Annotated in this window: 44 protein-coding genes and 2 pseudogenes (1 of these 46 running past the window's edge); 16 read left to right on the top strand and 30 right to left on the bottom strand. The window is 65.7% G+C overall.

Annotated features, from left to right (window positions below; translation table 11 throughout):
* Positions 1-180 precede the first annotated feature (180 nt).
* The 6 genes from A5766_RS10660 to glf form a co-directional block, all read right to left on the bottom strand.
* A complete protein-coding gene (locus tag A5766_RS10660; RefSeq protein ID WP_005206261.1) occupies positions 181-1,197 on the bottom strand; it encodes an alpha/beta hydrolase in 1,017 nt (338 codons plus the stop codon).
* A 472-nt stretch (positions 1,198-1,669) separates the two neighbouring features.
* Entirely contained in the window at positions 1,670-4,027 is a 2,358-nt protein-coding gene (zomB, locus tag A5766_RS10665) for a flagellar motor control protein ZomB (protein WP_005206259.1), read from the bottom strand.
* Entirely contained in the window at positions 4,017-4,934 is a 918-nt protein-coding gene (locus tag A5766_RS10670) for a decaprenyl-phosphate phosphoribosyltransferase (protein WP_005206257.1), read from the bottom strand. The genes zomB and A5766_RS10670 overlap by 11 nt, the downstream gene beginning before the upstream one ends.
* Positions 4,931-5,671 (bottom strand): phosphatase PAP2 family protein, encoded by a 741-nt coding sequence (locus A5766_RS10675; RefSeq protein WP_064862158.1) that lies wholly within the window; start codon positions 5,669-5,671, stop codon positions 4,931-4,933. Before A5766_RS10675 ends, A5766_RS10670 begins: the two co-directional genes overlap by 4 nt.
* A complete protein-coding gene (locus A5766_RS10680; protein ID WP_231894614.1) occupies positions 5,652-7,628 on the bottom strand; it encodes a glycosyltransferase in 1,977 nt (658 codons plus the stop codon). The genes A5766_RS10675 and A5766_RS10680 overlap by 20 nt, the downstream gene beginning before the upstream one ends.
* On the bottom strand, positions 7,629-8,843 hold the full coding sequence (gene glf, locus A5766_RS10685; protein ID WP_064904697.1) for a UDP-galactopyranose mutase: 1,215 nt from the start codon (positions 8,841-8,843) through the stop codon (positions 7,629-7,631). It lies immediately after the preceding gene.
* Between the two features lie 299 nt (positions 8,844-9,142).
* On the opposite strand from glf, the gene A5766_RS10690 reads away from it, so the two are divergent.
* The gene (locus tag A5766_RS10690) at positions 9,143-9,991 is read left to right on the top strand and encodes a PIG-L deacetylase family protein (RefSeq protein WP_064904699.1); all 849 of its coding nucleotides are present in this window, start codon (positions 9,143-9,145) and stop codon (positions 9,989-9,991) included.
* 86 nt (positions 9,992-10,077) lie between these two features.
* Complete coding sequence (locus A5766_RS10695) at positions 10,078-10,800, top strand: GAF and ANTAR domain-containing protein (RefSeq protein ID WP_064904701.1); 723 nt, start codon at positions 10,078-10,080, stop codon at positions 10,798-10,800.
* 106 nt (positions 10,801-10,906) lie between these two features.
* Here the strand turns inward: A5766_RS10695 and A5766_RS10700 are convergent, their stop codons facing one another.
* Entirely contained in the window at positions 10,907-12,481 is a 1,575-nt protein-coding gene (locus A5766_RS10700) for a SpoIID/LytB domain-containing protein (protein WP_156527441.1), read from the bottom strand.
* Between the two features lie 434 nt (positions 12,482-12,915).
* On the opposite strand from A5766_RS10700, the gene A5766_RS10705 reads away from it, so the two are divergent.
* Positions 12,916-13,503 carry a peroxidase-related enzyme gene (locus A5766_RS10705; RefSeq protein ID WP_005206242.1) on the top strand — a complete coding sequence of 196 codons (588 nt, stop codon included), beginning with the start codon at positions 12,916-12,918 and terminating at the stop codon, positions 13,501-13,503.
* Between the two features lie 75 nt (positions 13,504-13,578).
* A complete protein-coding gene (locus tag A5766_RS10710) occupies positions 13,579-14,751 on the top strand; it encodes an acyl-CoA dehydrogenase family protein (protein WP_005206239.1) in 1,173 nt (390 codons plus the stop codon).
* Between the two features lie 24 nt (positions 14,752-14,775).
* On the opposite strand, the gene A5766_RS10715 is transcribed toward A5766_RS10710, so the two are convergent.
* From A5766_RS10715 to A5766_RS10725, 3 genes are read right to left on the bottom strand one after another with little or no spacing between them, the layout of a single operon-like run.
* Positions 14,776-15,651 (bottom strand): HAD family hydrolase, encoded by an 876-nt coding sequence (locus tag A5766_RS10715; RefSeq protein ID WP_005206237.1) that lies wholly within the window; start codon positions 15,649-15,651, stop codon positions 14,776-14,778.
* Positions 15,644-16,450 carry a lysophospholipid acyltransferase family protein gene (locus A5766_RS10720; protein ID WP_005206235.1) on the bottom strand — a complete coding sequence of 269 codons (807 nt, stop codon included), beginning with the start codon at positions 16,448-16,450 and terminating at the stop codon, positions 15,644-15,646. The genes A5766_RS10715 and A5766_RS10720 overlap by 8 nt, the downstream gene beginning before the upstream one ends.
* 56 nt (positions 16,451-16,506) lie before the next feature.
* The gene (locus A5766_RS10725) at positions 16,507-17,274 is read right to left on the bottom strand and encodes a lysophospholipid acyltransferase family protein (protein ID WP_005206233.1); all 768 of its coding nucleotides are present in this window, start codon (positions 17,272-17,274) and stop codon (positions 16,507-16,509) included.
* 208 nt (positions 17,275-17,482) lie between these two features.
* On the opposite strand from A5766_RS10725, the gene A5766_RS10730 reads away from it, so the two are divergent.
* The 3 genes from A5766_RS10730 (at position 17,483) to A5766_RS10740 (ending at position 21,373) form a co-directional block, all read left to right on the top strand.
* Entirely contained in the window at positions 17,483-19,126 is a 1,644-nt protein-coding gene (locus tag A5766_RS10730) for a Rieske 2Fe-2S domain-containing protein (RefSeq protein WP_005206231.1), read from the top strand.
* A gap of 53 nt (positions 19,127-19,179) precedes the next feature.
* Positions 19,180-19,803: a TetR/AcrR family transcriptional regulator gene (locus A5766_RS10735; RefSeq protein ID WP_005206229.1), complete on the top strand. Its 624-nt coding sequence runs from the start codon at positions 19,180-19,182 to the stop codon at positions 19,801-19,803.
* A gap of 196 nt (positions 19,804-19,999) precedes the next feature.
* Positions 20,000-21,373, top strand: coding sequence for a lipase family protein (locus tag A5766_RS10740; RefSeq protein WP_085941938.1), 1,374 nt, complete (start codon positions 20,000-20,002; stop codon positions 21,371-21,373).
* 3 nt (positions 21,374-21,376) lie between these two features.
* On the opposite strand, the pseudogene A5766_RS10745 reads toward A5766_RS10740, so the two are convergent.
* The 5 genes and pseudogenes from A5766_RS10745 to A5766_RS10765 all read right to left on the bottom strand — a co-directional run bounded on the left by A5766_RS10745 (position 21,377) and on the right by A5766_RS10765 (position 28,529).
* Positions 21,377-22,620: pseudogene (locus A5766_RS10745) on the bottom strand (lipase family protein).
* Between the two features lie 116 nt (positions 22,621-22,736).
* Entirely contained in the window at positions 22,737-23,405 is a 669-nt protein-coding gene (locus A5766_RS10750) for a hypothetical protein (RefSeq protein ID WP_064904703.1), read from the bottom strand.
* 5 nt (positions 23,406-23,410) lie between these two features.
* Positions 23,411-25,995: pseudogene (locus A5766_RS10755) on the bottom strand (AAA family ATPase).
* A 273-nt stretch (positions 25,996-26,268) separates the two neighbouring features.
* Positions 26,269-27,774 carry a glycerol kinase GlpK gene (gene glpK, locus A5766_RS10760; protein ID WP_005206219.1) on the bottom strand — a complete coding sequence of 502 codons (1,506 nt, stop codon included), beginning with the start codon at positions 27,772-27,774 and terminating at the stop codon, positions 26,269-26,271.
* Positions 27,771-28,529, bottom strand: coding sequence for an IclR family transcriptional regulator (locus A5766_RS10765; RefSeq protein ID WP_005206218.1), 759 nt, complete (start codon positions 28,527-28,529; stop codon positions 27,771-27,773). Before A5766_RS10765 ends, glpK (A5766_RS10760) begins: the two co-directional genes overlap by 4 nt.
* 229 nt (positions 28,530-28,758) lie before the next feature.
* On the opposite strand from A5766_RS10765, the gene A5766_RS10770 reads away from it, so the two are divergent.
* Together A5766_RS10770 and glpK (A5766_RS10775) are read left to right on the top strand one after the other, a co-directional pair.
* Positions 28,759-29,604 (top strand): MIP/aquaporin family protein, encoded by an 846-nt coding sequence (locus tag A5766_RS10770; RefSeq protein ID WP_064904706.1) that lies wholly within the window; start codon positions 28,759-28,761, stop codon positions 29,602-29,604.
* Between the two features lie 51 nt (positions 29,605-29,655).
* The gene (gene glpK, locus A5766_RS10775; RefSeq protein WP_064904708.1) at positions 29,656-31,173 is read left to right on the top strand and encodes a glycerol kinase GlpK; all 1,518 of its coding nucleotides are present in this window, start codon (positions 29,656-29,658) and stop codon (positions 31,171-31,173) included.
* 26 nt (positions 31,174-31,199) lie between these two features.
* Here glpK (A5766_RS10775) and A5766_RS10780 read toward each other — a convergent pair whose 3' ends face one another.
* Entirely contained in the window at positions 31,200-32,198 is a 999-nt protein-coding gene (locus A5766_RS10780; RefSeq protein WP_064861558.1) for a sugar-binding transcriptional regulator, read from the bottom strand.
* An 85-nt stretch (positions 32,199-32,283) separates the two neighbouring features.
* On the opposite strand from A5766_RS10780, the gene A5766_RS10785 reads away from it, so the two are divergent.
* The gene (locus tag A5766_RS10785) at positions 32,284-34,011 is read left to right on the top strand and encodes a glycerol-3-phosphate dehydrogenase/oxidase (RefSeq protein ID WP_005206210.1); all 1,728 of its coding nucleotides are present in this window, start codon (positions 32,284-32,286) and stop codon (positions 34,009-34,011) included.
* A gap of 394 nt (positions 34,012-34,405) precedes the next feature.
* On the opposite strand, the gene A5766_RS10795 is transcribed toward A5766_RS10785, so the two are convergent.
* The 4 genes from A5766_RS10795 to A5766_RS10810 form a co-directional block, all read right to left on the bottom strand.
* Entirely contained in the window at positions 34,406-35,260 is an 855-nt protein-coding gene (locus A5766_RS10795) for a DMT family transporter (protein WP_064861559.1), read from the bottom strand.
* A gap of 66 nt (positions 35,261-35,326) precedes the next feature.
* Positions 35,327-36,241 (bottom strand): hypothetical protein, encoded by a 915-nt coding sequence (locus tag A5766_RS10800; protein ID WP_005206206.1) that lies wholly within the window; start codon positions 36,239-36,241, stop codon positions 35,327-35,329.
* Between the two features lie 56 nt (positions 36,242-36,297).
* Complete coding sequence (gene serS, locus A5766_RS10805) at positions 36,298-37,566, bottom strand: serine--tRNA ligase (RefSeq protein ID WP_064904710.1); 1,269 nt, start codon at positions 37,564-37,566, stop codon at positions 36,298-36,300.
* 54 nt (positions 37,567-37,620) lie between these two features.
* A complete protein-coding gene (locus A5766_RS10810; RefSeq protein ID WP_039855714.1) occupies positions 37,621-38,016 on the bottom strand; it encodes an ankyrin repeat domain-containing protein in 396 nt (131 codons plus the stop codon).
* 64 nt (positions 38,017-38,080) lie between these two features.
* Here A5766_RS10810 and A5766_RS10815 point away from each other — a divergent pair, with 64 nt between their 5' ends.
* Both A5766_RS10815 and A5766_RS10820 read left to right on the top strand, forming a co-directional pair.
* Positions 38,081-39,373, top strand: coding sequence for a septum formation family protein (locus A5766_RS10815; protein WP_039855690.1), 1,293 nt, complete (start codon positions 38,081-38,083; stop codon positions 39,371-39,373).
* A 14-nt stretch (positions 39,374-39,387) separates the two neighbouring features.
* A complete protein-coding gene (locus tag A5766_RS10820) occupies positions 39,388-39,738 on the top strand; it encodes a metallopeptidase family protein (protein ID WP_005206192.1) in 351 nt (116 codons plus the stop codon).
* A 549-nt stretch (positions 39,739-40,287) separates the two neighbouring features.
* Here the strand turns inward: A5766_RS10820 and A5766_RS10825 are convergent.
* Both A5766_RS10825 and pheA read right to left on the bottom strand, forming a co-directional pair.
* On the bottom strand, positions 40,288-40,959 hold the full coding sequence (locus A5766_RS10825; RefSeq protein ID WP_005206191.1) for a histidine phosphatase family protein: 672 nt from the start codon (positions 40,957-40,959) through the stop codon (positions 40,288-40,290).
* Complete coding sequence (pheA, locus tag A5766_RS10830) at positions 40,959-41,942, bottom strand: prephenate dehydratase (RefSeq protein ID WP_039855688.1); 984 nt, start codon at positions 41,940-41,942, stop codon at positions 40,959-40,961. The genes A5766_RS10825 and pheA overlap by 1 nt, the downstream gene beginning before the upstream one ends.
* A gap of 238 nt (positions 41,943-42,180) precedes the next feature.
* Here pheA and A5766_RS10835 point away from each other — a divergent pair, with 238 nt between their 5' ends.
* From A5766_RS10835 to A5766_RS24680, 4 genes are all read left to right on the top strand, one after another.
* Positions 42,181-42,984: a DUF2470 domain-containing protein gene (locus A5766_RS10835; RefSeq protein ID WP_039855686.1), complete on the top strand. Its 804-nt coding sequence runs from the start codon at positions 42,181-42,183 to the stop codon at positions 42,982-42,984.
* A 762-nt stretch (positions 42,985-43,746) separates the two neighbouring features.
* Positions 43,747-44,562: a CPBP family intramembrane glutamic endopeptidase gene (locus tag A5766_RS10840; RefSeq protein WP_039855685.1), complete on the top strand. Its 816-nt coding sequence runs from the start codon at positions 43,747-43,749 to the stop codon at positions 44,560-44,562.
* A gap of 547 nt (positions 44,563-45,109) precedes the next feature.
* Positions 45,110-46,297, top strand: a complete 1,188-nt coding sequence (locus A5766_RS10845) for an LCP family protein (RefSeq protein WP_231894617.1) — start codon at positions 45,110-45,112, stop codon at positions 46,295-46,297.
* A 485-nt stretch (positions 46,298-46,782) separates the two neighbouring features.
* Positions 46,783-48,276, top strand: coding sequence for a MinD/ParA family ATP-binding protein (locus A5766_RS24680; protein ID WP_414652006.1), 1,494 nt, complete (start codon positions 46,783-46,785; stop codon positions 48,274-48,276).
* 17 nt (positions 48,277-48,293) lie between these two features.
* On the opposite strand, the gene A5766_RS10855 is transcribed toward A5766_RS24680, so the two are convergent.
* The 8 genes from A5766_RS10855 to A5766_RS10890 all read right to left on the bottom strand — a co-directional run.
* Entirely contained in the window at positions 48,294-48,851 is a 558-nt protein-coding gene (locus A5766_RS10855) for an RNA polymerase sigma factor (protein ID WP_005206179.1), read from the bottom strand.
* A 125-nt stretch (positions 48,852-48,976) separates the two neighbouring features.
* Complete coding sequence (locus A5766_RS10860) at positions 48,977-49,408, bottom strand: hypothetical protein (protein WP_005206178.1); 432 nt, start codon at positions 49,406-49,408, stop codon at positions 48,977-48,979.
* Between the two features lie 81 nt (positions 49,409-49,489).
* Positions 49,490-49,906 (bottom strand): CD225/dispanin family protein, encoded by a 417-nt coding sequence (locus tag A5766_RS10865; protein WP_005206176.1) that lies wholly within the window; start codon positions 49,904-49,906, stop codon positions 49,490-49,492.
* Between the two features lie 118 nt (positions 49,907-50,024).
* Positions 50,025-52,331 (bottom strand): ATP-binding cassette domain-containing protein, encoded by a 2,307-nt coding sequence (locus A5766_RS10870; protein WP_005206174.1) that lies wholly within the window; start codon positions 52,329-52,331, stop codon positions 50,025-50,027.
* 167 nt (positions 52,332-52,498) lie between these two features.
* Entirely contained in the window at positions 52,499-53,773 is a 1,275-nt protein-coding gene (locus tag A5766_RS10875) for a hypothetical protein (RefSeq protein ID WP_064861900.1), read from the bottom strand.
* Positions 53,774-53,866: 93 nt separating this feature from the next.
* A complete protein-coding gene (locus A5766_RS10880; RefSeq protein ID WP_005206171.1) occupies positions 53,867-55,774 on the bottom strand; it encodes an Hsp70 family protein in 1,908 nt (635 codons plus the stop codon).
* Positions 55,771-57,201: a GTPase gene (locus tag A5766_RS10885; protein WP_064904712.1), complete on the bottom strand. Its 1,431-nt coding sequence runs from the start codon at positions 57,199-57,201 to the stop codon at positions 55,771-55,773. Before A5766_RS10885 ends, A5766_RS10880 begins: the two co-directional genes overlap by 4 nt.
* On the bottom strand, positions 57,198-57,671 hold the final stretch of the coding sequence (locus tag A5766_RS10890; RefSeq protein WP_231894618.1) for a hypothetical protein. The gene runs 849 nt beyond the window's last position; 474 of the gene's 1,323 nt are visible here — the last part of the coding sequence; the start codon falls outside the window, past its right edge; it ends in the stop codon at positions 57,198-57,200. The genes A5766_RS10885 and A5766_RS10890 overlap by 4 nt, the downstream gene beginning before the upstream one ends.

Raw genomic sequence — 57,671 nt, forward strand, 5'->3', positions numbered from 1 at the left:
CCGATCTCGAACACGTCGCGCAGGAACTCAACGGCCGTCCACGCAAAACGCTCGGCTGGGATACCCCAGCCGAGCGTCTGCGTGATCTAATCACCACCAACTAACAGCAGTGTTGCGCCGACCCCTTGAAACCGCCAAGTCCCGGTCGGGGTCGCTTGTGAGTAAACGCTACTGCTCAGATCAGCGGAAGAAGCCTCGCTGGTAGGCGTTCCACACCATGTCCTGCCAGTAGCCCCACGCGTGGGTGCCGTTGGCGTCGTAGGTCATGAGGTTGATGCCCTGCGTGAACGCGGCGACCTCGAATGCCTTGCGCTGTGCGAGTGCCAGCAGCTCGAGCGTCGAACCCTTGAACAGGTCGTCGAAGACGTTCGGCAGCGCGTTGTAGCGGCCGAAGAGTCCGTTGCCCGATCCGGTGAACACCTTGAGGTGGTGCATCCGGTTGATCAGCATGAACGGGTCGTTGTCGTACCAACGCTGATCCCACGGCGCGCCCCACATGGCGTCGACGTTCCACGGCTTGGGGTCGACGTCGAGCATGGCCAGTCGAAGCATGGTGTGCATGCCCGGAGCGCTCAGGAAGTCGTAGCCCGAGAGCGAGCCTGCCGCGTAGTAGAGATCGGGACGCTTGGCCGCGAGGACGAGCGCCGCGTTACCACCGGACGAGATGCCCATGATGGCGTACTTGCCGCCCTTACCCTTGAAGCCCTTCTGACGCAGAGCCGGCGCGAGGCGGTTCTGGATCACGCACTCCCACATGTAACGACGCTGCTGGCCGTTGAAGTTACTGGGTGCGTTCCAGTTGGTGTAGAAGCTGGCAGGCCCGCCGATCGGCTCGACGACGTTGACGCCGCGGTTGACCAGTTCCTGGACGTTGGTGTTGATCTCCCAGCCCGAGAAGTCGTACTGGGCGCGCATGCCGTCGAGAAGGATCACGGTGCGGGTATTGCCCGGCTTGAACCAGGAGCGCACCTTGACCTTGCCGGGATTCATCGACTTGTTGCCGAACGCCCCGTTGGTCGGCATGCCGCAGGCGTCGATCCACCACTCGCTCTTGCCCGCGGGGGTCCCGTTGATACGTGCATCTGCGGTACCTGCGCCCGTGATGACCGACGCGAGACCCGCGATCGTCATCAGCGCGACCGTCACCGCAACCAATCGGCTGCGCAACCGGAACCCACCGCGCTTACCGGGTGTCATCGCTCCCGACCTCACCGCTACTCCCATCGACCAAACTCTCCTCTGTTACCAGTCCCCATGCGCCCCACAGGACACACCAGGCACCAGATCGTTACGTGCGCGATATCAACCCGACCGGCTTGGCCACCCCTGGACGACGCTCTTGCTCGTCGCTTGCGGCCTCCACACGAACTGTGCGAGACACACCCCCGAGTGCGATGCACCACAGCTTCACGTGCAATGCACAACGATTCGGGAGCCTATTGCATCGTCCAACACACTGACAATCAGTGTGACCGTCGCCACACCCGCCGCCTTACGGCGTCGGCGTGGTGCCGATCGACCAATACCGCTCGGTCTTATCTCTCATCGCTTTATCAGGCTTCGACGTTACCTATCCGATACATAACAGGACAAATCTCTCGCGGCCTCAGACATCCCCATAGCGTTTGACCTGCATAGTTCATCGGTCGGACCGTCGAAAATGTGACGCTCATCTCGGGTGCAGTCGGGGCGGCACCGGCAGTCCGCAGCGCTGGAGTTCGTACTCCGGATTGCGCTGGATGCGGTAGTCGGAGAAGCCGAACGAGGCAGACAGATTCTTCTTGAATCGCGCGTAGGACCAGGTGTCCTTGTACGACTCGATCCGGTCGACGGTCTGCGAGCACGTCAGCGCTTCCTTCGCCTGCGCGACCATGTCCTCGTCGAGGAAGCCCGGCAGCACCGGCCACTTGGGATAGGCGCCCGACTCCGCGATGACCCACTCGGCAGGCAGGTTCTTGTCGTGCCCGATGCGGCCGTCCTCGAGGCGTTCTGTGTGCGCGGCGATCGGGTAGGCGAGTCCCATCTGATCGATCACGCGGACGTCGAGTGGCGCGTTCATACTCGTCATTCCGAGATTGAGGAAGTAGACGGTCGCCTTGCGTTTGTCCTGCGGGGTGTTATCCGGCAGCTTGGCCACGTACCACTCGTCGTAGTTGTTCGACGGCAGGATCACTCCGCCCTGCGTGCGGTACTCGTCGATCCGCTCGACCATGGCGCGCATGCGCGGGTAGTCGAGGTAGTCGGCAGCGGTGACCGGGTTCTCGTTACCCATGTTGGTGACGTAGAACCGACGTTCGTCGACGATGCCGCTGCGTCCGATGTCGATGCCCGCGTTGGGCAGCACCTTCTCGTGGCAGACGATCGCCCACACGAGCGTCGTGATCCACAGTGCCGCCATCACGGTCGCGCCGCCGAGCTGCACCAGCACGCGACGACGTCGATTCCGGTCCTTCGCAGCGTCGACGCCGCGTCCGAATGCCGCGCGGACATCGGCGAGGGCGGGCAGCGAGAGCGGTACGACCATGACCGGGAGCAGGATCGTGAACATCGATGTCAGCAGCACACGGCCGTGCATGAAGTCGCCGCCCTGGCGCAGCCAGTAGACGCCGTCGATCAGTCCCGCGACCACGATGGCAACGGTGACGGTCGTCGGCGTCTGGAGGTTGCGCGACCAGCGCGACAGCCGCTCGCGCACCGTCGGGCGTTCTTTCTCCTTCGACGACGCCTCGACGCCCGAGTCGTCGCGTGTGCGCGCGCTGTTCATCCGGGTGCCGATGACGATCAAGACCCCTGCGACGACAGCCAGGATGACGGGAAGGACAAGCGTGTAGGGGCCGAAGAGGTTGCCGAGGTAGATGAAGCCCTGATGCCACTTGGAGCCGCTCGCGTCCTTCGCGACAGCAGGGTTGGGCACGAGCAGTGCGTAGTAGCCCATCCGGAAGATCTGGTAGCCCACCGGCAGCACCGCAGCGCACACCACCACACCGACGCGCATCTTCCATGTCAGCGGCGCCAGGAAGACCAACACCAATGCGATCCCGCCGACCACGGTGAGTTCCGGTCGGATCAACGGCGCGAGCCCCGCCCAGAACGCGAGGAACAGCGTCGCCGCGGCTCCTCGGTAACCCGCGGTTCGTCGCGCACCCGCGTTCTGTGGGGCGTCGCCCTCGGCCCGTCTCCGGGACCACGCGATCAGCAGACACCAGAGCACCGCGACCCAGAAGATGCACAGGCCGTTTTCCAGACCACTCGTGGCGAAGTCACGCGCGGGCGGGATCGCGACGTAGACGATCGCACCCAGTGGCAACAGCAACGTGATCCCGGTTGCAGCGGGACCGCTGATGCGCGGTCCGAGCAGTCGTGCCGTGCCGTACATCGCGATCGGGATCGCCGACACCGAGAGCACCAACGCGACCCAGAGCGCGACGTACTCGAGCTGGCCGTCGGTGACCCAGGCCCAGAACCACAGCAGGTAGGTCCACGCCGTCGAGGTGTTTGCCTCGACACGCTCGCCGGCATTGAACACCGGGCCGTTGCCCGCGAAGAGGTTTCGCAGGGTGCGCAGCACGATCAGACCGTCGTCGGCGATCCACCGACGCTGCCATGCTCCGATCGCGAAGAATGTTGTGACCCCGATCGCCCCGATCAGGAAACTGACCGTCGCCGTCCACTCACGTGGTCCCCACGACGACAGAAATCTCCGACGCCCCGCTCCCGGCGGATGGCCCGCGGCCGCATCCTCGTCGTCTGCGTCAGCCGTGTCGTCCTCGTCGGCCGCGTCAGCTGTGTCGTCGTCAACCCGGTTATCAGAGCCGACGGCAACGTCGTCGTCAACATCGCCGGGTTCCCCGCCGACTGGACCGGGTTCCTGCTCTGCGGCGCCGGACCCCTTGCCGACGACGGGGATCACCATCGTGACGTCGGTGTCGAAATCGCGGTCATCTGCGGCAGTAGCGTCGGTGCCGGCAGTCTCTCGAAGTCTGTGCCGCCCCGCGCGAGCGGGCTCGTCACGAACGTCAGACGGCATAGACCGCGACACCAACACAGACGATCCATGCCAGCGCCAGGATCTGCAGAATGCGGTCGCCGAAGGCGATCTCTTCGGGTTCGCCCGCGGTACCGCCGTCGACGACGACGGCGTAGCGCAGAATCGCGATGGTGAACGGCACCATCGAGATGGCGTACCACACGTTGGTGTCGTGGCCGGAGTTCTTGTCGAACGCCCACAGGCCGTAGAACGCGACGACGAGCGTGGCCGAGAGCGTCCAGACGAAGCGCAGGTAGCTCGTGGTGTAGTACTGCAACGACTTACGGATCTTGGCGCCGGTGTGCTCGGCGAGCACCAGCTCGGCGTAGCGCTTGCCCGCCGCCATGAACAGCGATCCGAAGGCCATGACCAGCAGGAACCACTGCGACAGTTTGATGTCGGTCGCGGTACCACCGGCGATCGCTCGCAGCAGGAATCCGGACGAGACGATGCAGATGTCGATGACCGGCTGGTTCTTGAGCCCGAAACAGTAGCCGAGCTGGATCACCAGGTACACCGCGATGACCACCGCGGTCTGCCAGTTCGCCGAGTAGGCGATCAGCAGCGATGCAACGCCGAGCACCACTGCCAGCACATACGCGAGCTTGACGGGCACGACGCCCGCGGCGATCGGCCGATACCGCTTGGTCGGGTGGTTGCGATCGGATTCGACGTCGATCGCGTCGTTGATCAGGTAGATGCACGACGACGCGAGACAGAATGCCACGAAGGCGATCCCGGCGCGGCCGAGCACATGTGCGTCGGTGATGCTGCCCGCGGCCAGCGGAGCTGCCAGCACCAGGACGTTCTTCACCCACTGCCGTGGGCGGAGCGCCTTGATCAGGCCGTCGACCCGGTTCTTCGGCGGCCCGACCTTCTTGCCGCTCTCGATGGGCTCCTCGCTCATGCCTCTCCTCGGTTCCTGATCGCCCACGCGGCCGCTGTCCGTGCGGTCTGCCCGGGCACCAGCGCAAGCGCACCGGCTCGGGCCGCCACACGCGCGGTGCGCGTGGCGTGCGGATGCCCTGCAGCCGTCCGTGATGCCTGCTCGAACAGCGTGTCAGCACCGATGACGGCTCCAGCACCCAGCGCGCCGAGTGCGGCTCCCGCGGCGACGTCGCTCGGATAGTGAACCCCGAGCACAAGCCGCGACGTGAGCATAGGTGGCACCAGAAGTGCCGGTAGCAGGTAGGGCGGCAAACCGGCGGCCCGACCGATCAGAATCGACGCCGCGGTGGTCGACGTCGCGTGCGACGACGGAAAGCTCAGCTTGCTCGGCGTCGACACCCCGATACGGATTCTGGGGTCGTGCGGGCGGGGGCGTCGGACGATGCGTTTGATGATCACCGACGCCGCGTGCGTACCGAATGCACCGACTCCGGCCTCGACCCATCGCCGCTGCGCCGTGGCGTCGCCTCGACGACGAGCGGCGGCGTACCCGAGTCCCGAGATGGCCAGCCAACCGAGCGAATGCTCGCCGAAATGCGAGAGGGCCCGCGCTGTCGGGAGCACACCGGGACGGTCGTAGAGCGCATCCTGAATGGCGATCAGCGCGTCGACCTCGCGGCTCTCACCGCGACTGACCGCATCGTTCGACGATTCGTCGCGTTCCGCGACATCCCGATCATTCGATTCCGAAGACACCCGCCCAGCTCTCCTTACTGGTCAAGTCCTGATGGGCGGCGCGGTAGCGCTGCGCCATCTCAGGAAACCTCTCGTTGAGTTCACGCACCAGGGCAGCGGATTCGCGTGCGAGCGCGATCATCTTGTCGCGGTCTCGCTGGCGATACACCACTCCCCGACCGTCGGCCGTGGTGACAGTGACGCCGTCGACCCGTCCGAGCGAGAACCACCGGGCCTCGATCGGCGGGTAGTTGGCTTGCGGCACCTCGTGATGACGAGGGTCTGCGGGGCGCAGGTTGTTGACCACCGACGCCGCGAGCGCCTTGAGCTTGCTCACCGGGTTGGTCGGCACGTTGACACCGAGATGCGTTGCCTCCCCGCTGGTTCGGGGCAGTTCGGTTGCCGAGGGCAACACGACCGCGTCTGGGTACTGCTTGCGCATCTCTGCGATCTTGGGAAGCGCGGTCGGCAACAGGTCGCGGATGTGATCGGGCCCCGCGAGGAAGTCGCGGATCGCTTCGTTCTGAATCGCGACCGTCGAATATTCAAGACTCAGAAGATGTTTGGCCGTCGCCTTGACCATCGACTGGAGAATTCCCTTGATCGGACCGTCGTGGTGGATCGAGGCGACGACGAGCCTGTTGCGCAGGTGGAAGTACGCCTGCCAGTCGATGGCGTCGTCCTTGTCACTCCAGGCCATGTGCCAGATGGCGATTCCCGGGATCGTCGCCGTCGGGTAGCCCGCTTTCGCGGCGCGGAGGGCGTACTCCCAGTCGTCCCACTTGATGAACAACGGCATGGGTAGGCCGATCTGCTCCGCGCACTCGCGCGGGATCATGCACATCCACCAGCCGTTGCCCTCGACGTCGATCCGACGGTGCAGGTTCTTGGAATTCTCCCTGTCGCGCAACGGGTACTGAGCGAAGTCGTGGTCGTACTCGACGAAGGGCGCGGCCGTCCACATGAAGTTGTGGTGATTGATCACCTCACCCATCGAATGCAGGTGACTGCGGTCCTGCAGGTTGAGCATCTGACCGCCAACGAGCATGGGCGACTTGGCAAATCGCGACATCGCGAGCGCGCGCAGGATGGAATCCGGCTCGATTGCGATGTCGTCGTCCATGTAGAGGATGTACGGGCTGTCGGTGAGCCGCAGCGCCTCGTACATGATGCGCGCATAGCCGCCCGAGCCACCGAGGTTGCCCTGGTCGAAGATGTGCAACCGGTCGCCAAGCGCTGCGGAGGCTTCCTCGTAGCCCGGCTCGTCGACCACATTGCGGGTGCCCTGGTCGGGCATCAGCACGGCGTCGATCACCGCGTCCACCAACGGATCCGACGTGAGCGCCGCCAGCGCGTTGACAGCGTCCGTCGGCCGGTTGAACGTCGGGATGCCGACGGTGACGCGCTTGGTGTCCGGACCTGTCGACGCTGCAACCGCCGAATACCAACCCGCCGAGACGATTTCGGTGTCGGTGTCGGTGGTGACGTCGAACCAGATCCATCCGCCGTCTTCGAACGGACCTAGGTCGAGCTCGAATTCGATGACGCCGTAACCGTGTTCGTCGGTGGGCACCAGGTCGCCGCCGATACCGATACGCGAGCCGTCGACCTTGGAGCGGTACAGGTCCACGCGGCACGTGCCGCGGACCTCCACGCGCAGTACGACCGACTTCAGAACCGACCAGCGTCGCCAATACGACGCCGCGAACGCGTTGAAGTACGTCTCGAAGCTGACCTCCGACTCGCCCGCGAGCAACACCGACGTCCGGGTCGGCGCGTGGGCACGACGAGTGTTGTTGTCGGACTCCACCTGATAGAGCGAGCGCACATCGATGGGCTCACCCGGCCGCGGGAAAATGACCCGCTGCAGTAGTTCGACGGCCTTCGACTCGGGAACGCTCGGCGCCGTCGCCGGCTGCGCCCCGGTGGTCTCGATCGTCTCGACAGACGTCGTTTCGTTGGAAACAGTCACACTCATCTACTCCGCCTCCGCCAGCGGCGCACCGTCACTCAGGTGCGGCGCCAGCGTGTTCTCGAACATGGTGAGCGCACTCGCGATCGCCATGTGCATGTCCAGGTATTGGTAGGTGCCCAACCGGCCGCCGAACAACACCTTGGCGTCTGCGGTCTCGGTCTTGGCGAGCTCCCGGTAGGCGGCGAGCTTGTCGCGGTCCTCCGGGGTGTTGATGGGGTAGTACGGCTCGTCGTCGTCGTTGGCGAATCGGCTGAACTCGCGCATGATGACGGTCTTGTCCGTCGGATAGTTCTTGCGCTCGGGGTGGAAGTGGCGGAACTCGTGGATGCGCGTGAACGGAACGTCGGCGTCGTTGTAGTTCATCACCGGGGTGCCCTGGAAGTCGCCGGTTGCCAGCACCTCGGTCTCGAAGTCGAGGGTGCGCCATCCCAGGCGTCCCGCCGAGTAGTCGAAGTACCGGTCGAGCGGGCCGGTGTAGACGACCGGCGCGTCGGGGTTGGCGGCCCGGATCTCGTCGCGGATGGCGAACCAGTCGGTGTCGGTGCGCACCTCGATGCGCTCGTCGGCCGCCATGTTCTCCAGCCACGCGGTGTAGCCGTCGACCGGCAGCCCTTCGTAGGTGTCGTTGAAGTAGCGGTTGTCGAAGGTGTAGCGCACCGGCAGTCGCGTGATGTTCGAAGCGGGCAGATTCTTGGGGTCGGTCTGCCACTGCTTGGCCGTGTAGGCCTTGATGAACGCCTCGTACAGCGGGCGCCCGATCAGGCTGATCGCCTTCTCCTCGAGGTTCTTGGCGTCCTTGGTGTCGATCTCGCTGGACTGCTCGGCGATCAGTTCCCGCGCCTCATCGGGGCTGTAGTACCGGCCGAAGAACTGCGACACCAGCCCCAGTCCCATCGGGAACTGGTACGCCTGGCCGTCGTGCATCGCGAACACCCGGTGCTGATAGCCGGTGAAGTCGGTGAACTGGTTGACGTAGTCCCACACCTTCTTGTTCGACGTGTGGAACAGATGAGCGCCGTATTTGTGCACCTCGATGCCGGTTTCGGGCTCTGCCTCCGAATACGCGTTGCCACCGATGTGCGACCTGCGCTCGACCACCAGGACCCGCTTGTCGAGTTGGGTCGCCGCGCGCTCGGCGATGGTGAGACCGAAGAACCCGGATCCGACGATGATCAGATCAAAGGATGAGTTCGACGCGACGGTGCTATTGGTGGCCACGGGTGTTCAGGGTAACGGACCCGACAAAGTAGTCGTCCACACACGCAGGGGTCGGGGCCGGCCAGGCGCGCGGCGACGACAGACGCGCGAGGTGATCGACACGCGCGAACACGCCGCGACGACGTCGAGAGCGCCGCGTCGAGCTGTGATGTGCGCCGACCACGCAATCGGGGCTGGCCAGGACTCGTATACTCGGTTCATTGGGCTGTAGAGATCGGCTCACCGAAGACTGTGCATCGCAGCTCGTGTTCCGCTGTTTGTGTACTGCGGATTGCGCAACTCCCCGTAGGAGTCCGCCAATGACCTCCCAGCACGTCACTCCACCAATACTGACGCCCACACACGCACACGATTCGTCGCCTGACGTCCCGATTCCGCCTCGCACGCCGATGACCCGCTTCTTTCCCGCGCCGACGCTGAATCAGTCGCCGAAGTCGTTCGGTACCCCCGAACCGGAGTGGCTCACCTGGCTGGCCTCGCAGACCTGGCCACAGGTTGTGTTCGACATCGATCGCCTCGTCGTCGTCGCAGCTCATCCCGACGACGAGATCCTGGGAGCCGGCGGCCTCGTGCACACCGCGGCGTCGCAGGGCATCGAGGTGGTCACGATCTGCGCGTCCGACGGCCACGCGACGCACCCCGGATCGCCCGAGCAATTGGCAAACCGTCGGCATCTCGAACTCGACACCGCGTCGATGCTGCTCGGCCTCGACCTCCCACGATGGGGTGGCCTCCATTCGGGGACGCTCCAGCAGTACCCCGACCGCCTCGACGCGATGATCAGAGACATCCTCGACGCCCGGCCGGGCGCCCGCAACGGCCTGTTGGCCGTGTGGGATCACGACGGCGAGTCCGACCACGAAGCCGTCGGCCAGGCTGCCATGCGTATCGCCAAACCACTTGGTATCCAACTGTGGATGTACCCGATCTGGCTGTGGTACTGGGCACGGCCAGGTGACCTGAACGTGCCGTGGCATCGAGTGCAGACCGTCGGCGTCTCGCCGACCGTGATGGCCGTGAAGAACGCCGCCGCACGCTCCTTCGCGGAGCAGAAGCGCCCGCGCACCCCGGACGACAACCCCCAGCCCGTGCTCGGTAGTTCGATCACATCGCATCTCCTGCGAGGTACGGAGTATGTTTTCGGCTGATAGGTCCAGGCAGTACGTCTGTGCGCAACACCAAATGCGCGCCTGCGACGAAGTGCTGTGTGGATGCTGTGCGGAAGGAGTAACCATTGACTGACCTCACCTCGCGGACAACCGCGCCGACCACATGGACGGGCACCGAGATCGCTGAGAAGAGTTCGGAGATCGCTCGCATTGTCGCGCAACTGCAGTCGAAGAGCACCGACAGCGACATGCTGCTGCGCCTGTTCACCAAGGCCGCCGCCGAGGCGATCGGCTCGGACTACGCCAGCATCACCATCGTCACCGAAGGCCGGATCGAGACGCCGGTGATGATCGGCGAGATCGCGGCACAATCGGACGCGCTTCAACAGGAACTCGGCGAGGGACCGTGCATCCGCTCGGCCACCGACGACACCACGATCTGGATCGACGACATGCGTCGAGAAACGCGTTGGCCGACGTTCTGCGCGGCGGCCGCCGACCTCGGCATCGGGTCGATGGCGTGCTTCTGCCTCTACATCGCGGGCGAAGAACGCGGCGCACTCAACCTGCACAGCACTGTTCCGAACGCCTTCGACGACGAGGCGCGGGCCCTCGGCCAGTTGTTCGCCGCCCACACCGCGACTGCGTTCTCGGCGGTGCGCGAGAAGGAGCAGCTCCGCACGGCGCTCAGTTCACGCGACCTGATCGGCCAGGCCAAGGGCATGCTGATGGAACGGTACCGACTCAGCCCCGACCAGGCGTTCAGCCTCCTCGCGCGGCTCTCCCAGGACTCGAACACCAAACTCGTCGACATCGCCGCCCAGGTCGTCGACGCCGGCCCGGAGTAGTCGGGCCGGGTCGTCGGCTCGGGGGTCGTCGGCTCGGGCGGTTGGCTCGACGCCACAGCGATCGGGCCGCCGCACTGATTGACCGCGGCCGGCCCGACCCGACCGCTCAGCGCAGCCGGTCGGCGCGCGGGAAGCCGAGCACCGGGACGCCGCCGCGCTGCTGGAAGTCGGCCAGGCCCTTGCCCGCGAGCGCGTGGGCGCCGGTCGGCTGGCTGAAGAACATCATGCCCTTCTGGAAGAGCTGCGTGACCCCGGCGCCGTCGGGCGTCAGCGTCGGGACGCCGACCGCCTGGCCGAGCGGCCCGGTGACGCCACCGAGATCGCCGAGCTTGCCGTTGAGCGCGTCGGTCGCGATGCCCAGGAGCTTCGACGACCCGGGCACGAGGTTGTCGGCCAGTCCGGTCAGCGAGTCGGGGATCAGCGAGCCGAGATCAGCAGAACCCAACCCGGCGCCAGCACCCGGCCCCGTCGGCGGGGTCACGATCTTCGGCTTACTCGTCTGGCCCTTCACCGAGAACCACGACGACTTGAGCTGAAGCTTGGTCCGAACGTCCTCGCCGGTCGCCTCGACGGTGCCGCCCGAGCCGGAGACGCGGACCCGCAAGGCGCGACCGTTCTCCGGCCCGAGCCCGTTGGCCTCGATCACCTCGAAACTACGCAGCGCACCGACCCCGAAAGCGGACGCGATGCTCGACCCACTCACGTTGGCAGTCCAATTGTGTTCCGGCGCAATCGAATCGCCCTCGTCGACGACGGCCGGGAAACGTCCACCCGCGGTGTAACCACCGGTCGACGCGGAGAATTCGGTGAACGCGGGCTGGCCGTTCTGCCGCAGGATCTGTCCCGACGTCGCGTCGGCCGCACGGTTGGTGCGCGGGTCCTCACCCGCCACGCCGCCGTACATCTGGGAGTTCTGGGTGTCGTCGATCTTCTTACCGCCCGCGATGGCCGAGAGCGCATAGCTCCGCGCGACGACGGCCTGCGCCTTGAGCGCTTCCATGCCGCCCGAATCGCCCCAGCCGGGAATGCTCTCCTTGGCGATCACACCCTTGACGTAGTCGTCGAGGTTCAGTTTGTTGACCACGCGTCCGCCGTCGAGCCCGAGCGAACCGCGATACGCCGCGTTCGATCCGCAGAACTTCAGCAACTCGTTTCCGGGACGATTGGTGGCCGGGTTGATCGGATCGACGAAGGTCGCGGGCACCGATTGCAGTGCGCCACCGCCGCAGCCGCTGGTGATGGTCGCGGTTCCGCCCGAGATGCTGACCGCCTGCCCCGGCTGCACCTGCACGCGCCCGACGCGTGCACCAGCATCCGCCCGCACGTTGACCGCGGATTGCTTACTGAGTCCGACGGTGATGTCGGGCCGGTCGGCCTTGCTCAGCGTCGTACCGCCGTAGAAGTGCTGGAGGATTTTCGACGACGACCAGCCCTTCTTGGCGTATCCATACGCACCCCACTGGCCCATGCCGCGGCCGTGACCGTGTCCGTGTCCGATGAGAACCACGCCGGCGTCGGCCGCGAGACCGATGTCGGAGCGCGACGAGTAGCCGTCGCCCGCGATGACCCCTCCGACCAGCAGCGCAGGGGCAACGGCGCAGATGACCGCTGATGATGTTCGACGACGTCGACTCCCCGGACGTGCCCGGGAGACGAACGGATTCGACAGTCGGAGTTTCACGGCTGTCCGCACCTCCAGCACGCAGTTGGTCAGGCAATCCCCATCGAGGCCTGTTACAGATGTGACTAATGGGACTAATGTGACCATAGTGATTCTTCTTCCAAATACCAACCTCAGGGCATAACAACCGCGTCACGAGTTGAACAGCCCCCAACGCACCGACCGCCGCGCATCCACCCCGACTGGGCGCTGCATCGTGCCGACTGGGCGTTCCGTACGGCCGACTGGGCGCCTCCTCGCGGCGACTGGGCGCTTCATAAAGCCGACTGGGCATGCCCACATTTCGGATCGTCGCAGTTCTTAACCTGTCGGTCGCTCACGACGCTTCCTATCGTTCGACGCACCACCGCGGCCCGTCCGCCGCACGGCATCACGCAGATCGACGACTCACCGACATCAGAACTGCACCGACTTCCACCTTCAGGGGACACCTCATGACAAACACGCTCGACGCCGCTCCGGAGACCCAGATCTCGCGCCTCACGGTGCCCGAGATCGACGACTTGCCCGACGATCTTCAACGCCAGATCCGTTCCATCGAACGTCAATTGGGCTACATCCCCAACTGGGTGCGCGCTTTCGCGCTCGGTGGCGCACATGCCGCGCGGTTCAACGAGTACATCCTCGGGCTGCTCGACCCCAACGCCGGCCTGCTCCCCTACGCCGATCGTGAACTGATCGCGACCGTCAGTTCCGCCGAAAACGGTTGCTCCTATTGCCGTCTCAACCACGCCGTCAGCCTCGGCGACGCACTCGGCGACAAGAAGCTCGGAACCCGAATCGCCGTCGACTACCGCGAGGTCCGTGAACTCACCGCGCGTCAGCGCACGCTCGCCGACTTCGCGGCCACACTCTCGGTCCGCCCCGGCGAGGTCTCCGACGACGACCTCGACGCCCTGCGCGACCTCGGACTCGACGACGCTGCAATCTACGAGGCGATCCAGGTCGTCGCAGCTTTTGCCGCAGCGAACCGGTTCAGCATCGCGCTGCAGGTACGCCCCGACGACCAGTTCTTCGACTGACACCTCCCCCCAGCACCCCGACAACAAAACCCCACAGCCGAAACTCCACCGCCACAACTCCACAGGGGAAACGCCATGACAGAGACAATAATTCAACCCACCACCACCGAATGGGTGATCCCGGAGGACACCCTCGAACGCTTCCGCGAGCGCGCCGTCACCCACGATCGCGACAACACCTTCTTCGCCGACGACCTCGCCGACCTCTCCGAACTCGGCTACCTGCGCGCCACGCTGCCCGTCGAACGCGGCGGCCTCGGCCTGACGCTGCACCAGCTCAACGCCGAGCAGCGTCGCCTTGCCACGTTCGCGCCGGCCACCGCGCTCGGGATCAACATGCACCTGTACTGGGTCGGTCCGATCACCGATCAACTCGCACAGGGTAATTCGGATGTCTCATGGCTCGCCGACGAAGTCGCCACGGGCAAGGTGATCGCCGCCGGGCACGGCGAACCAGGCAACGACCTCGTCATCGACGATTCGACGACCATCGCGACGCCGGTCGAGGGTGGCTACCGCATCACCGGTCGAAAGATCTTCACCTCGCTGTCACCGGCATGGGATTGGCTCGGCGTGCACGCCCGCGACAACTCCGACCCCGAACACCCAAAGATCGTGCACACCTTCAGTCCTCGCGGAGAAGAAGGCGTCACCACCGTCGAGACCTGGGACACCCTGAGCGTGCGGGCAACAGCAAGCCACGACACGCTGCTCGACAACGTCTTCGTTCCACACGAACGCACCGTCGGCGTCGTCGAACTCGGCGAGCAACCCACCGGATACGTCGCGGGCATCTTCCCGTGGGTGCTTCCAGCGCTCGGCAACATCTACGTCGGAATCGCCCGCCGCGCACTCGATCTCGCCATCGCCTCGGCGACGTCGCGCAGCGCGCTCAGCCTCGACGGGGAGACCGTCGCACACAAGCCGTTCACGCAGTATCACGTCGCGGAGGCCGAGCTGGCACTCGAAGCCGTGACCGGCGCCTTGGACGATCTCACCAAGTCGCTCACCGCCGGTGAAGATCTCGGCGACCGCGCCCTTCTGCGCCTGTTCGCCGCGAAGGAGAACAGCACCCGGGTCGCCCGGCAGGTCACCGATCTTGCACTCGAGATCGCGGGAGCCGGTGCGCTGCATCGTCGTAACGAGTTGGAGCGGCTCTACCGCGACGTACGCGCGGGCAGCTTCCACCCACCGAACTCCGACGCGGTGCGCGCCTTCGTCGGGGCGTTCGCGCTCGGGCTTGCCTGAAACCTCTTGGCTTGCGCGGTGGTTCTAGCCGAACCACCGCGCGAGCACCCGCGCGACGCCGTCCTCGTTGTTGCCGACCGTCACTTCGTCGGCGGCGGCGATCGCAGCCGGATGCGCGTGTCCCATCGCAACTCCGTGCCCGGCCCAGGTGAGCATCTCGACGTCGTTCGGCATGTCACCGAACGCGACGGTGCGCTCGCCGGAAAGTCCTGCAAGATCGATGAGTTTGTCCAGACCCGACGCCTTGTGCGTGTCGGGCACCGAGAGCTCGATCAATCCGTTGTCGGTGGAGAAGGTGACCTGCGCAATGCCGTCGACCTCCGGCAGAAGCCGCCGAGCCATCTCACCGCTGGCCAGATCAGGCTGTCGCACAAGAAGTTTCACCACCGGCTCCGCGTAGACCTCGTCATCGCCGACCTCGATGTGATCGGGGTTCAGCCAGGCGTGCCGGTAGCCGGCCGTCGCCACGAACGGCGGTGTGGCAGCGTCGAATTCCGACGAGCCGACTCGCTCTCCGGCAACCCCGGCGTCGGGTAGACACCGCGCGATCACCTCGCGGAGCACCGCGAGCCGATCCGTCTGCAGCAGCGACGAGTACACGATCTTGTCGTTCGCGACGTCGTAGATGATCGCGCCGTTGGCGCACACCGCATATCGCACGTTGACCGCGGAACCCGGGAATTGGTCGGTGATCTCGGCGATCCAGCGCGGTGGCCTGCCCGTCGCCAGGACGAACTCGGTGCCGGCATCACACGCTGCCCCGAGTACGCCGATCGTGAAGGGCGACACGGTGTTCTGGTCGTCGATCAGAGTTCCGTCGACGTCGCTGGCGATCAGTGTCGGCGGGCCGTCGAATCCGACGGTGCTCTCGCCGGTCGACGCCGCGGATGCGTCACTCACCATTGGCCTTTCGCTCGCGGGCTGCGGCCTTGCGCTCGGCCTCGTCTTTCTCGATGACAGCAGCCTCCTCGGGCGTGGGCGCCGAACCCCCGAGTCGGTGGGGCACCCAGAACTCGCCCTCCGGATGCGACCCGTAGTCATCCTGAACACGCAGGAGCTGCTCGTGCATCACATCTCGTAACCGCGATGTCTCCTGCTCCGAATTGCTCTCGGGCGCAACCGTTATCGGACTGCCGTAGCGCACGCGGACCGGAATCCGACTGCGCCCCATGTCACGTGTGCCGCCCTTGGTCCACTGTCGCTGCGCACCCCAGACAATCGTCGGGATCAACGGCACCCCAGCCTCAGCGGCCATGCGCACCGCACCGGTCTTGAAGTCCTTGAGCTCAAAGCTGCGACTGATCGTCGCCTCCGGATACACCGCGACGATCCGACCCTCTCGCAGCGCCGAGACCGCGCCACGATAAGCCTCAACGCCCTGCGATCGATCAACCGGCACAGAGCGCGTGCGGGTGATCAAGAACCGCATGATGGCGATATCCATCATCTCGGACTTGATCATGAACCGCGTTCGACGCCCCGCCTGATACACGCCGTACGCCGCGGGCAGAAAGTCGACGTAGCTCGTGTGGTTGATCACCAGGACAGCACCACCGTCGGCGGGGATGTTGTCGAGACCGTCGAATCGCAGATCCATCTTCTGCCCGCGGACGATCCCGGTGGCAATCAGTTCGAGAGCACGGAACACCGGCTCCCGACGCGACGAGTCGCCGAACTCACCTCTCGACTCAGAACTCACCTGACCAGCCTATCGGGCAGCCTGCCGACCACCCGAAAGCAACCACCCGGGGGCACCTACTCGGGCGACGACTCGTCACGCGCCGCCCTGCGCGCCTCCCTGGCCGCTTGTTCCTCGGCGTCCAGGCGGTTGGCTTCCTCCAACGTCGGCGCCGACCCTCCCAGTCGTGCGGGCACCCAGAACTCGCCCTTGGGGTGCTCACCGTAGGCGTCCTGTAGTTCGAGCAGTTTCTCGCTCATCGACTTGTGCAGCTGCGCGGTCAAGGTCTCGGGATCGCCGACGGGCTCGATCGGCTCGGCCACGCCGACCATGATCTTGTAGCCGGTGCGGCCGAGTTGCTTGAGGAACCCCTTGGTCCAGACGCGCTGCGCTCCCCAGATCACGGTCGGGAGCAGCGGCGCCCCGGCCTCGAGTGCCATCCGTGCGGCACCGTTCTTGAAGTCCTTGAGCTCGAAGCTCCGGCTGATCGTCGCCTCCGGGTACACCCCGACCAGCTCGCCCTGCTTGAGGTACTCGACCGCCTGGTGATAGCTGTCGGCGCCGTTGGCCCGGTCGACCGGGATGTGCTTGAGCGCTCGCATGATCGGCCCCGAGACCTTGTTGTCGAAGACCTCTTTCTTCGCCATGAACCGCACGTATCGCTTGCCCTGGAGATACGCGGGGATGCCCGCGTAGGTGAAGTCCATGTAGCCCGTGTGATTGAGCGCAACCACGCCCGGCCCGGTCTTGGGGACGTTCTCGACGCCGGAGATCTCGAACTTCAAGCCTTCGGCCAGCCACAACAGTCGCGCGGTTGTGATCACAGAGGCGTACACGGGTTCCATGTGTCGAGCTTAGCCAGTGCCGCAACACCCCACAGCGACTCATCTCCACCCGTGCGCACACGCGAGGGAGTGCGCCCCATCACAGCGATCGAGAACGGTACCGAAGCCCCATGACGCGAGTTGCACGCAGTCGATAGATTGGATGGTCGAGAGCTCCACCGCGCGACCCGTAGAACCTCAGCCCCCGCGCGAACACGAAAGGCCCCACGTGCAGATCACCAGCATCGGACACGCCGGTTTCCACCTCCAGACCAACGCAGGCTCGATCCTCTGCGATCCCTGGACCAATCCGACGTACTTCGCGTCGTGGGTGCCCTTCCCCGACAACTCCGAGCTGGACTGGAAAGCGCTCGGCCAGTGCGACTACCTCTACGTCTCACACCTGCACCTCGACCACTTCGACGAGCGCAACCTGCGCGAGAACATCAGCAAGGACGCGACGGTCCTGCTCCCCGACTACCCGGTCCCCGACCTCAAGCGCGAGCTCGAGAAGCTCGGGTTCACCAAGTTCGTCGAGACAACCGACTCGGTCAAGACCACGGTCAGCGGCCCCAAGGGCGACCTCGACATCATGATCGTCGCGTTGCGCGCGCCCGCCGACGGTCCGATCGGCGACTCCGGCCTCGTCGTCTCCGACGGCGAGACAACAGTGTTCAACATGAACGACTCCCGGCCGATCGACCTCGACGTCATCTTCGAGCAGTTCGGCCACATCGACGTCCACATGCTGCAGTACTCGGGCGCCATCTGGTACCCGATGGTCTACGACATCCCGAAGCGCTCCAAGGCCAACTTCGCCGCGCAGAAGCGTCAGCGCGGCATGGACCGCGCCCGCTCGTACATCGAACAGGTCGGGGCTACGTGGGTCATCCCGTCGGCAGGCCCGCCGATGTTCCTCGACGACGACCTGTTCGAACTGAACGACTTCGGGTCCGGGATCGACGACCCATCACAGAACGCACGCCCGGGCGACGTGACGTCGATCTTCCCCGACCAGGAGACCTTCCTCGAGCAGATGGTCATCCACGGCACCGACGACGGCGAGCATCACCGCGGCCTGATGATGGTGTCGGGTTCGACGGCCCGCTTCACCGGTTCGACGCTCGACGAGGTCAGCCACCCGTACGCCCCGCACGACGTGTTCGGCGAGAACAAGCAGGCGTACCTCGAGCGGATGAAGGAGAAGTTCGCACCGGTCATCGCCGCACAGAAGGAAACGTGGGCGGTCGACGACGGTGAATCGCTCCTCGAGCCTCTCCGCGAATTGTTCGAGCCGATCATGGTGCAGTCGGACCTGATCTGCGACGGCATCGGCTACCCGGTCGGCCTGGTCATCACCCCGGACTTCCACAGCAAAGACGGCGCCGACCACCCGCAGGCACAGACCGTCGTCCTCGACTTCCCCAACCGCATCGTGCGCGAGCCGAAAGACGGAGAAGGCAAGTACCGCTACGGTTTTCGCATCGCACCCGAACTGGTGCGCACGGTGCTGCGCGATCAAGAACCCGACTGGGTCAATACCATCTTCTTGTCGACGCGGTTCACCACGTGGCGCATCGGCGGCTACAACGAGTACCTCTACACCTTCTTCAAATGCCTCACCGACGAGCGGATCGCCTACGCCGACGGCTGGTTCTCCGAAGCGCACGACGACTCGGCGTCGATCGTCAAGGACGGCTGGGAGATTCAGCGCCGCTGCCCGCACCTCAAGGCCGACCTCTCCAAGTTCGGTGTGGTCGAGGGCGAGAAGCTCACCTGCAATCTGCACGGCTGGCAGTGGGACCTTCCGTCGGGGCGCTGCCTGACGTCGAAGGGACACGAGTTGCGCTCCAAGCACATTGACGCGCCGTGACAGTCCTCAGCGTGACAACCCAACCGTGACAAGCGAACCGTGACAACAGAACTGTGACAATCGAACCGGGCCAGCGCACGTACGCCGGACGTCCTGTCGCCGACCGGCTGGCAGAGAGGCGTCGACGCTTTTTCGACGCGGCACTGGGCGAATTCGCCTCCGTCGGCTACGCCAAGTCGTCGGTGACGTCGATCTGCCGAGAAGCGGGTCTGTCGCGTCGACAGTTCTACGAGCTGTTCTCCGACCGCGAGGAACTCCTCGTCGCGCTCTACGACGAGATCCAGGGTGCCGCCCGAGATGCCGTCGCAACGGCGTTGTCGGAGAGCACTTCTCGTGACACGCACGTCTTGGCAACCGCTGCGATGCGCGCCTACATGAGCTCTGTGGGCACCGATCCCCGGCGTGCCGAGGTGTCATTCGCACAGATCGTCGGAGTCAGTCCGCGCGTCGAACAGCACAGACTCGACGGACGCGACGAGTGGGTGTCGTACTTCGTTGCCGCGATGTCGGCCTTCGCGGGAAGGCCCACCGACTCACGCACTGATCAGCTCGGAATCGCCTTCGTCGGCGCACTCACCGCGATCGTGCACCGCTGGAGCCTCTCCCCCGATCCCGAGTCGATCGACGACGTCGTCGAACTCCTCGCCGACGTCCTCCTGGCGTTCGCTGAGATCTGACCCCTCTGACGTTCCGACCAGCCTGTCGAGACCTGACCAACTCCGCGCCGATCTTGTGTGCCACACCACACTGGAGTAGCTTCTCCCCACAGTGAGACGTTGGTGTCTCACTCATTGGCAGCGAGGAGTCATGCAGGTGAGTCGGGGAACAGGTCACGCAGTCATGCGCGTGTGGACGGTCGGGGTTGCGGCACTGATGGCGCTCGGAATGATTGCGGGAGCGTTGATCTCCGGCGCGGGGCAGGCGTCGGCGGTGCCGGTCGCGCCGGCGCTCCCCTTCCCCGTTCCGCCGGCGATCCCCGAGTTCGACAAGAGTTTCTACTCGCCACCCGCGCAGACCGTGGCCACCAAGCATCCCGGTGAACTCATCGCGGCTCGACGGGTCAACCTGGCCGCGCTCTCGATCTTTCCGTTGAACGTCGACAGTTGGCAGTACTCCTTCCGCTCGACCAACACTCGCGGCGAGCCGATCGCCTCCGTCGCCACTGTGCTCAAACCCCGCGGCAAAGCGAAACCCGGTCCGTCCAAGCTGGTCTCGTGGCAGTCGGCCGAGGATTCGACGGCGCAGTACTGCGCGCCGTCGTATGCACTGCAGCAGGCCTCGATTCCGGGAACCCTGACCGGCTCGGTCGATTCCACATTCGAACTGCTCCAGATCACGTCGCTCGTCGCGGCCGGCTACTCGGTGGTGATCCCCGACCATCAGGGACCCGATTCCGCTTTCGCCGCAGGCCCTCTCGCCGGGCGTATCACCCTTGATGCGATTCGGGGTGCACGGAACTTCACGCCGTTGGGCCTCAAGCGCGACCTGCGAGTTGGTCTGATGGGTTACTCCGGTGGTGCCATCGCGACCGGCTGGGCGTCGGAGCTTCACGAGTCCTATGCTCCCGAGCTGCCGATCGTCGGGGCAGCCGAAGGTGGTGTGCCCGCGAACATCCGCGCGCTCGTCGACCTCGCCAACAACAACGCGGCGTCCGGCCTCATCCTCGCCGGGGTGATCGGTGTCAGTCGCGAGTACCCAGAGCTCGCGGCTTTCCTACGCGCACATACCAACCCGCTGGGCAAGGCGCTCATCGAGGGCAAGAATCCGCTGTGCCTCTCCTACCAGGCGGCGCTCGCCCCGTTCCTCAACATCAAGGGACTGATCGACGTCCCCGGTGACCCACTGGACTACCCGGCACCACGAAAAGTGCTGAACGAGTTGAAGATGGGGCGCAACACTCCGACCTTCCCGATGTTCATCTACCAATCGAATCCCGACTGGATAGCCCCGGTCGGTCCGGTCAACACCCTCGTGAAGACCTACTGCGCAACGCCGGGAGCCGACATACAGTACACGCGCGACCACTTCAGCGAGCACATCACGCTGGCCGTCGAGGGCTTCGCTCCTGCAGTCGTCTGGATGGCAGATCGCCTGGACGGCAAGCCCGTTCGACGCGGATGTTCTACGAGCGACCAGGGAACGATGGCACTCAACCCCGACACCTGGCCCGCTTTCGTCAACCTCGTCGGCAACAACCTCGCGGCGCTCGTGGGGCAGCAACTCGGCCGAAACCCGGTGCACCCCTGACCGTCAGCAGCGCGGCGCCGGCCGACCGGCGAACCTGTCGTTGAGGTAGGCCAACGCGTCGCCGGTCCACGGCGCGAGCGCCTCGGCGTGGTCGAGTCCCTGGTACACATGGATCGACGTGGAAAGTCCACGCGCACAGTAGCTTCTGCTCAGCCCGACCACATCGGCGGTGAGCATCACCCCGTCACCTCGACCGTCCTTGTCTCCGACGCCGAGCATCATCGGTGTTCGAGGTGTGCCGAGGGAACCCATCACGTTCGCCTTGATCGCTGCGGGGATACCCGGAACGTCGAGGAGCGAAGGATACTGCGGGAGCAGCAACGACGAATCGGTCAGATTCGGGTACTTGCCGAGGAAGTTGTTGATGCACTCACCACGAATGTCGCCGAGAACCTGAACACCCTTGGGCGACAGGTACTTATCGATACCGATGCCGTACGTCTCGTCGTAGACGCTCATGAGTGCGGGGATCACCGCCGACCACCGCGTGGTCCCGTTCACATAGGCGAGGTTGTGTGCCGGGTTGACCAGCACGCCGCCGGCCGTCGCACCGACCAGGTTCAACTCAGGTGCATACGACGGCGCCAACTCGGCACCGAATCCTGTCGGGATGGACCCGCCCGAGTATCCGTAGAGGCCGACCGGCGTCGAGGCGGGGGCGCGCAGAAACCGTTGTGCCGCACGGATTCCGTCGAGCGCGGCGTGCGCCGATTCCTTGCCGATGGTCCACCGCATGTTGGGACCCTCGTAGTCGGGGACCACCACCGTGTAGCCGGCTGAGACCATCGACGCGATCATCGTGACATCGACCGCACTCGACGACGACTTGCCACCGCGCAGCGTGTACGACGGGTCGCACTGACTGCCGAGCGCGTCGTAGAACTCGTGATACGAGATCATGCGCCGCGGCGTGCCCGGCCTGCTGCCTGGCGGCGAGATGATCGTGGTGACCGTCGACGACGGCGCCCGAAGGCGTCGTTGGTCCGGTACAGCAGTTGCGTGCCCGTCGCGGGCAGGCTGGTGCCGTTCGTGCCGAGCGTCACGACACGAGACGAGATCACCGCACCGGGCCGCAGCCCACCGATCGGCACGCTCGGGGTGTAGAACGGATCGTTCGCAGGCGTAACCGTTGGCGCCGCAGCGGGACTCGCGGCCTGCCCGGTCGACGACTGGGGTGCCGCCGGGGGTGCCGCCGACGCCGAGCCCGCCGAACCCCCCGAGTACCCCAGCAGCGACAAGGACAACACAAGCGCGACGACGACCGCTCGTACGAACACCGACCGTCGACTCACATCTACTCTGCGCACCCGCTCAAACTAGAACAGCGCCACCATCCGCGCAGCGCGATCCACCAAGCCGTCAATCAGACGACGCCCCCGCGGGTCACCTCGAGTGCGCGCTGCTCGATATCGGCGTCGGTGGCCGCGCTCAGGTCGATCGCAGCCACGCCCATAATGCGGTCATAGACTGATTTGTCGTGTTCTGACAACCACTTCGAGAACTGCTCCGCGACGTCGGCCTTGCCCTTCCCGTGGCCGAGGAGAACGAACGAGCGGTCCTTCAGATCGAGCTTGATCGATCCGGACAGTTCCTTGAAGAACGCGTCGAGCTCCTTCTCGTCGTCGCGGCCGGTTGCGCGTTCGACGGTCCGCAGGTGACGCGCGACGGACTGCTTGTCGCGCACCTTCTCGGCGTCGTCGGTGACCTTCACCTCGTCGAGGTCGTAGGACAGAATCCGTGCCCCCTTGGCGTCGACGGTGACCACGGCGAGATCGCCCTCACCTTGGTCTTCGGGCTTGGCAGCCAGCAGGTGGCGAGCGAGCTCGATGTCCTCGATCGACACCCGTCCGTCGTGCGGTCGGTGGAAGACCTCGCGATGCCCGTTGAGCGATACCGACAGGCGGTCGCCGTGCTCCTGCTCGACCTCGTCTGCGACGTCTTCCCACATGTTGATGAACTGCGTCCATTCGATGTCGCGCGGAGCGGGATGTCCGAGGATGGCGTCGCGTGTCTTGCGGTTGTGAGCGTTCACGTGTGTCAGTTCTCCTGTGCCGCACCGGATGCGGCTGGTTGTTGGGATTCCTTTGTAGCCGACGTATCGGTCGTCGCCGGTTCTGCCGACTTCGCGGGCGCCTCGGCAAGCTCGTCGGCAGGCGCCTGAGACGCCGCGCCCTTCTTCACCGACAGGGTGAGCCTCGGCTCGCCCGCATCGACGACGACGGTGTCGCCCGGCTCGACCGCACCCTTGAGCACGAGGTTCGACAGCTCGTTGTCGAGCTGCTTCTGAATCAGCCTGCGCAGTGGGCGCGCACCGAACTCCGGCTGGTAACCCTCTTCGGCGAGTTGATCTTTCGCCGCGTCGGTCACGTCGAGTCCGATGCTCTGCGACTTGAGCATGCGTCGCGTCCCGTCGAGGGTCAGGTCGACGATCTGACGCAGCTGCGTCTTGTCGAGTCGATCGAAAACGACGGTCTCGTCGATGCGGTTGAGGAACTCCGGACGGAATCGTTGCCGCAGCAGATCCATCACATCGGGAACCACCTTCTCCACATCGCCATCAGGCGCGTTGAGGATGAGGTCCGATCCGATGTTGCTCGTCATGATCACCAGCGTGTTCTTGAAATCGACTGTGCGACCCTGACCGTCGGTCACCCGACCGTCGTCGAGCAACTGCAGCAGCACGTTGAACACGTCGGGGTGCGCCTTCTCGATCTCGTCGAACAGGATCACCGAGTACGGCTGACGGCGAACCTTGTCGGTGAGCTGCCCGGCGTCGTCGTATCCGACATATCCGGGAGGTGCACCGACGAGTCGGGCGACGTTGTGCTTCTCCTGGAACTCGCTCATGTCGAAGCGGATCATGCGAGCCTCGTCGCCGAAGACCGCTGCGGCAAGGGCTTTCGCGAGTTCCGTCTTGCCGACGCCGGTCGGTCCGAGGAAGAGGAACGATCCGATCGGCCGGTTGGGGTCGGAGAGTCCCGCTCGTGCCCGACGCACTGCCTCGGCCACCGCGGTCACGGCCTTGTCCTGGCCGATCACCCTGTCGTGCAGCGTGTTCTCGAGACCGAGCAACTTCTCGCGTTCCTCGGTGGTCAACTCCGACACCGGGATTCCCGTCTGCCTCGACACCACCTCGGCGATATCCATGACGGTCACCTCAGGTGTCGGCGACAGACCTGCGGCACCGGCACTCGCGCGCTTCTCGTCGATCTCGGTCTTGAGTTGATTCGCGCGCTCGTAGTCCTCGTTGGCGACGGCCGATTCCTTCTCACGTTCGAGACGGGCGACCTCCTCGTCGAACTCCCGTGTCTCGGGGTCGGGAGTCTTGGTACGCAACCGAACTCGCGCACCCGCCTGGTCGATCACGTCGATGGCCTTGTCCGGCATGAACCTGTCGGTGACGTAGCGGTCGGTCAATTCGGCTGCGGCGACGAGAGATTCCTTCGTGTACCGCACCTGGTGATGTTCTTCGTAAACGTCGGCGAGGCCTTCGAGGATCTGGATCGTGTCGTCGACGGAGGGTTCGGAGATCATCACCGGCTGGAAGCGACGTTCGAGTGCGGCATCCTTCTCGATGTACTTGCGGTATTCGTCGATCGTCGTTGCCCCGATGGTGTGTAACTCACCTCGGGCGAGCGCGGGCTTGAGCATGTTGCCCGCATCCATCGATCCCTCGCCGCCCGATCCGGCACCGACGATGGTGTGCAACTCGTCGATGAACAGGATGAGCTCATCGGAGTGCTCGCGCACCTCGTCGAGCACCTTGGTGAGCCGCTCCTCGAACTCGCCGCGATACTTTGCGCCCGCGACCATCGAACTCATGTCGAGCGCGATCACGCGTCGCCCGGCGAGCGTCGACGGCACGTCGCCGTTGACGATGCGTTGCGCCAGACCTTCGACGATCGCCGTCTTTCCGACGCCGGGGTCGCCGATCAGCACCGGATTGTTCTTACGACGCCGCGAGAGGATCTCGATGGTCTCCTCGATCTCGTCGTTGCGACCCACCACGGGATCGACGTTGCCCTCCCTGGCCTGTTCGGTCAGATCGCGCCCGTACTCGTCGAGCGTCGGGGTGTCCGACTGCGCTGCGGGCTTGGCCTCCGCCTTGCGCCCCTCGTCGATTCCCGCCCCGCCCTTCAACACTCGCGCGGCCGGGATGTCGGACGGCAACATCGCGATGCCGAGGAGTACGTGCTCGGGCCCCACGTATCCGACGTTCGCACGCGCCGCCTGCTGTTGTGCGTTGCGCAGCGCCTGCCGGGCCGCCGGACTCAGACCGGGGTTCTCGTCGCTGGTCCCCCGCCGTCGACCGACGAGATCGCCTGCATCTGTGAGGCAACGGTTTCCGGGTCGAGGCCGGTCTGCTCGATGATCGAACGCGACGGCTCGACCTGCGTGGCACCGTACAGGAGATGCTCGGGTGTGATCTCGGAGTTCCCCCACTCTACGGCTGCCTGCGCGGCCGCCGAGACCAGTCGCTTGGTGTCGTCACTGAACAATCGGTTGACGTCGACGCGCTGCACCTGCGGACGGGTGCCGCTGCTGCCGAAGAACCTGTTGAAGATGTCGCCGAAGGCGTCGTTGCTGCTGAAAGGGTCGCTACCAAACCATGACTCGGACAAAGCTTCCTCACTTCGCTCGGGCGCGACGCCACTGAGTCCGAATTCGGGTGGGCACGAATTCAGGTGGGCACGCGCAGTTTTCGGGTAGTCATGCGGAAGTGTCGGCAGCAGCGGCGCGGCCGGTGCCGAAACAACCAAACTCCCGGGACGTCGCTAGTCCGTCCCGGTCACGCGAAGAGGAACCTCTGTTCCGATGTTAGCCGCTATGTCGAAGCTTCGCCACGAGATCTGCAATGCGCCCGACCCCGCGGCATCTCGATCGGGTCTCGACGCTCAGACGTCGGCGAGAGCTCGACGCACCGCCGATTGCCAGCCCGCGGCTTCACGGCGTCTGCGCTGCGGATCCATCGACGGCGTCCACGAGGCCGCGACGTGCCGGTTCTCCCGCAGCGAATCGAGATCGTCCCAGTAGCCGACGGCCAGTCCCGCGGCGTATGCCGCCCCCAGTGACACTGTCTCGGAGACGAAGGGCCTGATGACGGGGACGTCGAGGACGTCGGCGACGTGCTGCATGAGCAGGTTGTTCGCCGTCATCCCGCCGTCGACAGCCAGCCGCTGCAGTTGAATACCGGCGACGTCGCGCATCGCTTCGACGACGTCGGCTGTCTGCCACGCGGTTGCCTCGAGCACCGCGCGGGCAAGATGACCTTTTGTGACATACGACGTCAGCCCGGTCACGATCCCGCGGGCTTCCGAATTCCAGTGCGGCGCATAGAGTCCGGAGAAGGCAGGGACCACGTAGCAGCCTCCGTTGTCGTCGACGGTCCGTGCGAGAGTCTCGATCTCCGGCGCGGTGTCGATCAGGCCGAGTTGATCCCGACACCAGCTCACCAGCGAACCCGTCATCGCGATCGGACCCTCGAGTGCGTACACCGGGGCCTCACCCGGCAGGCTGTAGGCGATGGTCGGCACGAGACCACGCGCCGACGGAACGATCGACGTTCCCACGTTCATCAGCACGAAAGCGCCTGTGCCATAGGTACATTTGACGTCGCCGGGAGTGAAGCAGGTCTGGCCGAACAGCGCCGACTGCTGATCGCCGAGCGCACTCGCGATCGGCACACCCGGCAGCACGCGAGCACACTTGGCGTACACCTCACTACTGCCGACAACCCTCGGCATCATCGCCTCCGGGATGTCGAGTAGACGAAGCATCCGTGAACTCCAGTCGCGTCGTCGAAGATCGAGCAACAGGGTGCGACTGGCGTTGGTGACGTCGGTGATGTGGATGCCGCCCTTGGGGCCACCGGTCAGGTTCCAGATGAGCCAGGTCTCCAGCGTCCCGAACAAGACCTCGCCGTGCTGGGCCGACGCTTCAGCGCCACCGATGTTGTCGAGCAGCCAGCGCAGACGCGGCGCGGCGAAGTAGGTCGCCGGGTCGAGTCCTGTCACGTCGCGGATCTCGCTGGCGTGCTCGCCGAGTTGGTCGACCATCGGCCCGGTGCGCGTGTCCTGCCAGGTGATCGCGGGGGCGAGGGGGCGTCCGGTGCGTCGATCCCAGATGACCGTCGTCTCGCGCTGGTTGGCAACACCGAGCGCGACGACGTCCGACGGCGTCCGGCCGGCGAGAGCGAGTGCCTTGGGTACGACCTTCTGCACGTTGACCCACAGCTCGTGCGCGTTCTGTTCCACCCAACCCGGCCGCGGGAACGTCTGTTTCTGCTCGAGTTGGGCGATCGACACCATGCGGCCGTGCCTATCGAAGAGCATGCAGCGTGACGACGTCGTCCCGACATCGATCGCCGCGACGACCGAGCCGTCGGTGGCCTTCGCGCTCACCGCGCAGCACCCAACTCCCGGTCGATCGACGTCGCAGCCTGTCGCATCTGATCGATCACGACGTTGCGCGGCAGCGTGCCCGACCGAAAGATCGTCGACGGTGGTCCGACCACGACGAGCGCGCCGATCTCACCGGGCCTGCGCCCGTGCACGGGAATGGCCGTCGCAGCACTGCCGCGTTCGTACTCGCCATGTTCGGTGGCCAATCCGGTTTGACGCACGGTGGCGATCTCGGCTGCGAGATCGGTGCGCGAGACAACCGTGTCCGAGGTGAACCTGTCCAGAATCATGTTGCGCAACAATCGATCCCGATTCTGCGAGTAGGCGAGGAGCAACTTCCCGCCTGCCGACGCATGTAGCGGCACGCGCTCGCCGACGCGCATCCGCTGGGGCGAGTCGTCGGGCCTGAAGACGTGATGCACCACAACTGCGGCGTCGGTGTCGAGCACCTCGAGCCAGACCTGCATGTCGAGCATTGCCGCCAGGGTGTCGCACCACCCCATCGCCGCCGACCGCAACACGTTGCCGTCGAGATTCGACGGCGCGCCGTTGTGGTGCGCACCGGTGAGGTAGGAGCCGTCCTCGTCCTGATCGACGTAGCCGATGTCGAGGAGGGTGCTGAGGATGCCGTGCACGGTTGCCTTCGGTAAGCCCAGCTCAGTCGCGATTTCTCGTAACGACAACGACCGCGGACTGCGCTCGAGCAGGTCGAGCGCGGCGGCGGCGCGCTGGATCGACTGGATTGGTCCCGGCACCTTGCCTCCTCCCTCGGATCCCACTGGTCCTATGAGCCTTGTGAACGTGTGTCGATGCTCGACTTTACGGCCGTCTACAGCCCCCGCGATCGAGAATGGCCGACCTTCGTTCGACATTGTCGAACGGCAATCATTGATCTGGGTCACACCGTCGGCCTAGTTTTTGTTCCATCCGGCAGGTACCGACGACACCATCAGGACATCGAGCCGGTCACAAAGGAGTGAAACCATGACGAAGAAAATCCCGCTGGTGGGTGAACTCTCTGCCGAATGTCTGGGCACGATGATCCTCATCCTGTTCGGCTGCGGCGTGGTCGCCCAGGTCGTCTGCGGAGGCTTTCCCAAGGCGCTCGGTGCGGGCGACCACAACTCGATCGCGTTTGCGTGGGGCTTCGGCGTCACGCTCGCCGTCTACGTCGCGGGTCGTCTCAGCGGCGCTCACCTCAATCCCGCTGTCACCATCGCCCTGGCCGCGTTCAAGGGCTTCGACCGCCGCAAGGTCTTGCCGTTCATCGCCGCGCAGATGGTCGGCGCGTTCATCGGAGCGCTGATCGTCCGCTACACCTACGCCGATCAGATCAGGGCAATCGACCCCGACCACACCAAGGCGACCCAGGGCATCTTCTCGACGTCCCCGGGCAGCGGCATCTCCCTGACCACCGCATTCATCGACCAGATCGTCGGCACCGCGATCCTCGTCGCCGTGATCTTTGCCCTCACCTGCGTGGTGAACAATCCTCCGCTGGGCAACACGGCGCCGCTCATCATCGGCATCCTCGTCGTCGCGATCGGCATGGCATGGGGCACCAACGCCGGTTACGCCATCAACCCCGCGCGTGACTTCGGTCCGCGACTTGCCTCATTGATCACCGGCTACGGCGACGCGATGTACTCCGCGAACGGTCCGGAACTCTACTTCTGGATACCGATCGTCGCGCCTATCATCGGTGGGCTCATCGGTGGCGCGATCTTCGTCTTCGGCATCGAGCGCTTCCTGCCGACCGAGGGCGACGACAGCCAGGAGATCGGTGTTTCCGAACCCACTGAACCCGAGCACGTCAGCGCGCGACACTGAACACACTCATCACCCCGATCCCAGACTTCATCGAGAACGAGAGACATACCCATGCCAGATTTCGTCGGTTCCGTCGACCAGGGAACCACCAGCACCCGATTCATGATCTTCGACCACGCAGGTAACGAGGTCGCCCGCCATCAACTCGAACACGAGCAGATCCTTCCCCGCGCCGGCTGGGTCGAGCACAACCCGGTCGAGATCTGGGAGCGGACATCTGCCGTCATCCAGACAGCGCTCGGCAAAGCAGGACTGACGGCCAGCGACCTGGCCGCCCTCGGTATCACCAACCAGCGTGAGACCACCGTCGTCTGGGACCGTCGAACGGGACGTCCGTACTACAACGCGATCGTGTGGCAGGACACCCGCACCGACAAGATCGCCAGCGCCCTGGAACGAAACGGCCACGGCGACACCATCCGACACAAAGCGGGACTGCCGCCCGCCACCTACTTCGCCGGCGGCAAGATCCAGTGGATCCTCGAGAACGTGCCGGGCGTCCGTGAGGCGGCAGAAAGCGGCGACGCCATCTTCGGCACCACCGACACCTGGCTCACCTGGCATCTCACCGGCGGCTATCGCGGCGGCGAACACGTCACCGACGTGACCAACGCGAGCCGCACCATGCTGATGAACCTCGAGAGCCTCGACTGGGACGACGAACTGTTGGCCCTGTTCAACATTCCGCGCGCGATGCTTCCCGACATCCTGCCGTCGTCGAGCCCCAAGGCTTTCGGTGTCACAGAGTCGACCGGACCGCTTGCGGGTGAGGTTCCTATCACCGGTGTGCTCGGCGACCAGCAGGCAGCGACCGTCGGCCAGGTCTGCTTCGCGCCCGGCGAGGCCAAGAACACCTACGGCACAGGCAACTTCATGTTGCTCAACACCGGTAACGACATCGTGCGCAGCAAGTCAGGTCTGCTGACCACCGTCGCGTACCAGCTCGGCGACGACAAGCCCGTCTACGCACTCGAGGGCTCGATCGCGGTGACCGGCTCCGCCGTCCAGTGGCTGCGCGATCAGCTCGGAATCATCAGCGGCGCATCACAATCCGAAGCGCTGGCCCGTCAGGTCGACGACAACGGCGGCGTCTACTTCGTGCCCGCATTCTCCGGCCTGTTCGCTCCGTACTGGCGGTCGGATGCGCGCGGCGCGATCGTCGGACTCTCGCGGTTCAACACCAACGCGCACCTCGCGCGTGCCACCCTGGAGTCGATCTGCTATCAGACGCGCGACGTCACCGAGGCGATGACCGCCGATTCCGGTGTGACGCTTGATGTTCTGAAGGTCGACGGCGGCGTCACCGCCAACGAACTGTGTATGCAGATCCAGGCCGATGTGCTCGGCGTCCCGGTCAGCCGACCGGTCGTGGCCGAGACCACCGCACTCGGCGCAGCGTACGCGGCGGGGCTGGCCGTCGGAGTCTGGAAGAACACCGACGAACTGCGCGAGAACTGGAACGAAGCCCGCCGGTGGGAGCCGGAGTGGGACAAGAACCAGCGCGAAGCCGGTTACAAACAGTGGCGCAAGGCCGTTGAGCGCACGCTCGACTGGGTCGATGTGGACTGACGATGTCACCGTTGCCGGGCTGCCATTCACCCGCCACGTCGCGCATGGTGCGTCGTGTCGCGGTGGATGAGCAGTCGGGCGAGGTTCTCGTCGAGCACGATGTCCGTGATCAGTCCCGCTGCGAAAGCACCTTCTGTCGCAGCGGCTTTCGACTCTCCCGACACCACACATATACGACGGGGGACGGCCCGGATCACATCGAGGTCCGGGCCGGAGGATCGCTTGTTCAACTCGATTCCCTCGTCGCTGCCGTCGTGACGGTAGAACACCGTCGCGACGTCGCCGACGACTCGCTCGGAGCGCAGCGACGCGAAGTCGGCGGGCTCGAGGTAGCCACCGGCGTAGACGTGGCTGGGGACGTCGGCGTCGGGGGCGCCGAGTCCGAAGAGCGCCACGTTCATCATCTGCTGGACGTCGAGGACTCGCTTGGTACTCCGCTCATGCCACAGTGCGACCTTGGTGTTCGGGTCGTCGAAGAACGCGGGCACCGGAAACTGTTCCACGCGAGCCGAATACGCCGTGGCGAACCGGCGGAGGATCTCGCTGGCGTAGTCGATTCCCGAACTCGTCGGGTTGCCCGCGCCGTTGAGTTGCACGATCTGCGTGTTCCACAGTTCCTTGGGCACAACGTGTCTGCTGACGACGCTGATCGTCGCACCCCAGGCCACGCCGAGCGTCGTATTGGCCTCCAGCGCCCTGCCCAGCGAACGCGCGGCTTCTTGGCCGACGCGCTCGAGTCTGTCGGCGTCGGACATCTGCGCGGTCGTCGGGACGACCGATGCGTTGACACCGAAGCGTCGGCCGAACTCGTCAGCAACCTCGCCGGTTCTACCCGCCGGCGCGTGGATCGTGATGTCGACGAGGCCGGTGGCGCGGGCGAAGCTCAGCAGTCGCGACACCGACGAGCGGCTCATGCCCATCTCGCGACCGATGGCGGCCATGTCGAGGTCTTGCATGTAGTACAGATGCGCCGCACGCACCGCGAGTGCAGTGCGCTTCGGATCGTCGGCCGCGACTCGTTCCACCCCACACGTTCTACCAGCAAAACCCACCCGTGCACATATGTTCAGAAGTATTGCTCTTATGTGCAGTGACCATCAGGATGGAATCATGACCGAAAACACCACCTCGACCGCACCGCTCCGGCCAGGCGTCGCGACGCTCACCGAGCGCCCGTCGGCACAGGTCCTCATCATCGGTGGCGGCATCAACGGCATCTCCACCTTCCGCGACCTCGCACTGCAGGGCATCGACGTCGTGCTCGTCGAGCGCGACGACTGGGTCAGCGGCGCGTCGTCGGCGTCGAGCCACATGATCCACGGCGGCATCCGTTACCTGGAGAACGGCGAGTTCCGACTCGTCCGTGAGTCGGTGCACGAGCGCAACGGACTCCTCGAGATCGCACCCCACTATGTGAAGCCTCTCGAGACCACCGTCCCGATCTTCTCGACGTTCAGCGGAATCCTCAACGCGCCGAGGCGTTTTCTCACCCACAACACCGGCAAACCCAACGAGCGGGGCGCGGCGTTGATCAAGGCCGGACTGGTCATGTACGACGCCTTCTCCGGTGCGGGCAAGCGCCGGGTGCCGCGTCACAAGTTCCGCGCAGGCGACAAGGCCCGCGCCGACATGCCGCGACTGAACTCCGGCATTCGTTACACCGCAACCTATTTCGACGCATCGGTGCACGATCCCGAGCGTCTGGCACTCGACGTCCTCAAGGACGGTCTGGCCACCGGCCCGCACGCCCGTGCGACCAACCACGTCGAAGCCATCGCGATTCGCGACGGCGAGGTGGTGCTCGCCGATCGTGTCAGCGGTGAACAGTTCACCGTGTCTGCCGAGGTCATCGTGAACGCGAGTGGTCCGTGGACCGATCTCACCAACGACGCGCTCGGCGGCGACACCCGATACATGGGCGGCACCAAGGGATCTCACATCGTTCTCGATCACCCCGACCTCGTCGAGGCCACTCGTGGACGCGAGATCTTTTTCGAGCACTCCGACGGTCGTATCGTGCTGATCTACCCGCTCAAGGATCGAGTTCTGGTGGGCACCACCGACATCGACGCCGACCCGAGCAAGCCGACGCGATGCACCGACGACGAGATCGACTACTTCTTCGACCTCATCAGGCACGTGTTCCCCGATATCGCCGTCTCCCGCGACGACATCGTGTACTCGTTCTCCGGCATCCGCCCGCTGCCCCGCCACGACGACACGACGCCGGGCTTCGTCTCGCGCGACTACAACGTCGAACGTACTGAGCTGCCCGGGGTTTCGGTTCCCGTGCTGAGCTTGGTCGGCGGCAAGTGGACCACCTTCCGCGCCCTCGGCGAGCAGTTGTCGGATCGCATCATGGAGCTGCTCGGCGCGGCCCGACAGGTCTCGACCGTCGGCCTGCCCATCGGCGGCGGCCGCGATTACCCGACCACCGACGCGCAACGTCGGGCATGGGTGGCAAGTCGACGCGGCGACGTTCCCGCCGACCGCGCCGACGAGTTGCTCACCCGCTACGGCACCCGCGCCAGCGAGGTCATCGCAGCGATCACCGCCGGCCCCGACGCACCGCTGCCCGCCAGCGGTCTCTCGACGGCGGAGCTGCGCTACATGATCGAGACGGAGCAGGCCGTGCACATCAGCGACATCCTGCTGCGCAGAACAGATCTGGCCTTCGTCGGCGGAGTGACCGCGGCCGTACTCACCGAACTCGGCGACGCGATGGCCGAGATCCTCGGCTGGGACGGCCAGCAGCGCGCCGCCGAAATCGAGGCGGCCGTCGAGAACCTCAACGACGCCCACCGCGTGCAGGTGACCGCCAGCGCGGCGAGCGTCTGACCGCCGGGCGCTGGTGATCTCGACAAGCTCGATCAGCGGTGGAGGCCCCCGCTGGTTGAGCGGGCGTGAGCGCAGCGAACACCCAAGTCGAAACCACACCCGCTGCGGCAAGTGATCTCGACAAGCTCGATCAGCGGAAGTTCAGCTCGATCAGCGGTAGTCCAGCCCGATCAGCGGTGGCGGCTGACCCCCGCTGGTTGAGCGGGCGTGAGCGCAGCGAACACCCGAGTCGAAACCACCCCCGCGCGGCGAGTGATCTCGACAAGCTCGATCAGCGGTAGTTCAGCTCGATCAGCGGTAGTCCAGCTCGATCAGCGGTGGGCCCCCGCTGGTGATCTCGACAAGCTCGATCAGCGGTGGTCCAGCGCCACAGCTCCATCCGCGGCCTGCGTCGTCAGGCCGCGGACTCCGTCGCCTCGACGGCGGACGATGTCGCGACGACGATCGCGCCGCTCACCGCGGCGGCGAACGCGATCAGCGTCGGCACCGCCCAGCCGGGACGTGTGCTGTCGCCGAGCAGCGCAATCCCCAGCGCGCTGGGAACCACCGTTTCGCCGACCACGATCGACGCCGCCGCGGCGCTGACGGCCCCGGTCTGCAGCGCGACGGTGAACAGATAGAACCCGCCGACGCCGCAGATCGCCACCGCGTATGCGGCCGGGTCGGTGAGTATCGCGCCGACGTCGAACGGGTCGACGCCGTCGAGAATCCTGATCGCCACGGCCATCAGACCGAACAGTGCACCGCCGCCGAGTCCCGCGACAACGGCGACTCCCCTCGGAATCACTCTGGTCACGGCAGTGACCGCCACGAAGAGCCCGACACCTACCCCGAGTAGTGCCCAGTGCAGCCAATTGTGGTCGCGGTGCCCCTCTTCGCCAGCGCCGATACCGAGCACAACGAGCGCGATCACCACGACGGCCACCGCGGTCCACTCTCGACGGCTGAGTCGGGCATCGAGGACCACCGTCGCCAACACCGCGGTGACAACCAGATTCGCACTCACGATGGGCTGCGCGAGGAAGAGTGGAGTGAGCCTGTCCGCGACCAGGTTTCCAGCGAAGCCGACCACATCGAGAACCAGTCCGAGCAGAAACGACACCGTGAGCATGGCCGTGATCGTCGAACGCAACGACGGCGCTGCCCCGACCGTGCCGTCCTCGACGCTCTGCGCACCGCGCGCCTGCAGCACCGACGCCGTGCCGTACGCCAACGCCGCGAGGATCGCAGCAACGATGCCGATGACCATGCGGTTCAGTATTCATCATCCGCGTGGAGAGAACGGGACCTCACGGCAACGCGACGGCCCGACGTATCAGCTGCCGTGCCCGTAGCCGGCGGGCAGGTTGACCGATTCCGCTTTCTCGACGGCGGTCACGGCGCCCGACGATGCCAGGATCACACCGCCGACGACCGCGGCCACGAAGGCGACGATCGCGGCAGGCCCCCAGCCCGAGCGGGTGACGTCGCCGAGAAAGATGATGCCAACAGCGCCCGGCAGCACCGTTTGTCCGACGACGAGCGCCGCGGCCGCGCCATTGACCGAACCCGTCTGCAGCGCAACGGTGAACAGATAGAAACCGCCGATGCCACTAATGAGGAGCGCATAGAGCGCGGGGTCGGTGAAAAGCACTCCCGGCTGCAACGGTGAAACACCCGTCAGCACACGGGAAGCCACGGCCATGACCCCGAAGATCGCGCCCGCGATGAGTCCCGCGAAAGCCGCGATTCGACGCTTGAGCACGCGCGCTCCCACGATGCCGATCACGATCAGCAACGGTCCGGCGACGAGCGTCGCCCATCCCATCCAGGCGTCGTAGTCGGAGCCCTCGCGCCCGGCAGATATCGCGAGCAGGATCAGCGAGAGGATGACCACCGCCCCCGAAACCCATTCTCTCCAAGTGAGAGTCACCTTCAGCACGATCGCGGCGAGCACCGCGGTCGCGACCATGCGCGCGGAGATGATGGTCTGCGAGAGGAACAGTGGGATCAGTCGCGCGGACACGATCGTCGCGATGAAACCGACGATGTCAAACGCGAATCCGATGAGGAACGGCACCGTCAGCATCGTCGCAGCGGTCGAGCGCAGCGTCGGATGTGGTGTGGTCGAACGCAATTCGGACCTGTGCTGAGCACGCTGCGCCACCCGCTCCGCGCCGAGCGCCTGCAGGACAGATGCCGCCGCGAACGAGAGCGCACCGATCACCGCGATGATGATTCCCATTGTCATCGCGACACCAGCACACACCGCGACCAGGTCGCCGTCACACCACGCGTCATACCGCGCTACTGAGTCTTGGCGTGGGGCTTGAGTACGTCGGTACCGACGAACCGCGCGAGTTCGTCGGGCAACACAACCGAACCGTCGGCCTGCTGATGGTTCTCCAGGATCGCAACGAGCCACCGCGTGGTCGCGAGCGTTCCGTTCAGCGTCGCGGCGACCTGCGGCTTACCCGACTCATCGCGGTACCGAATAGACAGGCGACGCGCCTGGAACGTCGTGCAATTCGACGTCGAGGTCAGCTCGCGATACGTCTGCTGCGTGGGAACCCATGCCTCACAGTCGAATTTGCGTGCGGCCGACGACCCGAGGTCGCCTCCGGCAACGTCGATGACCCGATACGGGACGTCGATCGCGGCGAGCATCTCCTTCTCCCAGCCGAGCAGTTTCTGATGCTCGGCGGCGGCGTCCTCGGGCTTGCAGTAGACGAAGCCCTCGACCTTGTCGAACTGGTGCACGCGGATGATGCCGCGCGTGTCCTTGCCGTAGCTACCCGCCTCGCGTCGGAAACACGTCGACCATCCGGCGTAGCGCTTCGGGCCGTCGGAGAGGTCGATGATCTCGTCCATGTGGTAGCCGGCGAGCGGCACCTCCGACGTTCCGACGAGGTAGAGATCGTCGTCCTTGTCGAGGTGGTAGACCTCATCGGCGTGTGCGCCGAGGAAGCCGGTTCCGCCCATCACTTCCGGGCGGACCAGCACCGGCGGGATCATCAGCGTGAATCCATTGGCCGTGGCCTTCTGCGCGGCCATCGTGAGCAGTCCGAGCTGCAACATCGCGCCCTGACCGGTCAGGAAGTAGAACCGCGAGCCGGAGACCTTCGCGCCACGCTCCATGTCGATGAGGCCGAGCGACTCACCGAGTTCGAGGTGGTCCTTGGGATTCTCGATCTCCCGCGGCTGACCGACGTGCTCGAGAACGACGTAGTCGTCCTCGCCTCCGGGAGGCGCGCCCTCGACGATGTTGGAGATCGCGCGCTGCGCATTCGACGCGGCCTCGTCTGCCTCGTTCTGCCGCGCGACCGCAGCCTTGACCTGATCGGCGAGCTCTTTGCCCTTGGCCAGCAGCGCTGCCTTCTCGTCGCCGGACGCCTTGCCGACCTGCTTACCGAGCGCCTTCTGCTCGGAGCGCAGCGAGTCGGCTTCGACGATGGCTGATCGACGCGTCGAGTCGGCGTCGAGCAGAACGTCGACGAGGCCGGGGTCTTCTCCGCGGACGCGCTGCGAGGCGCGGACGAGGTCGGGGTCGTCGCGGACGATTTTGAGGTCGATCACGCCTGTCAACGATACTGGAGCGTCCGGCGGGCGGATCGTCGGACGTTGCCGCGCCTACTGCCAGTGCCCGCGATAGTCGGCTCGGCCGAACATCGACGCCGCGTCGTCGGCGCTCGGGGTTCCCGCGAAAGGGTCGGCTCCGGCCTTCACCAATGCCGCGACGACGTCGTCGAATCCCTTGAACACGGCACCCGCAAGGGGCGTCTGGCCCTTGTCGTTGGCGAGGTCGGCGTCGGCGCCGCGCTCGGCGAGAGCGGTCACCGCCTCGACGTTCCCGTGGTAGGCGGCGAGCATCAGCAGCGAGTCACCCGACTGATTGCGCAGGTCAACGGGCACTCCGGCGTCGAGGTAGGCGGCAAGCGATGCGGCGTCGCCCGAGCGGGCCATGTCGAAGAGTCGTCCGGCCAGTTCCTGGACGTCGGCACTCGGTTCGGGGTCGTCTGCGCTCACCCGTCCGAGTCTAAGCACAGGTATCGGCGCACCCGGACGCTCGGAAAGTGCATGATGGATGCCGATGAACGACGATCCCGACAAGGTGTCCGACGACGAGACGCCCGACCCCTCGGCGACCGACCACGTCGAACCGGTCACCGAGCAGCTCGAGCCGGTCACCGAAGAGTTCGAACCCATCGCCGACGAAGCGGGTGTTGAGGCTGGGGCCGGTGAGAGTGACCGACCGGAGGCCGAGCGACCCGTCGCCGACGACGCCGCCACCGCAGAACCCACGCGTCGACGCGGGGTGACTGGAGCGCTCGCCGCGAACCCGATGCGGGTGGTGCTGGCGGCGATCGTGATCGGTGCGATCGTCGCGGGCGGCATCGCGTTTGCGCTCGGCTCGTTCACCGACAACGGGAACGTCGGAAGCACCGACATCGGCGAGAACGAGCGCCTGACACAGAACGCGTTCACTCGGTCGGTCGCGGGCGACTGCCTCGATTGGCCCGACGGGCAGCCCGGCCAGCCGTCGAAGGTGGGGTGCGACCAACCGCATCGCTTCGAGGTTGCCGGTCCGCTCAACACCGCGGTCCTTCCCGGATCGGAATTCGGCGACTCCGCGGCGTGGCCCGGCGCCGAGCGATTCGCCGCGATCCGCGACGAGCAATGCCCGGTCATCGTCGACGACTATCTGCAGGGCAAACTCGATCCCCAGGGGCGCTTCTCCGTCGGCATGATGTTCCCCTCACAAGCGCAGTGGGACAAGGGCGCTCGCGAACTACGCTGCGGACTGCAGCAGACCGGCAAGGGTGGTCAGCCCGACCAGGTGACCGGCCGCGTCGTCGACAACGACCAATCGTTCTCGTGGCCACCGGGCACGTGCATCGGTATCGATCAGCAGACTCGACGCCCCACGGTGCCCGCCACGGTCGTCGGCTGCAGTGAGCCGCACGCGTTCCAGACGACCGGCATCGTCGACCTGTCTGCACGTTTCGGCAACCGGACGTCGGGCAAGCCGTGGCCGCAGATCGACGAGCAGAACAAGTTCTTGGCCGGAATCTGCCCCGCGCAGGCGCAGCGATTCCTCGGCGGCAAGGAGAAGCTCGACGCCACCACGCTCAACACGCAGTGGTCGGTGATCAGCGAGCCGAGCTGGCTCGCGGGCAGCCGCAAGGTGGTCTGCTACATCGGGTTGCCCGACCGCGGCGGATTCGCGACGCTCGTCGGCGACGCGCGCCAGACACTCCTGATCAACGGCAAGCTCCCGGCACCGCCGCCGCAGGCACCCCCCGGCCGAGTCCTGCCCACACCGGTCCCACTACCGCCCGGCATCCAACCGAACCCCGAAGAGGTCCCCGCCCCCGCGGGCTGATCAGGAGTACACCCATGCCCGTCGCCATGTCCGACGACGAGTTCGAGGGCCTGGTGTCCGATGCACTCGACACCATCCCGAAGGAACTGACCGACGCCATCGACAACGTGGTGATCCTCGTCGAGCCGAACAACCCCGAGTTGCCGAACATTCTCGGGCTGTACTCGGGCGTCGCGCTCACCAGCCGCGACCACGACTACGGCGGCTTCCTACCCGACACCATCACCATCTACCGCGAGCCGATCCTCTGGATGTGCCACACCCGCGAGCAGGTCGTCCACGAGGTCGCGGTCACGGTGATCCACGAAATCGCCCACCACTTCGGCATCGACGACGCCTGGCTCCACGCGCACGGCTGGGGCTGAGGGTAGGAGCGCGGCGCGTCGGAGTTGGGCGCGGGCCGGGGCGCGGAGGTCGCGCCGCGTCGCGCAGAAACTAGGGGAAAGAACCTTTCCCCGACTCTTGTGCCTTTGCTCGAGTTGTTTCTCGCGCAAGGGCACGGGACCCGGGGAAGAGCCACGCCAGCGCGCTGGAACTAGGGGAAGAGTTGCGCGACGTCGCGCAGAACCCCGCCGACCTGCACGGCGCAGCGCTGAACCCGGCGGTGGGTGCACCGCGCCGCGCAGAAACTAGGGGAAAGATTCTTTCCCCGACTCTCGTGCCTTTGCTCGCGTTGTTTCTCACGGAAACGTACACAACCCGAGGAAAGAACCCTTCCCCTACTTCCCGCACCCCTACTTCCCGCACCCCTACTTCCCGCACCCCTACTTCCCGCACCCCTACTTCCCGCACGACGGCGCGCACGCCCCGCGGGGCTGAACCCCCAGCGGCACAAACCTTCCCCTACTTCCCGCGCGTCGGAGCGCCGGCACGGCCCGCCCCGGTCCCACGCAACCGCCGCGCGCCCCGGCCACCTACCCCATCGGGTCGGCGACGAGGGGCTCGTCGACGAGTGCGAACGGGGCGCGGGTGGCGCCCCAGCGGTGCGGGACCCACAGGCCGTCGGTGTACTCCAACTCGACGGAGCCGGTGTTGGGCAAATGCGTTGCGGCAGCGAACTTTCCGTCGATGCCCGCGAGGTGTGCGGCGACGAGTCGAATCGCCGCGCCGTGGCTGACCAGGTACACGTCGCGGGCGTCGGGTCCGCTGAGGTAGCGCTGCGCGAGATCGGTGACCGCGGGCAGGTACCGCTCGAACACCATCGTGAGCGACTCGCCGCCGGGGATCGGGGCGTCGGGGTCGCCCGAGTACCAGCGGTCGAGGATCTCGCGGAAGGCGCCGTGCGCCTCGTCGTCGGTGCGGTCCTCGAGCTCGCCGGCCTGCACCTCGTGCACCCCGGGCACGACTTCGGCGTCGGCGCCCCACACCGACGCGATGACCTCTGCGGTCTGCTGGGCGCGCGTCGCCTGCGAACTCAGCAGCACCGGCCCGGCGTCACCGGTGCGCTCGACCTGATTCTCCAAGCCGTACCGAACTGCTTGTCGCACACCGAAATCGGTGAGCGCGGCGCCGGGTAGTGCGGTGTCGAGTCGACGCATCACGTTCGACGTTGTCTCGCCGTGGCGAACCAAATACAGACGGGCCATCAGTCATCACCATCCTCGACATCTCCATCTCCTCGACGCATCGCCGAGACCCACTCCATGCCCGGTCGATGATCCGGCGGCGGCGAGCCGATCACGCCGCGCGCCGTCCACGACCCCAGATACACGATGTGCTCGGCGTCGCGATAGAGCGCTTGAAGCGCTTCGGCCACCGCGTCGTCGTCGATATGTCCGACGGCATCGAGGAAGAATCGATACTGTCCGGGATTGGACTCGCCGGTATCCGGATCGCGCCGAGGTCGAGATTCGATTCGAGTGAGATCTATTCCACGCGAAGCGAATTGATTCATCGCCGACATGAGGCTACCGGGCTCGTTCGGCAGTTCGAGGATCACGGCGGTGCGGTCGGTGCCGGTCGGCGGCGGAGGCGACACCGGTCTGCCGACGAGGAGGAATCGCGTCGTGGCGTCGACAGCATCCGACACGTCGTCGGCGATCACGGTCAGCTCCGACAGTTCTGCTGCCAGGCGCGTGGTCACCGCGGCGTCGACCTTACCGGCGGCAACATCTTGTGCCGCACCGGCATTCGATGACGCGATGACGAATTCGGCTCCCGGATAGAGCTTTTCGACGGAGGATCGGACCTGAGCCGACGCGACGGGGTACGCGGCGATCCGTTTCACCTGCGACGCATCGATGGCCGTGGGAGCGGCGATGGCGAATGCGACGTCGAGCACGGTTTCGGCGACGACCTGCACACGCTTGGAACCGTCGGGGACGAGCGCGTCCATCGTCGCCGGTACCGATCCCTCGAGCGAACTCTCGATGGGGACGCACGCGAAGTCGGCGTCTCCGGCGCGGACCATCGCGATCGCGGCGGCCGGACTGGGCGCCGCCACCTTGGACACCTCGTCACTGTCGTCGCGGCGCGGAACCCCTGCGGCGCCCGTTTCGGTCGCGAGGATCTTGTCCAACGCCATCTCGGTGAAGGTCCCTGCCGGACCGAAGTACGCGAACACTGACACGACCCGAGCTTAGTCGACACAAAGTGAACATCTCCCTGACCTGCGCAGACAAACCGTCGACCGTCGACGAAACGTCGAAGAAGCGCCCGCTCGACGCCGAGCGCTGCACCGAAAGCGGCAGCCCCCTCGTCAGATTCCACGCGATTGCAACCATTGACGGATCACCCGAAGCGACTTTAGGTTAGGGTTACCTATTATGAGCTGGACAGCACATCAGCCGACCGGGAGTGAGTACCGCATGACACGAGCCGTCACCGACAGACCGACGGACGCCGAGGTCATCGCCACCGCATGTCGAAGGGCGGGAAGCGCGATGCTGGCCGTCGAATCACCCGTCGAGCCGTCGCAGAGTGCACTGCACAGCCACGAGGCCGACCTCGCCACCCCGACCCAGGTCGACCTGGTCCACCTCTTCGACACGCAGGCGTTCATCCTGGTCCCCACCGGGGGACCGGCGATGCGAGCGGCCGTCGAGAGTCCCGACGGCTTGCCCGCGATGGTCGAGGTCACCGACTGCGCACCCATCGACCTGCGCGAACGGGTCCGCTCCCTGATCTGGCTCAACGGACGCCTGCACCACGTCCCGGCCAATCTCGAACGCGACCTCGCCGTCGAGATCGCCACCGAGCACCCCGACGAAGGACTCCTCGACATCGGTCACGGGCGGTCGATGATGCGACTGCAGATCGAGACCGCCGTTGTCGCATGCGGCGCGGGTGCGGCGTCGGTCGCCGCAGACGAACTCGCTCGCGCAGAGCCGGATCCGTTCTGGGAGTACGAGAACGACTGGATCAGTCACCTCGACGCCGCGCACGCCGACATCGTCGACCAACTCGCACGTCGACTTCCGCGTCACCTGCGGCAGGGCCGGGTACGCCCACTCGGACTCGACCGCTTCGGACTACGGTTCCGCGTCGAGGGTTCGGCCGGCGACTCCGACGTCCGACTCCCGTTCCCCCATCCGGTGAACGACGTCAGCGAGTTGTCGCGAGCACTGCGCAACCTGGCCGGCTGTCCGTTTATGAACAGCCTGCCGGATTAACTAGACCACCCCCGCCCAGTCGAATCAGAAGACCCCCTCGTCTAGATCGACTGGACTGCCAGGGCGCGCGGTCGGGAGGGCTGCCCGACCGCGCGCCCGACTCTTCCCCGGGTTCCAGCGCGGCCGCGCGACTCTTCCTCGGGTTTCAGCGCGGCCGCGCGACTCTTCCCCGAGTTTCAGCGCGGCCGCGCAACTCTTCCCCGAGTTCCAGCCCGCTCGCGCAACCCTTCCCCCAGTTCCAGCGCGGCCGCGCGACTCTTCCCCTAGTCGCTTGCCCTTCCGCGCGAAACAAATCGAGCAAAGGTACAAGAGTCGGGGAAAGAATCCTTCCCCTAGTTTCTGCACGACGGCCCACACCCACAGCGGCGGTCAGCCCACCGCCGCGCAACTCTTCCCCGGGTTCCCGACTGACGGCGCGACCCTTCCCCGGGTTCCAGCGCGGTCGCGCAACTCTTCCCCGAGTTCCCGACTGACGGCGCGACCCTTCCCCGGGTTCCAGCGCGGCCGCGCGACCCTTCCCCTAGTCGCTTGCCCTTCCGCGCGAAACAACTCGAGCAAAGGTACAAGAGTCGGGGAAAGAACCCTTCCCCTAGTTTCTGCACGACGGCAACGCACCCCACGGGGTCCAGCTCGCCGCCGCGCACTCTTCCCCTAGTTTCTGCGCGACGGCCACGCACCCCCACGGGGTCCGGCCCACCCGCGCGACCCTTCCCCGGGTTCCAGCCCAACCCCGCCCCAGCCCGGCGCCGTAGGCTGTCGGCCATGGTCGACGTGAGGCGCGGGGTCGGTGCGATCCTCCGACCAGCGCCGCAGCGAGTCGTCGAGGTGGTCGACGACCCCCGCGAGCGGCGTGCGTTGATCGTCGAACTCGTCATCGTCGGCGTGCTGACCTTCGGTTTCTCGGCGATCTCGGCGATCCTCTCGCTGATCGAACTGCAGCTGACCAGCGGTGTCGGCAACGCGACGGTCGCACTCAATCCGAGCCGCTCGTCCGTCGGGCTGATCGATTTCCTGCGGCAGCTCATGAGCGTGCTACGACTATTCGCGATCGCCGGACTGGGCGTCTATCTCCTCTGGCGGTCCGGCCTGCGCCTGCGCACCGTGGGACTCGCCCGCCTCAGCGGCCGCGACGTCCCGCCGGGTCTTGTGCTCGCTGCCGCGATCGGACTGCCCGGGTTGGCGCTCGTCGCCGCGGCACGAGCTCTCGGAATGAACGCTCACCTCGTCCCCAGCGAGGTCGACGGTCCGTGGTGGCATTGGCCGGTGCTGATCGCCATCGCAATCGGCAATGCCGCCGCAGAGGAGATCATCGTCGTCGCCTACTTCATCACGCGGCTGCGACAGCTCGGCGCGTCGGAGAACGCGTCGTTGGCCGCGAGCGCCCTACTGCGTGGGGGTTATCACCTGTACCAGGGTGTCGGCGCGGGCATCGGGAACGTCGTGATGGGTCTCGTCTTCGGGCGCTACTACCAGCTCGCCAACCGGGTGTGGCCGCTGGTCATCGCGCACGCGGTGATCGACGTCGTGGCGTTCGTCGGGTACGCACTGCTCCACGATCACCTCGGTTGGGTCGGCTGAGCACACGCGATCGGCCCGTGCGCTGTGTGAATGACGCTTGGTGCCCAGGCGCCCGCGTACATTTGATCTGATGAACGAGCCAGATCCGCGCTACATGCGGCGCCGCGGTGGTCCGTCGCCGCACGAGCAGCAGCCGCGGAATCCGGCGCCCGTGCCGCCTGGAAGAGACCGCGCTCCCGCAGGTCAGCGGCGAAATCCCGCACCGCAGCCGCCCGCTGACCAACGACCTCGCACTCCCGCACCGCATCCCGCTCGCCAGGGCGACCCACGGCAACAGGGACAGCCTCGACGTCCCGCGTCCCCAAACGGCGCCCATCCAAACGCCGCACCCCCGAACGCCGCACCCCCAAATGCCTACGACCCGACCCGCCAGGTGCCGGGGGCCAACGGAAACGATCGGGGTCGACGCGCTGCGGAGTACCAGCCACCGTTGGCGTGGTCGGCGGCGCCCGATCGTGCCCGGCCCCCGCAACCGAGTCCTCGACGCCCCGCGCCTCCCGGACCCTCACGACAGCCCTCCCCGCGCGGCGCAGATCACGCCGGACCCGTGAACCCCAAGCCCTCGCACGCCGCGGTCGGCGCAGCAGCGGGTGCAGCGGCGGGTGCCGGTGCCGCACGCGCGTACGCGCGTACGCAAAAGCCCGAGCCGGTGTCGCCCGACGACCGCCGGTCGCGCGGCGGATCGTCTGCTCCCCCGCGACGTCCGGATCGTGGTCAGACCGCAGCCCCCGCGTCGCCAGCTCGACGCCGCATGCCGAAGTTCCGTCGACCGAAGCTCGGCCGACCCAGACGCATCGGCAGGATCATCCTGATCATCCTGCTCGTGATCGTCCTCGGGTCGCTGGGACTGTTCTTCTACTACGACAGCAAACTGCACCGCGTCGACGCTCTGCCCGGTTACGCTGGCCGTCCCTCCGACACCCCCGGCACAACCTGGCTGATCGTCGGCAGCGACTCCCGCGAGGGATTGACCCAGCAGCAGAAGGACAATCTCGCGACCGGCGACAGCGACGGGTCACGCACCGACACCATCATGCTCGCGTACAAGCCCCCCAGCGGTAAGGCCACGCTGATCAGCATCCCGCGCGACCTCTACGTCCCGATCCCCGGTCAGGGCAGCTACAAGATCAACGCGGCCTACAACTTCGGCGGTCCGCAACTGCTGGCGAAAACCATAGAGCAACTCACCGGCATCCGGATCGACCACTACGCCGAGATCGGCTTCGGCGGGTTCGACACCCTCGTCGACGCTGTCGGCGGCGTGAACATCTGCATCGACCAATCGCTCCACGACCCCAAGGCGGGACTCAACCTGACCAAGGGGTGTCACGATCTCAACGGGCAACAGGCGCTCGGTTTGGTCCGCACCCGAGCATTCCCCAACGCCGACCTCGAGCGCGTCGTCAATCAGCGAAAGTTCTTGTCGGCCTTGATGTCGAAGGCCACCAGCCCAGGCGTGCTGCTCAACCCGTTCCGCCTGTTCCCGTTCATCAGCGGTGCGGTCGACGGCTTGACCGTCGACAACTCGACGCACCTGTGGAACCTGGGCATGCTCGGGTGGTGGCTCAGCGATGATCCGATCACCACGACCACACCGACCGGCGGTCCGGAACAGACCGACGACGGCGACTCACTTGCCGTGGGAGACAACACCAAACAATTCTTCGACGCCATCCGCTCGGGCCAGCAGATACCGAAGGACCTGCTGTCCGATCAGGGCGGCGCGATCGGGTGATCGGGTGATCGGGTGATCTCGCACGATCACACCTGGGGACCGGCTGGTTGTTGGTCGGCCACTCCGACCCGATCGAAATTAGGACTGCGCCGTCCGCCGCTCGAACCCCGCGCAAGGCCTTTCGCGCGACCGCTCAAGATCGCTGGCCACAGAGCGCAAGATTTTGTACTCGGACTTCAACATCCCGACGGGCTCATCCCTTTGGAAGTGCACCTCCCGGCTCGAAGCCCTCGATTGGCTGAAGCACTGTCATTGCCCCGACAGTGTCTGCACGTCCGGCACGCTGGCCCAGTCACCTACTTTCGATTCTCCGCGCTCGCCACATGCGTCCATTCCCAACCGGCCGACTTCGGCACGGATATTCGCACTCCAGCGCTCACCCTGGGTCACGCAACTGCGATTCAGCGCCCTCAGGAGACACCACTGTATTGTCGGGTCCGAACCCCGACATTGCGAGGCCAAACGTGACGGTCAACAACAACCAGGTGCCTACCGTACCCCCATGGCTGGGTGGCGGTACTCACGTCCCGCCACCTTCGATCGACGACGACGACGTCAACCAATCAGACACTGAGCAATACCAGCAGTCGCGTTCCGGTGGCGAGGAATCTGATGTCCGGGCAACCGTAGGTCCGGTGGTGCCGCCGACGCCGAACGTGCCCATACCACCCCCCGGCCAGCATCCGACAGTTCCTGAGGCCACGTCTGCGCTACCGCAAACGCCGCCAATTCCCTCGTGGGTCCCGCTGCCAACAACCACGGAGCGTCGGCCACCTACTGATCCGACTCACGCAGTGCCACCTCAATCACTGCCACCACACGCCGGCCCCCCGTTTGCCGCACTTCAACAAGGGCCGCCCCAACAGACCCCACCCGAGCAAGGCCAACCGCAGGGTGTACCCCATCAGTTCGGGGCCCCCACAGGATTCGGTGTCCCAACAGCATTCGGGGCCCCCACAGGATTCGGAGCGCCGCACTTCGGCGGACCCGTTGCGCCGCAGGATCAGTACGCACCCGGACTCGACTCCGGCATGCTCCTCCGCAAGGCACGTCGACCACCGCGATCGGGCTGGCGACGCACGGTGCACCGCATCTCCGGAGGCACGATCAGCCCCAGCGAGTCGCGCGCAACGGTGTATCACGACGAATTGGTCAGGCAGCTCAATGCTCCGGTCCACGGAGACTTCCGGATCGCGGTGCTGTCACTCAAGGGAGGCGTCGGAAAGACAACCACCACAGTGGGTCTCGGCTCGACGTTCGCCAGTCTGCGAGGCGATCGCGTGATCGCCGTCGATGCCAACCCCGACCTCGGGACGCTGTCACAGCGTGTTCCGCAGCAGACATCGTCGACGGTGCAAGACGTTCTCCTCGACGAGCAGATCCACCGCTACTCCGATGTCCGACGACACACGTCACAGTCTGCGAGTCGACTGGAAGTCCTTGCCTCCGAACGTGATCCGGCCACCGCAGAGACGTTCGACGAGCAGGACTACCGCACGGTGATTCAGGTTCTCGAGCGCTTCTACAACATCATCCTCACCGACTGCGGAACAGGACTGTCGCATTCGGCGATGGACGGCGTCCTCGACCTCGCGCACTCGTTGATCATCGTCTCGACGGCCGCCCTCGACGGTGCACGCAGCGCCAGCGCGACCCTCGACTGGCTAGAAGCGCACGGCTACGGCCACCTGGTGTCACGGGCGATTGTCGTCCTGAGCGGACCCCGACGTGGCAGCGCCAGCATCGATCTCACCCAACTGGCGCAACACTTCCTCGCACGAACCCGTGCCGTGCAGGTGATCCCGTTCGACGACCACCTGTCCGAGGGTGCAGAGGTCGATCTTGATCTCCTTGCCAAGTCGACGCGGCGCGCGTTCGTCGAATTGGCCGCAACTGTCGCTGAGGATTTCGCTCTTCTCGGCGACCACCGTCGTCGTGACTACGTTGATCCGCGGTCAGCACAGCCCTGGCAGCAGTAACGACATCCGAACGCGCGCTATGGCTCCACGGTCGTGTTGACGCGGAGATACTGTGCGAGCTGTGTGCGACCACGGTTGAGCCTGGATTTCACCGTCTGCACGCCGACGCCCTGATGCTCGGCGATGTCGGCGTAACTGAAGTCACCGAACTCGCGCAGAACGACGGCCTCACGAATATCGTCGGAAAGTTGTTGCAGCGCATCGCGTAACGCATCGCGCAGCGCGATTTGCTCGTCGAACCGAGGGGCCGAGTCATCGGCGTCGAGCGTCACCGGCGCCTCGGGATCGCTGAAGTCGGTGAGCGTGGTGTTCGCCTTACGCTTGCGGATCAACGCGAGCGCATTGTTGGCTGCGATCCGGTGCATCCAGGTGGAGAATCTCGCCTCGCCGCGGAACTTGTCGAGGTTGCGCCACGCGGCGAGCAGCGTCGCCTGGAGCGCGTCCTCGGCGTCGTGCTGGTTCCCGCAGATCTGCAAGCAGACGGCCCAGATCTGGTTGCGATGGGCGTTGACCAGATCCGCGAAGGCGCGTTGGTCGCCGTCGCGGGCAGCCATCACGAGTGCCGCTTCGTCCACAGATGCTCTCGATCAATCACACGCCTGCGCACCGGTGACGGGTGCCACCGGTGCGCAGACTACGTACGTTGTCCAGTACTTTGCTCATTGCGCTTGCTTCCCGCGCGTCATGCTTGTCGGTCGATTCACAGGTGGTAGTCGCCCCCGTCGTGATGTCCACTACCACCGTCGTGATCGCCGTAATCGTGGTCGGCGAGGTCGACGTCGTGGCCGGTCGAATCGTCGTGCTGCAACGTCGGATCGTCGTCGTGCAGGACCGCGGGATCGGCCGACACCGCACCGCCGTCGTTGTGGCCATCGCCGTTGTCGTGGCCGCCGTCGTTGTGACCGTCGTGGTTCTGGCCGTCTTCGTGATAGATGCCGTCCTCGACGACAACGCCGTCGTCAGCCGGCACGACGGGCTCGTCGTCCATGTCGGGGACGGTGCTGTCGTCGGCCGGGGCGTCGGACTCGAATGCTGCGTACAGCGCGTGCTCGAACACTCCCGGCGGAGGGGCCTGCACGTCGTCGGGCGAGATGCCCAGCGCAGTCAGGATGGAGTCGTCCTCAGCGCTCATCCGTGTCTCCTTCGTTCGTAGCGGGCGGCTGTTTGTTCGACTGCGCGCCGGCTTTCTCGGTTAGATGCTGCCAGGTGCGTGTCAGGCGCGGTAGGCCGACATCGATGACACCGCCGATGCGATCACCACGACGTAAAGCACGATCGACAGCACGAACAGTACCGCGAACGCGATCAACGAGTACTTTCCGAGCTTCTTCGCCTGGTCGGACGCGTGCTGCGCGCCGACGCGGTCGCCGGAGAGCCAGAGCGTCGCGACACTGCCCGCATTGCTGAATGACGCGAAGGCCAGCGGCCAGAAGAAGAGCAGCGCCGCGGCCGCCCAACCCATGTTCGACGGCGGGCACGACGTCGACGGGTTCTCCTGCAGCGATGGGCGCTGCACGGAAGCCGCATTCAGGTCACGACCCGATGGCCGCATCACGGTGGTGCGGCCGTCGAGTCCGGCCTGGGTTGCGCCACGGTAAGCGGGCATCGGCTGGTTCTGGCTGGGGTACATCGCGTCTCCTCAGATCGTTCGGCGCGCTTCTCGCACCGTCAGAGATTGGATGCGCCGACACCCTCCGAATGTGCCGCGCGGCGTCGAAAACCTTCTGTGAGGTAGGTCACTCGGGTCGTTATCGTTTCAACTGGAGCTTCGACGCCGTGTACGCGATCAGAAGCACGCCGAGCAACGCGAGCGCACTCGTAGTCAGGAGCGCATTGCCGAATGCGGGCTCCCAGAGGTGCGCCCCACGTGTCTGTGGGGCCAGCGGGGCGACTGACGGCAGGTCCACCGCCATCGCCGATGCTGCGTACCCCCAGTACGACGGGAAGAGCCACGCGAGCTGCGACAGACCCGGCGCGCTGAGCCGAAAGAGCCCGCCGCAGAACACAAGTTGCGAGATGACGAGGATGACCAACGGCGGCATCGTCTGTTCGTTGGATTTCACCGCGGCCGAAATGGCAAGTCCGACAACCGTACTCAGGCAGGCGATGAGCGCGACCGCGCCGAGCAACTCGACCGGCGCCGCTCCGACGACACCTCCGGACGGCAGCCCCTTGCCCAGATAGCAGATCACCACCATCACCACCGATTGCGCGATCGCCACGCCGAAGTAGACGCCGATCTTGGCGGTCAGGTACGAGCCGGGTCGAAGTCCCACTGCGCGTTCACGTTCGAAGATGTCGCGTTCACCGACGAGATCGCGGACGGTCAGCGCCATTCCCATGAAGCAGGCACCGATCACCAGGATGACGAGGACCTGAAGCGATTCGCCCGCGGTGTCTTGCGCCGTGTTTACGCCGAAACCGGCACTGCCGGGGATCACCAACGTCAGCAGCCCCAACACGACCGGCATCACCACGAGAAAGGCAAGGTAACCGGGATCGGCAAGGATCAGTCGCAGTTGCCGCCGCGCTATCGTGCTCGCCTGGCGCTGAGCGCTGGTCTGGGGAGGCGTCCGCACGACCCGCGTGCTCGGCGTCGAACGGTGTCGATGCGAGACGTGTCCGTCGGCCCGCGCGAGGTGCCTGCGGTGGGCATCGTCGGGATGGCTTGCGACGTAGGCAAATATCTCGGCCCAGTCGCTACTCCCCATCGCCGGCGTGACCTCGGCAGGGTGTCCGCAGAACGCCGTCTTGCCGCCGGGTGCGAGCAACAACACCTGATCGCACATGGCGAGGAGGGTCAGCGAATGCGTGACGACGATGACCGTGCGCCCGGCGTCGGCGAGTCGCCGCAGCGTGGCCATGACCTGTCTGTCGAGTGCCGGATCAAGACCCGACGTCGGCTCGTCGAGGATGAGAAGCGAAGGGCCGGTGAGCAATTCCATCGCCACCGACGCTCGTTTGCGCTGGCCACCCGACAACGCGTCGACGCGGGTGTCGAGGTGCTCGGACAGTTGGAGTTCGCCGAGCACTCCCGCGATCACGCGGTCGCGCTCGGATTCGGGAAGGTCCTCGGGGAGCCGAAGCTCGGCGGCAAACCGAAGTGCCTGCCGCAGAGTCAGTTTGCGGTGCAGCACGTCGTGTTGGGGCACCATACCGATGCGGGTGCGCAGGGACTCGTACTCGGCGTGGACGTCGTGTCCGTCGAACAACACCCGACCCGACGTCGGAGCGGTCAGGCCGGCGACGATCTTCGACAGTGTCGACTTGCCCGCGCCGGATGGGCCGACGAGTGCTGTCAACGTGCCCGGCCGGGCGACGAGATCGACGTCATGAAGGAGTTCTTTGGTGCGGTCGACGACGAGTCCGATGCCCTCGACCTGCAGGCCGCCCCCAGAAGCGTTGGACCCAGAAGCGCTGTAGTCGGAAGCGTTTGGCCCGGAAGCGTTTTCAGCTGCGACGAGACCGCTGCGGCTGACGACGAGGTCGGTGTTACCGACGGTAACGGTGTCGCCGTCGGTGACTGCCACTCGCCCGATCCGGTGTCCGTTGACGAATGTGCCGTTGACACTGCCGAGATCCTCGAGATGCAGCGCGCCGGACCCGCTGATGAGGCGGGCGTGGTGTCGGGAGACGAGCACGTCGTCGACGACGAGGTTGTTCGTAGGGGCACGTCCGACGAGTGTCACTGCTCGCGTGTCGGTGAACGGGTCATGCTGGATGTCTTCGGTCGCGAGCGGGGCGTCGAATCTGGCAGACGCACAGGCTTCCCACTCAGGTGGCAACGGCGGCCCCAGATGTACCGCTGCCGTCGAGGTGATCGGGAGATCAACCACCGCGGCACCCGACGAGACGAGCGTTGCCCCGTCGACACTCACGAGATGCCATGTGTCGTCACGCCATTCGATCACGAGATGGTGTTCGCGCACATCCCGGTGGTCGACGACGATGTCGTTGTCGAGGGCCGATCCCACTGCGATCCGCGTCGTGTCACCGAGCGCGTACACACGCGATTCGACGCTCACGCTGCCGCGCATCGGAACAGTGGTTGTCATCGAATGTCCGCCTTCTGCATGGGTGAACGACGCGCACGCGCCGCGACGAACGCCGGGCGGCTGCCCCCGCGATCTGCGTTGGGGCTGCCGCCCGGCGTTGTTCGAACGTTGGTGGCCCGCCGATTCGACGGTCGATCAGACTGCAGGACAAGCAGACTGATGGTCGATCAGACGGATGCGTCTCCGTGCAGATCGGCGTGAGCGTCGTTGTGCGTGGCGTGATCGTCGTAGGTGTGCGAGTCGGTGCCGTACGTCTCGTGCGACTCGTCGTGTGCCGACGGATCGGTGGCGCCGTCCGGGCCGCCGTAGATGTAGCTCACGGTGTCGGCGTTGCCGTCACCATCGGTGTCGGAAAGCACGGTGTCGGGAACGCCGTCGTGGTCGACGTCGAGGACCGTGGTGTCGAATTTGCCGTCGTGATCGGTGTCGATGAGCTTGACGTCGGGGGTGCCGTCCTGGTTCAGATCCAGCGTGGCGCTCGTGACGTTGCCGTGGGTGTCGAGGGTGTCGACCTCACGGACCTCACCACGCTCGTCGAGGATCGAGCGCAGGTCGGCGTGTCCGTCGCCATCGGTATCGGATTCGACGATCGTGGTGCCGTCCTCGCCGGCGTAGGCAACCGTATCCACCTTGCCGTCATGGTTGGCGTCACCCTCGACCAGCGTGACGTTGCCCGCGTTGTCGAGGTAGGCGTTGAGGTGATTTCCCGCATCGTCGGTGAGGTGGACGACGTCGGCGTTGCCGTCACCGTCGGTGTCGACAGCTGAATCAACGTGCAGGCCATTCTCCGACTCAGCGGGAGTCTGCTGGGGCGCCGCGGCCTCGGTCGGCGCGGCGGCCTGGGTCGGTGCCTGGGCCTCGGTCGGTGCCTGGGCCTCGGCCTGCGGAGCGGCATGGGTCGGCGCGGCTGCCTCAGTCGGTGCCGCTGCCTCCGGCGGTGCTGCGGTGGGAGCCGGTTCCGAAGGCGACGAGGTGTCGGAGTGCGCATCCGCGGGGCTCACAGGGGGCGTGGCGTCAGACTTCTCGGCGTCAGACTTCTCGGCGTCAGACTTCTCGGAGTAGGGCGCTTCCGAGGTGATGTTCGGCTTGGCGTCGTGCTCCGAATTCGATTCGGGGACCTGGGTTTCCGTCGGCGCGGAGGAGTCAGCCGACTGTGTAGCCGAGTCCTGGGCGCCCGAGTCCTGGGCACTCGAGTCCTGGGCACTCGAGTCCTGGGTACCCGAGTTCAGCTCGTCGGCGGTGACCGTTCCGGCGGGCTTGCCGTTCTCGGTGAAGGTCACGTCGCCGTTGTCGCCGATGACCGCGTCGATCTTGTTTCCGGCGTCGTCGTGCATGTGGACCGTCTCGGGCACACCGTCGTGGTTGGTGTCTTCGACGGAGTCGGTGGTGATGTTGCCCTCGACGTTCAGGCCTGCGAGCTTCGGATCGGGTGTGCCGGTCATGTCACGACTTCTTTCTCTCGTGCCCGTCATCGGGCGGGCTTGCTTGTGCGTTCAGGGATTGGATGCGACCGGATGCGTGGAATGTTCCGCGTTCTAGGAAATCAATCCGGAGCGACTCAGAAATGTCTTGCCGTCGTCGATCGACGCGAGCCCGAATATGGTCATCCCCAGGTTGTTGGACGTGTTCGCGTAGGTCGCGGTGGCGGACTTGGTGGCAGTGTCGTCGGCGATTTCCGCTGCGGACACGCGCGCAGAGTCCTCCACAAGGGTTCCCTTGCCGTTGCTCAGGGTTCCGTTCCGGAGCGACGTGATGGTGCTCTGCACCTTGGTCGAGTCGGAGTAGAAACTGATGAACGCGTCGATTCCCCCGTAGGACTGCTTCGCGAAGAACGACGCCAACGACCCGTCCTTCTTGATGTTGCACATCAAGGTGAGCGCACCGCTCTGGGTGAAGTCGCTCTTGCGGCAATCCTCGACGCCATCCTGCAATGCGGACGGCAGCAGGTTGTAGAGCTGCTTCTCATCGGTGATGATCGCACTACCATTCGCAGCAGTCTGCGCGGCGGCCGTCGAGCTTCCGGCCGCCTGATTCGGGTTGTCATCTCCGCTACTACGGTTCACGAGGGCGATACCACCGACCACGATGCCGATCAACGCAACGACCGCCACACCGATCAGCGCGAGTCGACCCCACTTCCGTCCACCCGACGACGCCGGTGTCGGCGACGGTGTCGGCGCAACGCGTTGCTGTCCCGGCGGTGCCTGTGATGCACCGGACTGGTAGCGCCCGCCCGGCGCCTGCTGCGTGGGCGGTGTCATCAACTCGGCGGCTGTGGGAGCAGCCGGCCGCTCACGGGTGTCGACACCGCGATCACCGACCGCCGTCACCAATGCACCCTGTGCCACAACGGTTTTCGGGTCGTCGAGCGTGGCTACCGGTCCAACCTCACCGAGCCGCTGCTGGATCAGCGGGATCCGCGACGACCCACCTGTCAGATACAGGGCGGTCAACTGCTCCGGATGCGTGATCCCTGCGTCGAGCAGTGTTGCCCTGGTCAGACGCAAGGCCTGCTCGGCCGCCGGGGCGATCAACTCGTCGAATTCGTCGCGGGTGATCTGTAGGGTTTGGCGGCCCTGCGGGGTGTTGTTGATCGTGATGGTCGCTGACGGCGCTTCGGACAGCAGCTCTTTGGCGCTTCGGATGGACTCCTGCAGGCTCTGCACGACGTCGACCGGCGCACGTCGACGCAGCCACTCGACCAACTCGGGGTCGCGATCGGCGAGGCGCTGCTCCACCCATCGCTGAATCAGCGCATCGATGTTCTTGCCGCCGAGGCCGTTGTCACCGCGGGCGGCGATCACCTGGAAGGCGTTCGGTCCGGTCACGGTGAGCACAGCGATGTCGAGGGTGCCGCCGCCGAAGTCGAAGACCGCGATCCGCGCACCCGGCTGCATGGCATGGGAGCGGCTGTAATGGGCTGCCGCAGCACGCGGTTCGGAAATAGTGCTGATCCGTGAGCCGTCGATTCCCGCGCGCATCGCCGCCTCGACGAGCACTCCGACCTGCTGCGGGGCCCACGCCTCGGGGTGGGTCAAGACGACCTGCGTCGGCAACTGCCCCGCGTGCGCTGCCTTGCCACGCGAGATGATCGCCGACATCACCGCGGCGACCGGCAACGCCGACGGCATCGTGTAGCCGGCGATCACCGTCGTCGGAGCACCGGTGATCAGTCGCTTGGGCGAAGCGACGAAACCGGTCGGATTCTGCTGCGCGAGGTTGCGCGCGGGCTCACCGACGGAAATCCGGTCGGGGGCCGCGACATACACACTCGACGGCATCAGATTGCTCGTGTGCGAGAGCGACAGCGTCTCGATGCTTCCGCTTGTCGCACCCGAATGCGCGGCAGCGGAATTCGACGTACCGAAGTCGATGGCGAGAATCCAGGTCGGTGACATATGCGTGTGGGTGTCCTGTGTGCTGCTCGTGAGCCGGTTGCTCATCTGGGGGCGGTCGGGGTGGTCAACGGGGTGTAGCTGCGGATCAGGGCGACGAGTGCCGCATCCTCGGCCGCCGAACTCGTGGCGAGCGAACGCTGATGCGCCATCGCCAGACGACGCTGCGCCTCTGCGGCCACCGCATGCGACGGTGCCGATGGGGGTAGCCCGACCTGGCCGGCTACCGACGTTGCACGAAGGATGGTGTGCAACTCCTCGGTGACCGCCGCGTTCGGGTCGGTACGCAGCATGCGCTGGTAGTCCTCGAGCACGGTGACCAGATGCAACTCCGGTGTGTTGCGAAGTCCCATCGTGAGCGTCCGGATGTGGTCGCGCGCCGGATGGGTGAAAGCCAACTGATCAAGTCGGGCAAGGATACGGTGTGCCCGATGCAGAACGGCATACCGGGCTGTCGACGTGGTCAACGCGCCACGCAATTGGTCGATGCCCGACAGCGAGGTCAACCACGAATTGAGCTCCGCAGCTCCGCGAGCGGCGATCTGGCGACCGTTGAGAACGTCGTACTCCCCGAGCAGACCGAGTAATCGCGCGCGAACCTGCGGCGGCAGCTCGCTTCGGACGTCGTCGTTGTCGAAGGTGCGGACCACGTCGAGCCTGGACAGCGGCGCAAGGCGGGCCAACGCCGACGCGAGGTCTTCGGTCAGCATGCCGGTGTGGCTGGTTTGGGCCATGAGCCCGGAGATCGGCACGACGTCGCTGACCGTCTCCGACAGTTGCTTTGCCAGAACGCGGGCGTGGTCGGCGGCGTGGGGAATGGGGTCGCGCCGTCCGAGTGCGCCCTCTCCGAACGAATCGGCTCGCGACAGCACTCCGAGCATGTTGAGCGGGGTGAACGGCAGCTGGGAGAGGAACTCGATCTCGTCTGTGCGTGGCGCGGCGTCGAACAGGAAGACCGCGGCGTCGGCGTCGACGGACGCCGTGCGTGTCTGCTCGAACCCGTCGATCACCGCACGTCGTGTCGCCGTGTCGTTTTCGGTTGTCAACGTCGACAATCCAGGCGTGTCAATCAGTGTGAGCTGGCGCAACGACGCCGACGGCATCCACCGCTCGACGAACTGGATCTCCGCCGACCGCAGCGGTAGCTCGACCGGCTGATGGGCCGCGACGGCGACGCGGTGGCGTCGGCCGTCGACTCCGACGATCTCGGCGCGCGACGGGCTGCCGTCGGAGTAGACGGTGACAACGTTGGTGGCCTCGAGTGCGGCGGTCTCGGCGACGGGCGCCCCGATCAGCGCGTTGACCAGCGTCGACTTGCCTGCTTTCAAGCGTCCGACGATGACCACTCGGGGCGGCGACCACAGGATGGTGCCGATCGAGTTGGCGTGGGAGACGAGGTCGCCGCCGAGACCGGCGAGTTGTCGCAGACCGCGATCGAGAGCGGCATGCACCGGATCGTTGCCGGAGGCGGTCATCGTTTCACCTGCGCCAGGTACTTGTCGGCAGACGCGATCCGCTTGTCGACGACCTCGAGGTTCGACGTCAGGCGGGCCACGGTCTTCTCCCGCGACGCGGCGTCGGATTGCGCTGTCTTCTGGACCTCGTTGATCGTGTTCTGCAGCGTCTCGATGTTCTCGCGCAGATAGTTTCGGTAGCGGATGACGATCTCGGGTCGCGACTGTGCAACGGCACTGTCGAGCAGGCGGCCGGTTGCGGCCTTGGTCGCGCCGATGGTCTCCCGCAGCCAGGTCAGCAGGTTCGCCTTGCCTGCCCGGATCGCACGGAAACCCAGGTTCACGCCGACCCACACCGTGCCGACCACGACGCCGACACCCATCAGGGCGCTCAGTCCGAGAATTCCGCCGAGCGTCGAGGAGCCGACAACACCCATGGTCAGCAGCGTCGGATCGAGCAGGCCGTGCCGCTTGCTCGCAACCTGATGGGT

This window comes from Gordonia sp. 852002-51296_SCH5728562-b, from assembly GCF_001665475.1.
Taxonomy (GTDB): domain Bacteria; phylum Actinomycetota; class Actinomycetes; order Mycobacteriales; family Mycobacteriaceae; genus Gordonia; species Gordonia sputi.

Excerpts from the sequence above, each read along its gene's own strand:
- A5766_RS10680 (WP_231894614.1), bottom strand. The coding sequence starts at position 7,628 with ATGAGTGTGACTGTTTCCAACGAAACGACGTCTGTCGAGACGATCGAG.
- A5766_RS10885 (WP_064904712.1), bottom strand. The coding sequence starts at position 57,201 with ATGACCGCCTCCGGCAACGATCCGGTGCATGCCGCTCTCGATCGCGGT.
- A5766_RS10800 (WP_005206206.1), bottom strand. The coding sequence starts at position 36,241 with ATGACAATGGGAATCATCATCGCGGTGATCGGTGCGCTCTCGTTCGCG.
- A5766_RS10740 (WP_085941938.1), top strand. The coding sequence starts at position 20,000 with ATGGCGCTCGGAATGATTGCGGGAGCGTTGATCTCCGGCGCGGGGCAG.
- A5766_RS10660 (WP_005206261.1), bottom strand. The coding sequence starts at position 1,197 with ATGACACCCGGTAAGCGCGGTGGGTTCCGGTTGCGCAGCCGATTGGTT.
- A5766_RS10710 (WP_005206239.1), top strand. The coding sequence starts at position 13,579 with ATGACAGAGACAATAATTCAACCCACCACCACCGAATGGGTGATCCCG.
- A5766_RS10870 (WP_005206174.1), bottom strand. The coding sequence starts at position 52,331 with ATGACAACCACTGTTCCGATGCGCGGCAGCGTGAGCGTCGAATCGCGT.
- A5766_RS10705 (WP_005206242.1), top strand. The coding sequence starts at position 12,916 with ATGACAAACACGCTCGACGCCGCTCCGGAGACCCAGATCTCGCGCCTC.
- A5766_RS10875 (WP_064861900.1), bottom strand. The coding sequence starts at position 53,773 with ATGACCGGCACACCCGATCCGAAGCTCGCAGGCCTGAACGTCGAGGGC.
- A5766_RS10865 (WP_005206176.1), bottom strand. The coding sequence starts at position 49,906 with ATGTACCCCAGCCAGAACCAGCCGATGCCCGCTTACCGTGGCGCAACC.
- A5766_RS10840 (WP_039855685.1), top strand. The coding sequence starts at position 43,747 with ATGGTCGACGTGAGGCGCGGGGTCGGTGCGATCCTCCGACCAGCGCCG.
- A5766_RS10690 (WP_064904699.1), top strand. The coding sequence starts at position 9,143 with ATGACCTCCCAGCACGTCACTCCACCAATACTGACGCCCACACACGCA.
- A5766_RS10815 (WP_039855690.1), top strand. The coding sequence starts at position 38,081 with ATGAACGACGATCCCGACAAGGTGTCCGACGACGAGACGCCCGACCCC.
- A5766_RS10820 (WP_005206192.1), top strand. The coding sequence starts at position 39,388 with ATGCCCGTCGCCATGTCCGACGACGAGTTCGAGGGCCTGGTGTCCGAT.
- A5766_RS10835 (WP_039855686.1), top strand. The coding sequence starts at position 42,181 with ATGACACGAGCCGTCACCGACAGACCGACGGACGCCGAGGTCATCGCC.
- A5766_RS10880 (WP_005206171.1), bottom strand. The coding sequence starts at position 55,774 with ATGAGCAACCGGCTCACGAGCAGCACACAGGACACCCACACGCATATG.
- glpK (WP_064904708.1), top strand. The coding sequence starts at position 29,656 with ATGCCAGATTTCGTCGGTTCCGTCGACCAGGGAACCACCAGCACCCGA.
- A5766_RS10825 (WP_005206191.1), bottom strand. The coding sequence starts at position 40,959 with ATGGCCCGTCTGTATTTGGTTCGCCACGGCGAGACAACGTCGAACGTG.
- A5766_RS10670 (WP_005206257.1), bottom strand. The coding sequence starts at position 4,934 with ATGAGCGAGGAGCCCATCGAGAGCGGCAAGAAGGTCGGGCCGCCGAAG.
- A5766_RS10725 (WP_005206233.1), bottom strand. The coding sequence starts at position 17,274 with ATGGAACCCGTGTACGCCTCTGTGATCACAACCGCGCGACTGTTGTGG.
- A5766_RS10785 (WP_005206210.1), top strand. The coding sequence starts at position 32,284 with ATGACCGAAAACACCACCTCGACCGCACCGCTCCGGCCAGGCGTCGCG.
- A5766_RS10860 (WP_005206178.1), bottom strand. The coding sequence starts at position 49,408 with ATGAGCGCTGAGGACGACTCCATCCTGACTGCGCTGGGCATCTCGCCC.
- A5766_RS10770 (WP_064904706.1), top strand. The coding sequence starts at position 28,759 with ATGACGAAGAAAATCCCGCTGGTGGGTGAACTCTCTGCCGAATGTCTG.
- A5766_RS10795 (WP_064861559.1), bottom strand. The coding sequence starts at position 35,260 with ATGGTCATCGGCATCGTTGCTGCGATCCTCGCGGCGTTGGCGTACGGC.
- zomB (WP_005206259.1), bottom strand. The coding sequence starts at position 4,027 with ATGCCGTCTGACGTTCGTGACGAGCCCGCTCGCGCGGGGCGGCACAGA.